The 52,886-nt window shown below is 59.8% G+C and carries 45 protein-coding genes, 1 tRNA gene and 2 pseudogenes (1 of these 48 only partly in view); 27 read left to right on the plus strand and 21 right to left on the minus strand.

The genetic code is table 11. From position 1 onward, the window contains the following. The 12 genes from J0909_RS14495 to J0909_RS14550 all read left to right on the plus strand — a co-directional run. Positions 1 to 1,361, plus strand: partial view of a hybrid sensor histidine kinase/response regulator gene (locus J0909_RS14495; protein ID WP_207263915.1) — the 3' portion only. Its footprint begins 1,294 nt before the window's first position; the window shows 1,361 of its 2,655 coding nt (coding positions 1,295–2,655); the start codon falls outside the window, past its left edge; the stop codon is at positions 1,359 to 1,361. A 1-nt stretch (position 1,362) separates the two neighbouring features. Beyond that, complete coding sequence (locus J0909_RS14500) at positions 1,363 to 2,805, plus strand: sigma-54-dependent transcriptional regulator (RefSeq protein ID WP_207263916.1); 1,443 nt, start codon at positions 1,363 to 1,365, stop codon at positions 2,803 to 2,805. An 8-nt stretch (positions 2,806 to 2,813) separates the two neighbouring features. Then, complete coding sequence (locus J0909_RS14505; protein ID WP_207263917.1) at positions 2,814 to 3,377, plus strand: DNA-3-methyladenine glycosylase I; 564 nt, start codon at positions 2,814 to 2,816, stop codon at positions 3,375 to 3,377. Between the two features lie 333 nt (positions 3,378 to 3,710). After that, the gene (gene nifJ / locus J0909_RS14510) at positions 3,711 to 7,301 is read left to right on the plus strand and encodes a pyruvate:ferredoxin (flavodoxin) oxidoreductase (protein WP_207263918.1); all 3,591 of its coding nucleotides are present in this window, start codon (positions 3,711 to 3,713) and stop codon (positions 7,299 to 7,301) included. 111 nt (positions 7,302 to 7,412) lie between these two features. Then, positions 7,413 to 9,122, plus strand: coding sequence for an L-lactate permease (locus J0909_RS14515; RefSeq protein ID WP_207263919.1), 1,710 nt, complete (start codon positions 7,413 to 7,415; stop codon positions 9,120 to 9,122). A gap of 130 nt (positions 9,123 to 9,252) precedes the next feature. Further along, a complete protein-coding gene (locus tag J0909_RS14520) occupies positions 9,253 to 10,638 on the plus strand; it encodes an FAD-binding oxidoreductase (protein WP_207263920.1) in 1,386 nt (461 codons plus the stop codon). A 9-nt stretch (positions 10,639 to 10,647) separates the two neighbouring features. Further along, positions 10,648 to 11,928, plus strand: coding sequence for a (Fe-S)-binding protein (locus tag J0909_RS14525; RefSeq protein ID WP_207263921.1), 1,281 nt, complete (start codon positions 10,648 to 10,650; stop codon positions 11,926 to 11,928). Between the two features lie 34 nt (positions 11,929 to 11,962). Continuing rightward, complete coding sequence (gene pta / locus J0909_RS14530) at positions 11,963 to 14,077, plus strand: phosphate acetyltransferase (RefSeq protein WP_207263923.1); 2,115 nt, start codon at positions 11,963 to 11,965, stop codon at positions 14,075 to 14,077. Beyond that, positions 14,078 to 15,280, plus strand: coding sequence for an acetate/propionate family kinase (locus J0909_RS14535; RefSeq protein ID WP_207263925.1), 1,203 nt, complete (start codon positions 14,078 to 14,080; stop codon positions 15,278 to 15,280). It abuts the gene before it with no gap. Between the two features lie 60 nt (positions 15,281 to 15,340). Further along, positions 15,341 to 15,967 (plus strand): LutC/YkgG family protein, encoded by a 627-nt coding sequence (locus tag J0909_RS14540; protein WP_207263926.1) that lies wholly within the window; start codon positions 15,341 to 15,343, stop codon positions 15,965 to 15,967. Between the two features lie 2 nt (positions 15,968 to 15,969). Continuing rightward, a complete protein-coding gene (ldhH, locus tag J0909_RS14545; protein ID WP_207263928.1) occupies positions 15,970 to 18,120 on the plus strand; it encodes an L-lactate dehydrogenase (quinone) large subunit LdhH in 2,151 nt (716 codons plus the stop codon). A gap of 162 nt (positions 18,121 to 18,282) precedes the next feature. Continuing rightward, positions 18,283 to 19,860 carry a methyl-accepting chemotaxis protein gene (locus J0909_RS14550; RefSeq protein WP_207263930.1) on the plus strand — a complete coding sequence of 526 codons (1,578 nt, stop codon included), beginning with the start codon at positions 18,283 to 18,285 and terminating at the stop codon, positions 19,858 to 19,860. A gap of 78 nt (positions 19,861 to 19,938) precedes the next feature. Here J0909_RS14550 and J0909_RS14555 read toward each other — a convergent pair whose 3' ends face one another. From J0909_RS14555 to J0909_RS14570, 4 genes and pseudogenes are all read right to left on the minus strand, one after another. Beyond that, positions 19,939 to 20,211 carry an HU family DNA-binding protein gene (locus J0909_RS14555; RefSeq protein ID WP_071544172.1) on the minus strand — a complete coding sequence of 91 codons (273 nt, stop codon included), beginning with the start codon at positions 20,209 to 20,211 and terminating at the stop codon, positions 19,939 to 19,941. A gap of 162 nt (positions 20,212 to 20,373) precedes the next feature. Further along, positions 20,374 to 21,120 carry a septal ring lytic transglycosylase RlpA family protein gene (locus J0909_RS14560; protein ID WP_207263932.1) on the minus strand — a complete coding sequence of 249 codons (747 nt, stop codon included), beginning with the start codon at positions 21,118 to 21,120 and terminating at the stop codon, positions 20,374 to 20,376. Between the two features lie 136 nt (positions 21,121 to 21,256). Continuing rightward, positions 21,257 to 22,666, minus strand: a complete 1,410-nt coding sequence (gene aspA / locus J0909_RS14565; RefSeq protein WP_207263934.1) for an aspartate ammonia-lyase — start codon at positions 22,664 to 22,666, stop codon at positions 21,257 to 21,259. Further along, positions 22,663 to 23,906: pseudogene (locus tag J0909_RS14570) on the minus strand (aromatic amino acid transport family protein). The gene aspA and the pseudogene J0909_RS14570 overlap by 4 nt, the downstream one beginning before the upstream one ends. Positions 23,907 to 24,079: 173 nt before the next feature. On the opposite strand from J0909_RS14570, the gene typA reads away from it, so the two are divergent. The 4 genes from typA (at position 24,080) to J0909_RS14590 (ending at position 29,003) form a co-directional block, all read left to right on the plus strand. Next, positions 24,080 to 25,927 carry a translational GTPase TypA gene (typA, locus tag J0909_RS14575; protein WP_207263936.1) on the plus strand — a complete coding sequence of 616 codons (1,848 nt, stop codon included), beginning with the start codon at positions 24,080 to 24,082 and terminating at the stop codon, positions 25,925 to 25,927. 224 nt (positions 25,928 to 26,151) lie between these two features. Next, positions 26,152 to 27,123, plus strand: coding sequence for a tungstate ABC transporter substrate-binding protein WtpA (wtpA, locus tag J0909_RS14580; RefSeq protein ID WP_207263938.1), 972 nt, complete (start codon positions 26,152 to 26,154; stop codon positions 27,121 to 27,123). 39 nt (positions 27,124 to 27,162) lie between these two features. Beyond that, entirely contained in the window at positions 27,163 to 27,954 is a 792-nt protein-coding gene (locus tag J0909_RS14585) for an ABC transporter permease (RefSeq protein ID WP_207263939.1), read from the plus strand. Then, positions 27,951 to 29,003 carry an ABC transporter ATP-binding protein gene (locus tag J0909_RS14590; protein WP_207263941.1) on the plus strand — a complete coding sequence of 351 codons (1,053 nt, stop codon included), beginning with the start codon at positions 27,951 to 27,953 and terminating at the stop codon, positions 29,001 to 29,003. The genes J0909_RS14585 and J0909_RS14590 overlap by 4 nt, the downstream gene beginning before the upstream one ends. Positions 29,004 to 29,127: 124 nt before the next feature. Here J0909_RS14590 and J0909_RS14595 read toward each other — a convergent pair whose 3' ends face one another. After that, positions 29,128 to 30,066, minus strand: a complete 939-nt coding sequence (locus tag J0909_RS14595) for a DMT family transporter (RefSeq protein WP_207263943.1) — start codon at positions 30,064 to 30,066, stop codon at positions 29,128 to 29,130. Between the two features lie 12 nt (positions 30,067 to 30,078). After that, on the minus strand, positions 30,079 to 30,495 hold the full coding sequence (locus tag J0909_RS14600; RefSeq protein WP_207263945.1) for a YidH family protein: 417 nt from the start codon (positions 30,493 to 30,495) through the stop codon (positions 30,079 to 30,081). A gap of 125 nt (positions 30,496 to 30,620) precedes the next feature. On the opposite strand from J0909_RS14600, the gene J0909_RS14605 reads away from it, so the two are divergent. From J0909_RS14605 to J0909_RS14620, 4 genes are all read left to right on the plus strand, one after another. Next, entirely contained in the window at positions 30,621 to 31,550 is a 930-nt protein-coding gene (locus J0909_RS14605; protein ID WP_207263947.1) for a 4Fe-4S binding protein, read from the plus strand. 188 nt (positions 31,551 to 31,738) lie between these two features. Beyond that, entirely contained in the window at positions 31,739 to 32,215 is a 477-nt protein-coding gene (locus J0909_RS14610) for a MarR family winged helix-turn-helix transcriptional regulator (RefSeq protein WP_207263949.1), read from the plus strand. Positions 32,216 to 32,391: 176 nt separating this feature from the next. Continuing rightward, positions 32,392 to 33,441, plus strand: coding sequence for a flavodoxin family protein (locus J0909_RS14615; protein WP_207263951.1), 1,050 nt, complete (start codon positions 32,392 to 32,394; stop codon positions 33,439 to 33,441). A gap of 73 nt (positions 33,442 to 33,514) precedes the next feature. Continuing rightward, the gene (locus J0909_RS14620) at positions 33,515 to 34,678 is read left to right on the plus strand and encodes an alpha/beta hydrolase (RefSeq protein ID WP_207263953.1); all 1,164 of its coding nucleotides are present in this window, start codon (positions 33,515 to 33,517) and stop codon (positions 34,676 to 34,678) included. A 188-nt stretch (positions 34,679 to 34,866) separates the two neighbouring features. Here the strand turns inward: J0909_RS14620 and J0909_RS14625 are convergent, their stop codons facing one another. Together J0909_RS14625 and J0909_RS14630 are read right to left on the minus strand one after the other, a co-directional pair. Further along, a complete protein-coding gene (locus J0909_RS14625; RefSeq protein ID WP_207263955.1) occupies positions 34,867 to 35,247 on the minus strand; it encodes a pancreas/duodenum homeobox protein 1 in 381 nt (126 codons plus the stop codon). A 115-nt stretch (positions 35,248 to 35,362) separates the two neighbouring features. Beyond that, entirely contained in the window at positions 35,363 to 36,649 is a 1,287-nt protein-coding gene (locus J0909_RS14630) for a DUF401 family protein (RefSeq protein ID WP_207263957.1), read from the minus strand. A gap of 206 nt (positions 36,650 to 36,855) precedes the next feature. Between J0909_RS14630 and J0909_RS14635 the strand changes: the two genes are divergently transcribed. Then, on the plus strand, positions 36,856 to 37,329 hold the full coding sequence (locus J0909_RS14635) for a hypothetical protein (protein ID WP_207263958.1): 474 nt from the start codon (positions 36,856 to 36,858) through the stop codon (positions 37,327 to 37,329). A gap of 79 nt (positions 37,330 to 37,408) precedes the next feature. Here J0909_RS14635 and J0909_RS14640 read toward each other — a convergent pair whose 3' ends face one another. Beyond that, the gene (locus tag J0909_RS14640; protein WP_207263960.1) at positions 37,409 to 37,936 is read right to left on the minus strand and encodes a tetratricopeptide repeat protein; all 528 of its coding nucleotides are present in this window, start codon (positions 37,934 to 37,936) and stop codon (positions 37,409 to 37,411) included. A 91-nt stretch (positions 37,937 to 38,027) separates the two neighbouring features. On the opposite strand from J0909_RS14640, the gene J0909_RS14645 reads away from it, so the two are divergent. The 3 genes from J0909_RS14645 to J0909_RS14655 are packed head-to-tail and all read left to right on the plus strand — an operon-like array spanning position 38,028 to position 41,813. Further along, positions 38,028 to 39,779, plus strand: coding sequence for an aldehyde ferredoxin oxidoreductase family protein (locus J0909_RS14645; protein ID WP_207263962.1), 1,752 nt, complete (start codon positions 38,028 to 38,030; stop codon positions 39,777 to 39,779). Next, complete coding sequence (locus J0909_RS14650) at positions 39,776 to 40,948, plus strand: class II aldolase/adducin family protein (RefSeq protein WP_207263964.1); 1,173 nt, start codon at positions 39,776 to 39,778, stop codon at positions 40,946 to 40,948. Before J0909_RS14645 ends, J0909_RS14650 begins: the two co-directional genes overlap by 4 nt. Further along, entirely contained in the window at positions 40,941 to 41,813 is an 873-nt protein-coding gene (locus tag J0909_RS14655; protein ID WP_207263966.1) for a CPBP family glutamic-type intramembrane protease, read from the plus strand. The genes J0909_RS14650 and J0909_RS14655 overlap by 8 nt, the downstream gene beginning before the upstream one ends. Before the next feature lie 294 nt (positions 41,814 to 42,107). Here the strand turns inward: J0909_RS14655 and J0909_RS14660 are convergent, their stop codons facing one another. The 3 genes from J0909_RS14660 to ruvA form a co-directional block, all read right to left on the minus strand. Beyond that, positions 42,108 to 42,263, minus strand: a complete 156-nt coding sequence (locus tag J0909_RS14660) for a rubredoxin (RefSeq protein ID WP_286182050.1) — start codon at positions 42,261 to 42,263, stop codon at positions 42,108 to 42,110. Positions 42,264 to 42,350: 87 nt separating this feature from the next. Then, a complete protein-coding gene (gene ruvB, locus J0909_RS14665) occupies positions 42,351 to 43,337 on the minus strand; it encodes a Holliday junction branch migration DNA helicase RuvB (protein WP_207263968.1) in 987 nt (328 codons plus the stop codon). Then, positions 43,334 to 43,954 carry a Holliday junction branch migration protein RuvA gene (ruvA, locus tag J0909_RS14670; RefSeq protein ID WP_207263969.1) on the minus strand — a complete coding sequence of 207 codons (621 nt, stop codon included), beginning with the start codon at positions 43,952 to 43,954 and terminating at the stop codon, positions 43,334 to 43,336. Before ruvA ends, ruvB begins: the two co-directional genes overlap by 4 nt. Before the next feature lie 155 nt (positions 43,955 to 44,109). Here ruvA and J0909_RS14675 point away from each other — a divergent pair, with 155 nt between their 5' ends. Beyond that, on the plus strand, positions 44,110 to 44,634 hold the full coding sequence (locus J0909_RS14675) for a hypothetical protein (RefSeq protein ID WP_207263970.1): 525 nt from the start codon (positions 44,110 to 44,112) through the stop codon (positions 44,632 to 44,634). Positions 44,635 to 44,708: 74 nt separating this feature from the next. Here the strand turns inward: J0909_RS14675 and ruvC are convergent, their stop codons facing one another. From ruvC to J0909_RS14690, 3 genes are read right to left on the minus strand one after another with little or no spacing between them, the layout of a single operon-like run. Then, entirely contained in the window at positions 44,709 to 45,212 is a 504-nt protein-coding gene (ruvC, locus tag J0909_RS14680; protein ID WP_207263971.1) for a crossover junction endodeoxyribonuclease RuvC, read from the minus strand. A 4-nt stretch (positions 45,213 to 45,216) separates the two neighbouring features. Beyond that, positions 45,217 to 45,963, minus strand: coding sequence for a YebC/PmpR family DNA-binding transcriptional regulator (locus J0909_RS14685; protein ID WP_207263972.1), 747 nt, complete (start codon positions 45,961 to 45,963; stop codon positions 45,217 to 45,219). Between the two features lie 53 nt (positions 45,964 to 46,016). Then, the gene (locus tag J0909_RS14690; protein ID WP_207263973.1) at positions 46,017 to 46,616 is read right to left on the minus strand and encodes an RlmE family RNA methyltransferase; all 600 of its coding nucleotides are present in this window, start codon (positions 46,614 to 46,616) and stop codon (positions 46,017 to 46,019) included. Positions 46,617 to 46,685: 69 nt separating this feature from the next. On the opposite strand from J0909_RS14690, the gene J0909_RS14695 reads away from it, so the two are divergent. Next, positions 46,686 to 48,209, plus strand: a complete 1,524-nt coding sequence (locus J0909_RS14695) for a glycosyltransferase family protein (RefSeq protein WP_207263975.1) — start codon at positions 46,686 to 46,688, stop codon at positions 48,207 to 48,209. 57 nt (positions 48,210 to 48,266) lie between these two features. Then, positions 48,267 to 48,342: transfer RNA gene (locus tag J0909_RS14700), tRNA-Ala, on the plus strand. 502 nt (positions 48,343 to 48,844) lie between these two features. On the opposite strand, the gene J0909_RS14705 is transcribed toward J0909_RS14700, so the two are convergent. The 6 genes and pseudogenes from J0909_RS14705 to J0909_RS14730 all read right to left on the minus strand — a co-directional run. Beyond that, positions 48,845 to 49,897 carry a radical SAM protein gene (locus tag J0909_RS14705; RefSeq protein ID WP_207263977.1) on the minus strand — a complete coding sequence of 351 codons (1,053 nt, stop codon included), beginning with the start codon at positions 49,895 to 49,897 and terminating at the stop codon, positions 48,845 to 48,847. A gap of 3 nt (positions 49,898 to 49,900) precedes the next feature. Then, entirely contained in the window at positions 49,901 to 50,359 is a 459-nt protein-coding gene (locus J0909_RS14710; protein WP_207263979.1) for a PqqD family protein, read from the minus strand. 934 nt (positions 50,360 to 51,293) lie between these two features. Then, on the minus strand, positions 51,294 to 51,794 hold the full coding sequence (locus J0909_RS14715) for a hypothetical protein (RefSeq protein ID WP_286182051.1): 501 nt from the start codon (positions 51,792 to 51,794) through the stop codon (positions 51,294 to 51,296). 50 nt (positions 51,795 to 51,844) lie between these two features. Then, positions 51,845 to 51,979: pseudogene (locus J0909_RS14720) on the minus strand (RHS repeat-associated core domain-containing protein); the annotation flags it as partial. A gap of 40 nt (positions 51,980 to 52,019) precedes the next feature. Next, complete coding sequence (locus tag J0909_RS14725; protein ID WP_207263981.1) at positions 52,020 to 52,406, minus strand: hypothetical protein; 387 nt, start codon at positions 52,404 to 52,406, stop codon at positions 52,020 to 52,022. 45 nt (positions 52,407 to 52,451) lie between these two features. Beyond that, on the minus strand, positions 52,452 to 52,886 hold a 435-nt coding region (locus tag J0909_RS14730; protein ID WP_207263987.1), incomplete at its 5' end, for a hypothetical protein.

Genomic DNA, 52,886 nt, shown 5'->3' on the forward strand with positions numbered 1-52,886 from the left:
AGGATCTGGAGTACGCCTCCTGGGCCACGGACGCGGACAAAGAGGTCATACGCAAGGGCCAGGCATTCCACAAGGAACGGCGCAAACTGGTCAACGCGGCGGGCGATCCGGCCTGGATCGAAGTCACCAAGGTGCCCATCACCGACCGTTCCGGCCAAATCGTGGGCATACTCTCCATGGCCGACAACATCACCACCGAGCTGAACCTGGAAAAACAATTGCTGCAATCCCAGAAGATGGAGGCCATCGGCACGCTGGCGGGCGGCATCGCGCACGATTTTAACAACATTCTGACCAGCATCATCAACTCCACCGAACTGGCCGTGAGCGACTTGGATCCGGAGTCCATGACCACCAGGGATCTGGAACGGGTGCTCAAGGCGGCCCGACGCGGCGGCCGGGTGGTCAAGCAAATTCTGGCCTTCAGCCGTCCGTCCACCGAGGGATTCCGGCCCACGGACGTAAGCGGCGTCATCACCGAGGCCATCGAACTGCTCAAGTCCTCCATGCCGCGCAAGATCGAGGTCCGCTCGCGCATCCAAGACAACCTGGCCTGCGTGTACGCCGACCCGACCCAGATCCACCAAGTGGTCATGAACCTGTGCACCAACGCCTTCCATGCCCTACGCCGCACGGGCGGGACCATCGAGGTCCGGCTGGACCAGTCCGAGGTCTCGCGTGAGGACGCGGACATGATCGGACTGGCCCCGGGCGAATACGTGCGCCTGGTGGTGGAGGACAACGGGCCGGGCATCCCCTTGGACATCGCGGACAAAATCTTCGATCCCTTCTTCACCACCAAGGACAAGACCGAGGGCACGGGACTGGGGCTGGCGGTCGTCCACGGCATCGTGCACAGCCACAAGGGCGGCCTCCAGGTCGAGCCGCGCGAAGGCGGCGGCACGACGTTCTCCATATACCTGCCCAAGGGCGACGCGGACCAGTGCGGCGACGTGAACCTGTTCAGCGCGCCACGCAACCTCGGCGCTCATATCCTCTTTGTGGAAGACGACGTGGACCAACTCCAGACCACGCCGCGCCTGCTCGAAACCATGGGCTATGTGGTCGAAGGCCAGGAAAGCCCGCTCGCGGCCCTACGCCGGGTCAACGACATGCCCGACGAATTCGACTTGGTCATCACCGACTACGATATGCCCGGCATGAGCGGCACCCAGCTGGCCCGAAGGCTGGCGGTCATCGACCGGGACCTGCCGGTTATTCTCATTTCCGGCCGCGAAGATGCAGTTTCGGCGGCTGCGGGCTTGCCGAATATCCGTCTGGTGGTTATCAAACCCTACGACAAACAGGATCTGTCCCGGGTCATCAGCAGTGTGCTGAGCAACGAGAAACAAGGGGAGTGACGTGGCGGCGATATTGATCATAGACGACGACCTCGATGTCTGCGAGACCATGGAGAGCCTGATCACCAGGCTGACCCATGACTGCGTCTCGGCCCACACCCTGGACTCCGGGCTGCGGCTGATGCGCAAGAAGGCCTTCGACGTGATCTTTCTGGACGTCCGCCTGCCGGATGGAAACGGCTTGGATATCCTGCCGGACATCATGGCCCTGCCCGATCCGCCCGAAGTCATCATCCTGACCGGCAAAGGCGACCCGGACGGTGCGGAGTTGGCCATTCGGGGCGGCGTCTGGGATTACCTGCTCAAACCGTCCAGCATCCGCGAAATTTCCCTGACCCTGGGCCGCGCCCTCAAATACCACGAGGAAAAACGCGACCGGGACGGAGACCGAGGCCTGGAACTCACCGGCGTGGTAGGCGACAGCCCGATCATCCGGGTCAGCTTCAACCTCCTGTCCCAGGCGGCCCGGTCGGAGACCAATGTGCTCATCACCGGCGAGACCGGCACGGGCAAGGAATTGTTCGCGTCCACCATCCACGCCAACTCCAAGCGCAAGTCCGGCAATTTCGTGGTCGTGGACTGCGCCGGGCTGACCGAATCCCTGCTGGAATCCACTCTCTACGGATACCGCAAAGGGGCCTTCACCGGCGCTCAGGCCGACCGCATCGGACTGGTCAAACTGGCCGACGGCGGCACCCTTTTCCTGGACGAGGTGGGCGAAATGCCGCTGTCCATGCAAAAGGCCTTTCTGCGCGTCCTCCAGGAACGAACCTTCCGCCCGGTGGGCGACACCCGCGAGCAGACCAGCGACTTCCGGCTGGTGGCGGCCACCAACCGGGACCTGGACGAGATGGTCGAAAAGGGGACATTCCGTTCGGACCTGCTGTACCGCCTCAAGACAATGCATATCCATCTGCCGCCCCTCCGGGAACGGCCCGAGGACATCAAGCCCTTGTGCATATATCGGGTCAACCAGCTCTGCCGCCAGTACGCCATGCCGCCCAAGTCCTTCGGCTCGGACTTCAACCCGGCCCTGGAAAGCTATGACTGGCCGGGCAACGTCCGCGAACTGTTCAATATCCTGGAGCGGGCCGTGGTCACCTCGGGTACCGAGAAAACCCTCTACGCCATGCACTTGCCGCGCGAACTGCGCATCCAGATCGCCAAGGCCCAAATTGAGCGGTTGACCAACACCCCGCCCGAAAAAGAAGCCCTGTTCCCTCCGGACACGGAGCCTGTCCGAAAAATCGGACAGGATATCTTCGAGGACATCTTCGAGCAGGAACTGCCGACACTGCGGGATTTCAAGAGCACTGCGGAAAAGGTCTACCTCGGTGAGCTCATCCGCCAATGCGACGGCGACCTGCCCCGCATACTCGACGTATCCAAACTCTCCCGCTCACATTTCTACGGCCTGCTCAAGAAGTACGGCCTGTCCCTTTAGGAAAACCCATGGCAGACTTCGCTTCCTACTGCGATTTTTGCGCGTCCCGCGACACGGACGATGTGGACCGCGCGTACCACGACACCCGCTATGGCTTTCCCATCGAGGACGACGGCGAACTGTTCGCGTTGCTGATCATGGAGATCAACCAGGCGGGGCTGAGCTGGCGGACGATACTCAACAAGGAACCAAACTTCCGCAAAGCCTACGACGGATTCGACATCCCCACCGTGGCCGCCTATGGCGAAGCGGACCGGGCCCGGCTCCTGGCCGACGCAGGCATCATCCGCAATCGCCTCAAGGTCGATGCGGCCATCCACAACGCGGGCGCCATCCTGGACCTGCAACGCGAATACGGCTCCTTCAAGGCCTGGCTGGATGCCCACCACCCTTTGGAAAAAGCGGCCTGGGTCAAACTGTTCAAAACCCGCTTCAAATTCGTGGGCGGCGAGATCGTCGGCGAGTTTCTCATGAGTTCCGGCTACCTGAAGGGCGCACATACCGAAACTTGCCCAATCCAGAAGGCCGTGTTAGAGGCCTGTCCGGCCTGGGCTCGATCCACGGAGGGGTGAACCCCAAACGCCCCGTATTCCGGTCTGTTCCGGCTTGTCCGTTTTTCCGGACGCCCCTGGTTCGTTCCCTTGCGCCTCCGCTTTACGCTCAAAACCCCATGCGTCGAGCTTTTATCATGTCCGCAATCGAAATTTCGTCCTATTTTTCAGACTGCCCCCTTTGCCGGGAACGTCCTCTTTCACTTCCTCTCTTTGTAACACATTGTAAAAACGGCTGATTTAAATTTTCACAAACTTGGCACGGATGTTGAGTATACACCGTGTCATCAAACGAACGGGTTCGCTCGGCGGACGCCGAGAAATCCCGACGACCCACAATAGGAGAAGAATCCAATGTCCAAGATGAAAACGATGGATGGCAACACCGCCGCCGCATGGGTGGCCTATGCCATGAGTGAAACCGCCGCCATCTACCCCATCACGCCCTCGTCCACCATGGGCGAGATCGCCGATGAATGGGCCGCTCAAGGTCGCAAGAATATTTTCGGGCAGACCCTTGAAGTTCGCCAGCTCCAGTCCGAAGCGGGCGCGGCGGGTGCCGTGCACGGCGGCTTGGCCGGCGGCGCGCTGACGACCACCTTCACCGCTTCCCAGGGTTTGCTGTTGATGATCCCGAACATGTACAAGATCGCGGGCGAACTGCTGCCCTGTGTCTTCCACGTGTCCGCCCGGGCCATCGCTGCTCACGCCCTGTCCATCTTCGGCGACCATCAGGACGTCATGGCCTGCCGCCAGACCGGTTTCGCCATGCTCGCGGCCGCTTCGGTCCAGGAAGTCATGGACCTCTCCCTGGTGGCCCATTTGTCCACCATCGAGGCCAGCGTGCCCTTCGTCTCCTTCTTCGACGGCTTCCGCACCTCGCATGAGATCCAGAAAATCGAGACCATCGACTACGCCGACATGAAGCCGCTCCTGAACATGGACAAGGTGGCCGCCTTCCGCAAACGCGCCATGAACCCGGAGCATCCGAACATTCGCGGCACCGCCCAGAACCCGGACATCTACTTCCAGGGCCGCGAGGCCTCCAACTCCCACTACGACGCCATTCCGGCCATCGTCGAGGAGTACATGGCCAAGGTGTCCGCCCTGACCGGCCGCGCCTACAAGCCCTTTGACTACGTGGGCGCGCCCGATGCCGAGCGCGTGATCATTTCCATGGGCTCCTCCTGCGAGACCATCGAAGAAGTGGTTAACCGCCTGACCGCCGAAGGCGAAAAGGTCGGCCTGATCAAGGTCCGCCTGTACCGCCCGTTCTCGGCCAAGCATTTCCTGGCCGTTCTGCCCGAGACCGCCAAGTACGTGTCCGTGCTCGACCGCACCAAAGAGCCGGGCGCCCTGGGCGATCCGCTGTACCAGGACATCAGCACCGTGTTCCTGGAACGGGGCAACGGTCCCGTCCTCACCGCCGGCCGCTACGGCCTGGGCTCCAAGGAGTTCACGCCCGCCATGGCCAAGGCCGTGTTCGACAACATGGCGTCTTCCGCCCCCAAGTTCCACTTCACCGTGGGTATCGAGGATGACGTCACCAACGCCTCCCTCGTCACGACCGGGACCCTGGACACCACCCCTGAAGGCACCGTCCAGTGCAAGTTCTGGGGTCTCGGCTCGGACGGGACGGTCGGCGCGAACAAGCAGGCCATCAAGATCATCGGCGACAACACCGACATGTATGCGCAGGGCTACTTCGCCTACGACTCCAAGAAGTCCGGCGGCATCACCATCTCCCACCTGCGCTTCGGCCACAAGCCCATCCAGTCCACCTACCTGGTGGCCTCGGCCGACTACGTCGCCTGCCACAACCCGAGCTACGTGCACCTGTACGACGTGCTCGACGGCATCAAGGACGGCGGCACCTTCGTGCTGAACTGCCCCTGGACCGCCGAACAGATGGACAGGGAACTGCCCGCCGCCATGCGCCGGACCATCGCCCAGAAGAACCTCAAGTTCTACGCCGTGGACGCGGTCAAGATCGCCGGCGAAGTGGGCCTGGGCGGCCGCATCAATATGGTTATGCAGACCGCCTTCTTCAAACTGGCCGACGTCATTCCCTTCGATCAGGCCGTCAGCCTGCTCAAGGACGGCATCGACAAGGCCTACGGTAAGAAGGGTCCGAAGATCGTTGAGATGAACTGCGCCGCCGTGGACAAGGCTGCGGACGCCATCGTCGAGATTCCGGTCCCGGCCGCCTGGGCGGATCTGGCCGACGACGTCAAGCCCGAAGCCGACGAGCCCGAATACGTCAAGAACATCATGCGCCCGGTCCTGGCCCAGAAGGGCGACGACCTGCCGGTCTCCGTCTTCTCCGAGGACGGCACCGTGCCGCTGTCCACTTCCAAGTACGAAAAGCGCGGCGTGGCCATCAAGGTCCCCGAATGGATCGCCGACAACTGCATCCAGTGCAACCAGTGCGCTTTCGTCTGCCCGCACTCCGCCCTGCGCCCGGTGCTGGTTTCCGAGGATGAAATGAAGAACGCCCCGGCGACCTTCGTCACCCAGGACGCCAAGGGCAAGGACGTCAGCGGACTGAAGTACCGCATGCAGGTCAACACCATGGATTGCCTGGGTTGCGGCAACTGCGCCGACATCTGCCCGGCCAAGGAAAAGGCGCTGGTCATGAAGCCCATCGCCACCCAGACCGATGCGCAGGTCCCCAACTTCGACTTCACCGAGACGGTCAGCTACAAGGACGCCTTCAAGCGTGATTCCGTCAAGGGCTCCCAGTTCAAGCAGTCGCTCATGGAATTCTCCGGCGCCTGCTCCGGCTGCGGCGAAACCCCGTACGTCAAGGTGCTGACCCAGCTCTTCGGCGAGCGTATGATCATCGCCAACGCCACGGGCTGCTCCTCCATCTGGGGCGCGAGCGCACCGTCCACCCCCTACTGCACCAACCACGACGGCTTTGGCCCCGCCTGGGGCAACTCCCTGTTCGAAGACGCGGCCGAATTCGGCTTCGGCATCGAAATGGGCGTGAACAGCCGCCGCAAGACCCTGATCGCCAAGTGCGAAGCGGCCGCCGCTTCCGCCACCGGCAAGGTCAAGGAAGCCCTGGAAGCCTGGCTGGCCGCCAAGGACGACGCCGAAGGCTCCGCCAAGACCGGCGCGGCCCTGAAGACCGCCCTGAACGGCGCCACCGACGAGGCCCTCAAGGAAATCGCGGCCGATGCCGACCTGTTCACCAAGAAATCCGTGTGGATCTTCGGCGGTGACGGCTGGGCCTACGACATCGGTTACGGCGGCGTGGACCACGTCATCGCCTCCGGCAAGGACGTGAACATCCTGGTCATGGACACCGAGGTGTACTCCAACACCGGCGGACAGTCCTCCAAGGCCACCCCGCTCGGCTCCATCGCCAAGTTCGCAGCCGCAGGCAAGTGCACCGGCAAGAAGGACCTGGGCCGCATGGCCATGACCTACGGTTACGTCTACGTGGCCTCCGTGGCCATGGGCGCGGACAAGCAGCAGCTCATCAAGGCCTTCAAGGAAGCCGAGGCTTACAATGGACCCTCGCTGATCATCTGCTACGCCCCGTGCATCAACCAGGGCATCAAGAAGGGCATGGGCAAGACCCAGCTCGAACAGAAGCTGGCCGTGGCCTCCGGCTACTGGCCCCTGTATCGCTTCAACCCCGAACTGACCCAGCAGGGCAAGAATCCGTTCACCTTGGAGTCCAAGGCTCCCGACGGATCCCTTCAGGAATTCCTGTCGGGCGAAAACCGCTACGCCATGCTGGAACGGTTCCACCCGGAACTCTCCAAGGCGTTCCGCGAAAAACTGGAGAAGGACTACGCCGACCGTTACGCCATCCTCACCCATCTGGCCGAAGCCGACTACGGCAAGGCCGAGGTGGAAGAGCCTGCCGCATGCGAAACCGGTGTGTCGGCCGAAGCCCCGGGTTCGGGTGAACCCTGTGACGACGGCAGATAATAGTTAGAGGCATGTGCGGGGCGGGGTTGTTGCGGAGGCTTCGCCTGACCCGCCCCGCACATCTGTTTTGAACCGTGAGGGTTGTTCCTCACACCCATGGAGGTTTGTTTAATGTCTATCGAAGTGCTTGCGTTGATCGCGCTGCTGCCCATCCTGGTGGCGCTCATCCTCATGGTCGGCATGCGCTGGCCCGCCACTAAAGCCATGCCCCTGGCGTGGCTGACTGCGGCGGTCGGTGCAATCCTGGCCTGGCAACTGCCCGTGGCCTATGTCGCTGCCCTGACCCTGCAAGGGTTCATCACGGCCATCGGCATCCTGATCATCGTTTTCGGCGCAATCCTGATCTTGCGCACCCTGCAGCATTCCGGCGGTATGGAGACAATCCAGCACGGCATGCAGAACATCACTCCCGACCGGCGCATCCAGGCCATCATCATCGGCTACATGTTCGCCGCCTTCATCGAAGGCGCGGCCGGTTTCGGCACTCCCGCCGCCCTGGCCGCCCCGCTGCTGCTCTCCCTGGGCTTTCCGCCCCTGGCCGCAGCCATCATCTGCCTGGTCTTCAACTCTTTCCCGGTCACCTTCGGCGCGGTCGGCACTCCCGTCGTCCTGGGCCTCAAGTTCCTGGCCCCCGGCGTGGACGCCGCGGTCAAGGCCGGTGCTCCCGGCCTGAACTTCGCCAACATGGGCGACTTCAACCTGCTGGTCGGCCAATGGGCCACCATCATGAACCTGGGCATGATCTTCATCCTGCCTATCTTCATGCTCGGTTTCATCACCCGCTATTTCGGCCCCGAGCGTAGCTGGAAGCCCGGCTTCGCCGCTTGGAAGTTCTGCATCTTCTCCGCCGTGGCCTTCTCCGTGCCCTACCTGATCTTCGCCTGGAACGTCGGTCCCGAGTTCCCGTCCCTGATCGGTGGTCTGGTCGGCTTGGGCATCATCATCATCGGCGCCAAGAAGGGCTTCTGCATGCCCAAGACTTCCTGGGACTTCGGCGATTCCTCCAAGTGGGATCCCGAATGGACCGGTTCCGTGTCCTCCGATGGCGCCGAGTTCAAGGCGCACATGAGCCAGTTCAAGGCATGGCTGCCTTACATCCTCATCGGCCTGATCCTGGTCGTGACCCGTATTCCCGAGCTCGGCCTCAAGGGTCTGCTCGCCAGCCAGGCCATCAAGTTCAGCAACATCCTGGGCTTCAAGTCCGTCAGCGCCTCCATCCAGTACCTGTACCTGCCCGGAACCATTCCGTTCGTCCTGGTCGCCCTGCTGACCGTGCTCATCCACGGCATGCCCGCCGCCAAGGTCAAGCTCGCCTGGTCCCAGGCCTTCGCGACCATGAAGAACCCGACCATCGCCCTGTTCGCGGCGGTCGCCCTGGTCTCCATCTTCCGCGGCTCCGGTATCGTTGACGCGGCCCTGAACCCGAACAACTATCCGTCCATGCCCCTGACCATGGCCAAGGCCGTCGCCGCCATCACCGGCAACGCCTGGCCCATGTTCGCCTCGTTCGTGGGCGGCCTGGGCGCGTTCATTACCGGTTCGAACACCGTGTCCGACCTGCTCTTCGCCGAGTTCCAGTGGGGCGTAGCCTCCCAGCTTGAGCTGCCCCGCCAGATCATCGTGGCCGCACAGGCCGTCGGCGGCGGCATGGGCAACATGATCTGCATCCACAACATCGTCGCCGCCTGCGCCGTTGTCGGCCTGTCCGGCATGGAAGGCGCCATCCTGAAGCGGACCGTATGGCCGTTCCTGCTGTACGGCATCGTGGTGGGCATCGTCGCGACGCTGATGAGCTTCGTGTTCCTGCCCGGCCTGTTCTAACGCAAGGAGATCGAAAGGGAGGCGGGTTGCCGCCCGCCTCCCCTTGCAAGACCCTGAAGTGAAAACTTCAACCCAACAAAACAAGCTCCGGAAACAACCCCGGAGATCATCATTTTCTTAGGAGTCGATCATGTCCAAAGAAGCGATTATCAAAGAATTCGAAACCATAGCCGGTGCCGAAAACGTTATGACTGGTGAGACCGACCGTCACGCCTATTCTTATGACGCCGCCGTTCTCGACTCTGTAGTTCCCGCCCTTGTGGTCCGTCCCCGGACCAGCGAGGCCCTGGGTGCCGTAACCAAGCTGTGCAACGACAACGGCCTGCCCCTGACCGTTCGCGGCGCGGGCACCAACCTGTCCGGCGGCACCATCCCCCATCCCGGCGGCGTGGTCGTTCTGACCAACGGCCTGAACCGCATCCTCGAAATCAACGAGGAAGACATGTACGCCGTGGTCGAGCCCGGCGTGGTCACCGCCCAGTTCGCGACCGAAGTGGCCAAGCGCGGCCTGTTCTATCCCCCGGATCCGGGCTCCATGGCCGTGTCCACCATAGGCGGCAACGTGGCCGAGAATGCGGGCGGCCTGCGCGGCCTGAAGTACGGCGTAACCAAGGACTACGTCATGGGCGTGGACTTCTGGGACGTCAACGGCGAGATGGTCAAATCCGGTTCCCGCACTGTGAAATGCGTCACCGGCTACAACCTGACCGGACTGATGGTCGCCTCCGAAGGCACGCTCGGCGTATTCGACAAGATCATCCTCAAGCTGATTCCCCCGGCGCATGCTGCCAAATCCATGATGGCCGTGTTCCCGTCCATGAAGGCCGCTTCCGAGACCGTGGCGTCCATCATCGCGAACAAGATCGTTCCGGCCACCCTGGAAATGATGGACAACTTCACCATCCGCACGGTGGAGAACTTCCGCGGTGCCGGTCTGCCCGTGGACGCCGCAGCCCTGCTGCTCATCGAGGTGGACGGCCACCCCGCACAGGTGGAGGACGAGGCCGCCATGGTCGAGAAGATCTGCAAGGAGAACGGGGCCACCGAACTGACGGTCGCCAAGGACGCCGCCCAGCGGGACGCTGTCTGGCAGGCCCGCCGCGACGCCCTGCCCGCACTGGCCAAGCTCAAGCCCACCTGTGTGCTTGAAGACGCCACCGTGCCGCGCTCCAAGATCCCGGCCATGATCGAAGCCCTGGAGGAAATCGCCAAAAAGCTCGACCTGACCATCGGCACCTTCGGCCACGCGGGCGACGGCAATCTGCACCCGACCATCCTGACCGACAAGCGCAACAAGGAAGAGTGGCTGCGCGTGGAAAAGGGCATCGACATGATCTTCGACAAGGCCTTGTCCATGGGCGGCACCTTGTCCGGCGAACACGGCATCGGCCTGGCCAAGTCCAAGTACCTGGCCCAGGAGACCTCCAAGGCCACCCTGGCCTACTCTCGCCGCATGAAGTCCGTCCTTGACCCCAAAGGCATCCTCAACCCCGATAAAATCGTCGGCGCCGAATAGGTGATGACCATGGCCGATATCCATAAACTAGCACAAATGTTCAAGGAACTGGACGACCAGTTGGTCGGGTGCATGCGTTGCGGCATGTGCCAGGCGGTCTGTCCGATCTTCAAAATAAGCGGTAAGGAAGCCGATGTAACCCGGGGCAAGCTCGCCCTGCTCGACGGCCTTGCCTCCGAGATGCTCACCGATCCGGAGGGCGTCAACGAAAAGCTCAACCGCTGTCTGCTCTGCGGAACCTGCCAGTCCAACTGTCCGTCCGGCGTGTCCGTCATGGACATCTTCCTCAAGGCCCGCGCGATCATGGTCGGCTACTTCGGCCTGTCCCCGGTCAAGAAGGCCATCTTCCGCGGTCTGCTGAAGAATCCCAAGCTGTTCAACGCCCTGGCCGAAATGGGCTCCAAGTTCCAGGGAATCTTCACCAAAAAAGTGGACGACATGCTCGGCTCCTCCTGCGCCAGGTTCAACGCGCCGATCATCGCCGACCGGCACTTCAACACCCTGGCCAGCAAGCCGTTCCACAAGCTGGTCCCCGAGATGGACACCCCGGCCGGCTCCTCCGGCCTGCGCGTGGCCTTCTACGTGGGTTGCGTCATCGACAAGATCTACCCCCAGGTGGGCGAAGCCATCCTCAAGGTGCTCGACCACCACGGCGTAGGCGTGTATATGCCGTCCGGCCAGGCCTGTTGCGGCATCCCCGTCCTGTCCAGCGGCGACACGGCCACCTTCAATACCTTGGTGGACATGAACGTGGACCGGCTGAAAAACGGGGAGTTCGACTACCTGGTCACCGGCTGCGCGTCCTGCACCTCCACGATCAAGGAACTGTGGCCCCACATGTACAAGGGCGATTCCACCCGCGCGGAAGACATCAACGCGCTGGCCGGGAAAACCATGGACATCAGCCAATTCCTCGTGGATATACTGAAGGTCGAGCCCAAGGCCCTTGCAGGCGGCAAGAGTGTGACCTACCATGACCCCTGCCACTTGAAGAACTCCCTGGGCATAACGGCCCAGCCCCGGACCGTGATCAAGGCGGCCGGGTGCGACTTCAAGGAAATGACCGACGCGGGCACCTGTTGTGGCTGCGGCGGTAGCTTCAATATCGCCCACTACGAGCTGTCCAAGGAAATCGGCAGCCGCAAGGCGGATAACATCATCGCGTCCAAGGCCCAGGTTGCTGCGACCAGCTGCCCGGCCTGCATGATCCAAATCACGGACATGCTATCGCAAAAAGGAGCCAACATGAGCGTCAAACATGTCATTGAGCTCTATGCCGACTCCTTATAACGGATAACCAACGGCAAAACACAAGGAAAAGACCATGTCCAAGAACCTGTACGTGAGCGCCACCGAAGAACGTAGCGGCAAGTCCGCCATCGTCCTCGGCGTCATGCAGATGCTCACGAGGGAACTCCACAACGTCGCCATCTTCCGGCCCATCATCAATGATCCGGGAGCGGGGAACATGGACCACGACATCGCTCTGATGATCGATCACTTCAAGTTGTCCATTCCCTATGAAGACACCTACGCCTACACCCTGAAGCAGACCCGCGAGTTGATCAACTCCGGCCAGCACGCTCTTGTTCTTGAGAATATCCTCAACAAGTACAAGACGCTGGAAGAGCAGTACGACTTCGTGCTCTGCGAGGGAACCGACTTCAAGGGCAAGGACCCAGCCTTTGAATTCGACCTCAACGCAGACATCGCCGCCAACATCGGTGCCCCCATGTTGGTGGTTACGTCCGGCCGCGAGAAGGCCCCGGAGGAAGTGGTCAACATTACCCAGACCACCTTGGACACTTTGGCTGAAAAGGGCGTGGACTCCCTGGCCTGCGTGGTCAACCGCGCGCCCGAGGGCATGACCGACGAATTGGTCAGCCACATCGAGCGCAAGGGCGGCCAGGAGCCCATGCCCGTTTACGTCATTCCCGAGGAAGAAGCCCTGGGCAAGCCGTCCATCAACGACGTCCGCCGCTGGCTCGACGCCGACGTGCTCTACGGGCACTCCGGCCTGCAAAGCCTGGTGGACAACTATGTGGTCGCGGCCATGCAGATCGGCAACTTCCTGGAATACATCCGGCCGGGCAGCCTGATCATCACCCCGGGCGACCGCTCGGACATCATCCTGTCCAGCCTGGCCTCCCGGCTGTCCAGCGCCTACCCGGACATCGCGGGCATCGTCCTGACCGGCGGCCTGCCCGTGTCGGTCAATGTGCACAAGCTCATTGAGGGTTGGACCGGCGTGCCGGTTCCGGTGCTGTCCGCCAAGGGCCACACCTACCAGACCGTGCAGGAGCTCAACTCCCTGTACGGGCGCATCGAGGCCGACGACTACCAGCGCATCGCCACCGCGCTCGGCGGTTTCGCCCAGCACGTGAACGTCAACGAACTGCGCGACCGCGTGGTCGAACAGCGCTCCACCAAGGTCACGCCCAAAATGTTCGAGTACTCGCTCATGGACAAGGCGTCCCGCAACCCGCAACGCATCGTCCTGCCCGAAGGCACCGAGGAGCGCATCCTGCGCGCCGCCGACATCGTCCTGCGCCGTGCCGCCGCCGAGGTCGTCCTGCTGGGCAACGAGCAGACCATCCGGGATAACGCCTCCAAGTACGGCGTGGACATCTCCGGCGCACAGATCATCGACCCGGTCAACTCCGACCTGCTCGATCCCTTTGCCGAGGAATACCTGGAGCTGCGCAAGCACAAGGGCGTCATCGCCGAAATGGCCTGGGACCGCATGTCCGATCCCACCTACTTCGGCACCATGATGGTCCACAAGGGCTTTGCCGACGGCATGGTCTCCGGTTCCATCAACACCACGGCCCACACCATCCGGCCCGCCTTCGAGTTCGTCAAGACCAAGCCCGGCTGCTCCATCGTGTCGAGCGTCTTCCTGATGTGCCTCAAGGACCGCGTGCTGGTCTACGGCGACTGCGCCGTCAACCCCAACCCCAACGCCCGGCAATTGGCCGAGATCGCCCTGGGCTCCGCCGAGACCGCCAAGATCTTCGGCGTGGAACCCCGCGTGGCCATGCTCAGCTACTCCACCGGCTCTTCCGGCAAGGGCGAGGATGTGGACAAGGTCATCGAGGCCACCAAGATCGCCCGCGAGCTCATGGTCGAGCGCGGCCTGGATTACCCCATCGAGGGACCGATCCAGTACGATGCGGCCATCGACCCGGACGTGGCCCTCGTGAAGATGCCCAACTCCGACGTGGCCGGAAAGGCCACCGTGTTCATCTTCCCGGACCTGAACACCGGCAACAACACGTACAAGGCCGTGCAGCGGGCCGCCAACGCCGTGGCCATTGGCCCGGTCCTCCAGGGCCTGAACAAGCCGGTCAACGACCTGTCCCGTGGCTGCACCGTCCCCGATATCGTCAACACAGTCGCCATTACGGCCATCCAGGCCCAGGCAGAAAAAGGTGAATAGATGAAAGTTCTCGTGATCAACTCAGGCAGTTCCTCCATCAAGTACCAACTCATCGACATGAGCGATGAATCCGTCATGGTCTCCGGCCTGGTGGAGCGCATCGGCGAGGAGATGGGCAGCCTGACCAGCAAGACCTTCCCCGGCACGGACAAGGAGGTCAAAACCGAAATCGAGCAACCCATCCCGACTCACGGGCTGGGACTCGAAATGTCCATTGATCTGATCTGCAAGGGCGAGAACGCCGTCTGCTCCATGGATGAAATCGATGTTGTCGGCCACCGTGTGGTGGCCGGCGGCGAAAAGTTCAACAAACCGGTGATCATCACCGAGGACATGTGGCCCGACCTGACCGAGACCGAGCGGCTGGCCCCGTTGCACAACCCCGCCAACCTGGGCGGGGCCAAGGATGCGGCCAAGCTGTTCCCCGGCGTGCCCCAGGTTCTGGTCTTCGATACGGCCTTCCATCAGACGATGCCGCCCCATGCCTTCATGTACGCCCTGCCCTACGAGTACTACGAGGTGGACCACATCCGCCGCTACGGCGCCCACGGCACCTCTCACAAGTACGTGGCCACCGAGTGCGCCCGGCTCACGGGCAAGCCGCTTGAAGAGATGAACCTGATCACCATCCACATGGGCAACGGCGCCTCCATGGATGCGATCAAGGACGGCCTGTGCGTGGACACCTCCATGGGGTTGACGCCCCTGGAAGGCCTGGTCATGGGCACCCGCTCCGGTGACGTGGACCCGGCGGTGCACAACTATCTGGCCGTGAACCGCGGCCTGGATATCGCCGCCATCGACAATATCCTGCACAAGGAATCCGGCCTCAAGGGATTGTGCGGCATGAACGACATGCGCGACATCCATGCGGCCGTGGAAAAGGGTGACGAACGCGCCAAGCTGGCGCTGGACGTCCAGACCTATCGGACCCGCAAGTACATCGGCTCCTACCTGGCCGTGCTCGGCCGGGTGGACGCCATAGTATTCACCGCCGGGATCGGCGAGAACGACGACATCGTCCGCGCCGAAACCATCAAGGGGTTGGAACCCTTCGGCATGAAAATCGACGCCGAAGTGAACGCAACCCGTTCCAAGGAAGCCCGCAAAATCAGCACCCCCGACAGTACGGTGACGATCTGGGTTATCCCGACCAACGAAGAACTGGCCATTGCCCGCGAGGCCATGGCGCTCGTCAAGTAACCCGACCCGTTGAGGGGGCCCGGAGGGACCTGGGGTCAAACATGCATGGAGGTAGGTATCATGCCTTCCAAGGAAGACCTGTACCAGACATTCGTGGAAAAGGCGGAGCTCGTCTCCGCCAAGGTAAGCTGCATCGCCAGTGAAGACGATGCGATCAAATACGTCATCAACCTGTGTGGCGAAAAGGAAGCCTGCCAGCTCCTGATCAGCGGTTGCGACGGCGCCTTGTCCGACAAGGCTGAAACGCTCTGCGACGCCAAGCAGAAAAAGGTCATCGCCGCCCCGGGACTCAAGCCCGAGCTGTACGAGAAGCTGGAGGCCCAGGCCAAAAAGTCCGGATTCGAGTGCATTGACAAGGGGATGCGCGACCATCTGGCCGGTGTGGATATCGGGTTCACCTCTGCCGAGTACGGCATCGCCGACACCGGCACGCTGATGGTCGACTGCCCGAGCGAAGAGTTGCGCCTGGCCACCATGGTCAGCGAGTTCCATGTCTGCATGCTGCCCAAGTCCAAGATCAAGGCCAACACCTACGCCGTGGAAAAGCTGATGCTGACGCGGATGAAGAAAACGCCGGATTACATGGCCTTCATCACCGGCTCCAGCCGGACTTCCGACATTGAGCGCGTCCTGGCCCTGGGCGTCCACGGCCCCCTTGAACTGCACATCCTGATCCTGGAGGACTAGTCATGCAGAAAGCCCATGATCTGAAAGAATACCGCGCCGAACTGCGCGAGTCCCTGGACAATGACTTCCTGCGGACCACGTTGGACAACTTCGCCGTCGCCTACCGCGCCAGCCGGGCCAACGCCTTCAAGGGCATGGATACCCGCAGCCTGATCGACGAGATCGCCTGCTCCAAGGACGATGCGGGACAGCACGCCGAGGAACTGCTTCGGGAATTCACCAAGAATGCCGAAGCGGCTGGCGTCCATGTGCACTTCGCCAAGGACGGGGACGAGGCAAACCGGATCATCACCAAGATCGCCAAGGACGCCGACTGTAAGAAGATCGTCAAGTCCAAGTCCATGACCGCGGAAGAAACGCTGCTCAACCACGATCTGGAGGATGCAGGGCTCGAAGTGACCGAGACCGACCTGGGCGAGTGGATCATCCAGCTCCGCCACGAAGGACCGTCTCACATGGTCATGCCCGCCATCCACCTCTCCCGCTATCAGGTGGGCGACCTCTTTACCGAGGTCACCGGCAAAAAGCAGGACACCGAGATCGAAAAGCTGGTCAAGGTGGCCCGCCGCGAACTGCGTCAGAAGTACGTAGAAGCGGACATGGGCATCACCGGCGCCAACTTCGCCATAGCCGAGACCGGCTCCATCGGGCTGGTCACCAACGAGGGCAACGCCCGCCTGGTGACCACCCTGCCCCGGGTCCACGTGGCCCTGATGGGCATCGACAAGCTCCTGCCGACCCTGCACGACGCCCTGCGCATCCTGAAGGTCCTGCCGCGCAACGCCACCGGTCAGCAGATCACTTCCTACGTGACCTGGATCACCGGCAACAACGAATGCCTGGCGGCGGAAGACGGCAAGAAGGAAATTCACTTCGTGATTCTGGATAACGGCCGCTCCGAGCTGCTCAAGGACCCGCTGTTCTCCCAGGTAAACCGCTGCGTCCGCTGCGGCGCCTGCGCCAACGTCTGCCCCGTCTACCGCATGGTGGGCGGCCACAAGATGGGTCACATCTACATCGGCGCCATCGGCCTGATCCTGACCTACTTCTTCCACGGCAAGGAAAAGGCCAAGAACCTGGTTCAGAACTGCATCAACTGCGAGGCGTGCAAGGACGTCTGCGCGGGCGGCATCGACCTGCCGCGCCTGATCAAGGAGATCCATGCGCGCATCCAGGACGAGGACGGCCATCCGCTGCCCAGCCTGCTGCTCGGCAAGGTCCTGCGCAACCGCAAGCTGTTCCACACCCTGCTGCGCACCGCCAAATGGGGACAGAAGCCCGTGGCTGAAAAAGACGGATTCATCCGCCATCTGCCCATGATCTTCTCCAAGGAACAGGGATTCCGCGCCCTGCCGACCATCGCCGAGGTTCCGTTCCGCGACTGGTGGAAGGAAAACCGGCCCGAGGTGGAGAATCCCAAGTACCGCGTTGCCCTGTTCTCGGGCTGCGTCCAGGACTTCGTCTACCCCGAGCAGATGCAGGCCGCCGTGGACGTCTTCGCGGCCAACGGCGTGGCCATGGAGTTCCCGGAGCAGCAGTCCTGCTGCGGCCTGCCCGTGCAGATGATGGGCGAGATCAAGGCCTCCCGCGACGTGGCGCAGCAGAACCTGCGCGCCTTCGAGCCCGACGCCTACGACTACATCGTCACCCTGTGCGCTTCCTGCGCCTCGCACCTCAAGCACAACTATCCGAAGCTGGTCATGGACAAACCTTCGCTGAAGCTCCGTGCCGACGCGTTCTCGGCCAAGATCATCGACTACTCGTCCTTCGTGAACGATGTGCTCAAGGTGGATGCAAAGGGCTTTACGAAGACAGGTGAAAAGGCTACCTATCATGCGCCCTGTCACTTGTGCCGGGGCCTGGACGTGCACGACGCGCCGCGTCAGCTCATCGAAAAGAGCGGCATGGAATACGTGGAGTGCGCCGAGGAAGAGGTCTGCTGCGGTTTCGGCGGCACCTTCTCCATGAAGTTCCCGGAACTCTCGGCCGAGTTGCTCAAGAAGAAGCTCGACAACGTCGAGGCCACCGGGGCGGATACCCTGCTGACCGACTGCCCCGGCTGCATCATGCAGTTGCGCGGCGGACTCAAGAGGCGGGGCTCCAAGGTCCAGGTGAAGCATGTGGCCGAGGTCATGTCCAAGAACAAAAAATAACCGGCGCTGCCGTGAAATTTGAGGCTCTCCGAAGGTAAGGACCGCAATCCGTAGAAGCACCCACACCCTGCTTCCTCCTGAACGAACCGGCCTCAAATGGGTTCCCCACCCCGCCACGGGGTGGGGAATCCTCTTTTTTCAGGGCACCATGAAGTGAAAACCATGTCCAACAAAACGCCTTTTTGCTTCCAATTGTCCGTCGGACTCCATGCTGCCGTACTGCTCGTCTCGGCCGTGGCGTCCGCAATCAGCTTTTTCCTCTTCGACTCGGCCACCATGAGCATGACCGTCGCCACCGCCATGCTCGCGGCCTTCGCCCTGTCGAGCGCGGTCATCCTGTGGCGTCTGCACGGCGCCCTGGTACGCCCCGCCGCCGAGCTCTCGAAATTCCTCGGACACATGCTCGACGAGGAATACGACCAAGCCGACACCGAGGCCCTCGCCGCCGCCGTACCGGGCCTCGGCGCACAGGCGGGCGAACTGGCCTCGCGCTACAAGGAGCGCCTCGGCTTCTCCCGAAGCATCCTGCTTGGCCTGCCCATCCCCTGCGCCATCGTGGACACGGAACAGCGGTTGACCTACCTGAACCGCGAATGCCTGGACATGCTCGGTTCGCCCGAGCGACCCGAGACTTTCTACGGCCGGATGATCTCCCAAATTTTCTACAAGGACGACCGGCGGTCCAAGATCGCGGACTGCATGGCCGACGACACCCGCGACATGAACGTGGAGGCGATCTTCAAACACGCCAACGGCAGCGACATCAACGTGCTCATCAACCTCTTCCCCCTGCACGACGTGGAAAAACGTGTCATCGGCGGTTGCTGCCTGTACATGAACACCACCGAACTGAAACGCCACGAGCGGGAAATCCTCGACCAGAACGAACGCATTTCCACGGCCGCCAGCGAGGCCACGACCATTTCCGAAAAGCTTGCCGGAGCGGCCCACCAATTGGAAACCGTGGTCGAACAGGCCAAACAGGGCACCCGCGAGCAGACGGATCGGACCACCGAGACCGCCGCCGCCATGGAAGAGATGAACGCCGCCGTGCTCGAAGTCGCCCGATTCGCCCAGGAGGCGGCCCGCGACGCGCGCACCGCCAATGACCAGGCCCGCGAGGGCGAGGCCGTCGTCGGCAAGGTCATCGGGGCCATAGACGATGTCGCGCAACACGCCTCCGGGCTGAAGGACTCCATGGAGCAATTGGATCACCGAGCCGAAGAGATCGGCGTGGTCCTCGGCGTCATTGAGGACATCGCCGACCAGACCAACCTACTGGCGCTGAATGCCGCCATCGAAGCAGCCCGGGCTGGAGAAGCGGGCCGAGGCTTCGCCGTGGTGGCCGACGAAGTGCGCAAGCTGGCCGAGAAGACCATGCACGCCACCAGCGAGGTCCACGCGGCGGTCAAGGGCATCCAGGATACGGCCAGGGAAAATGTGCGGGGCACCCAGACCGCCGTGGACTCCGTGACCCGGAGCACCGAACTGGCGAGCAGCTCGGGCAAGGCCCTGGCCTCCATCCTGACCACCACCCAGGATACGGCCGATCAGGTCCACTCCATCGCGGCAGCCGCCGAACAGCAGTCCTCGGCCAGTGAGCAGATCAGCGCGGCCACGGCGGACGTCACCCGGGTCTGCGGCATGACCGACGACCTCATGGTCGAGGCGTCCAAGGCCATCGACCATCTGGCCGAACTGGCCGAACAACTGACTGCGGTGATCGGCAACATGAAATGATCCCCCCGGTTCACCGGATGAAAGAAAAGCCCCCTTGGTGTACCAAGGGGGCTTTTCTTCTCAAAAACAGCCTCGCAGCTATTTCACGGCGTCCTTCAGGACCTTGCCGGGCTTGAACTGGGCGACTTTGCAGGCCGGGATGTTCAAAGCTGTGCCGGTGCGAGGGTTGCGGCCGGTGCGGGCCTTGCGCTCGCTCACGCTGAAAGTACCGAAGCCGGTCAAGGTCAGTTTGTTGCCGGCGGCCAGCTCTTCCTGGATGGTATCCAGAATGGCGTTCATGGAGGCCTCGGCCTGGGCTTTGGAAGTGCCGATCTTTTCAGCGATCTTGGCTACGAGTTCAGCTTTGGTCATAAAAAAACTCCTATAGTGGTTTATTGATACTATTTACATATGACACGCAAATACGTCTCCGTGTCATACACTCTCACCAGAGATATGGGAAGCCTAAAAAGCGCCGCCCACGCAGGGTTCATACACAAAACCGAGAAGCTATGCCACCACTTCGGGCAACTTTCAACTGATAATATAACAGGTCGGAAAATCTCCCTTCAGGGCTTCCATGACCCGCTCGGCCTGGCCCCTGGATTGGAAGCTTCCTGCCTGGACGATATGCAGTATTTGGCCGTCGCGATCCACCACGGTGATATTCGCCCCGCGGTAGCCCGCGCTAAGCAATTGCCGGTGCACGTGTAGGGCGTTTTCCCGCACGGCGAAGGCTCCGACGCGGACATGATAAAGCTTGTCCCGCGGTTCCGCAAGGCGTGTGGGTACGACTTCCGCCGTTAGCGAGGTCACCCGGACCTTGACCACTCCGCTATCCACGGTGCCGAGCTTCCTGGCCGCCCCATAGGACAGATCGAGGATGCGCTCGTTGACGAAGGGACCTCGGTCGTTGATGGTCAGGATCACGCTGCGGTTATTCTCCAGATTGGTCACCCGGACCCGGCTGCCCAGCGGCAGGGTTTTGTGGGCCGCCGACACGCCATACATGTTGTAGGTTTGCCCATTGGCCGTTTTCTTGCCGTGAAAGTCCGAGCCATACCAGGAGGCCAGGCCGATTTCGTCGTAGCCCGAGGCGGACTTGAGCGGATAATATGTCTTGCCCAGGACCGTGTACGGCTTGGTCTTGGGATCGAGCCCGCCCGTCCGGTCCTTGCTCGGCGGCGTGGAATAGACGTGCTCCGGATAGGGATTCATGGAGCCGCAACCGGCCAGAGCCAGCAAAACCGCGAGGACGAACAGAGCTATAAGTTGACGCATGCTTCCTCCGTATGCCCCGGAGACAGGGAACGGGAAATTATCTCGATTTTGTCTAGAAAACCGTAGAGGAAGTCCGGGCAAAAAGCAATGCCGGTTCACGGATTGTCATGACTGGCGCGGGTTGCGGCTGCCCCGATCAGGAACGATGCACGTAGCGCGGCTTGACCATGTTCTCGGGTTTGAGGATATCGTCCAGTTCCTCGCGGTTGAGGTACCCTTTCTCCAGAACGATCTCGTACACGGAACCACCCGTTTTCATTGCCTCCTTGGCTATCTCGGCAGACTTTTCGTAGCCGATGAACGGGTTCAGCGCCGTGACCAGGCCGATGGAGTGCTCGACCATCTCGCGGCAGCGTTCACGGTTGGCGGTAATGCCCGAAACGCACTTGTCGGCCAGGGTCAGGCAGGCCCGGCGGAGCATGTTCATGGATTGAAACAGGGAAAAGCCTATGACGGGCTCCATGACGTTGAGCTCAAGCTGCCCGGCCTCGCAGGCCATGGTCACGGTCATATCCTGGCCGATGACCGTAAAGGCCACCTGGTTGACCACCTCGGGAATGACCGGGTTGACCTTGCCCGGCATGATCGAGGAACCGGGCTGCATGGGCGGCAGGTTGATCTCGTTCAGCCCGCAGCGTGGCCCGCTGGAGAGCAGGCGCAGGTCATTGCAGATCTTGGATAATTTGACGGCCACGCGCTTGAGCACGCCGGAGAGCTGAACATAGGCCCCGGTATCCTGGGTGGCCTCGACCAGATCCGGCGAGGAAACCAGTTGCAAAGTCGTGTGCTTGACCAGCATCTCGGTGACTGTGCGGGCGTAGTCCGGGTGCGAATTCAGCCCGGTGCCGATGGCCGTGGCCCCCATGTTGATTTCGTGGACCAGAGCCTGGGCCTCGTCCAGGCGCTGCATATCCTCGCCGATCATGACCGACCACGCCGAGAACTCCTGGCCCAGTGTCATGGGCACGGCGTCCTGAAGCTGGGTGCGGCCCATCTTGAGCACGTCGGCAAACTCCTCGCCCTTCCGCCTGAAGGCCTTGCGCAGATAGTCCATGGCCTCGATCAACTCGCGAATGTCCAGGATGAACGCGATTCTCAGAGCCGACGGATAGACGTCGTTGGTGGACTGGGACATGTTCACGTGGTTCAGGGGATGGAGGTATTCATACTCCCCCTTGGCGTGGCCCAAAAGTTCCAGGGCGCGGTTGCAGACGACCTCGTTTGCGTTCATGTTGGCCGAGGTGCCCGCCCCGCCCTGGACCACGTCCACCACGAACTGGTCATGCAGTTTGCCGTCCAGGATCTCCTCGCAAGCCCGGCAGATGGCTCGGCTCTTGTCCTCGTCCAGCAGCCCAAGAGAGGCGTTGGCCTCGGCCGCGGCCATCTTGACGTAGGCCAGGGCGTTGATCAGCCGGGGATAGTGGGACATGGGGATGCCCGAAATATGGAAATTGTCCAGGGCGCGACGGGTCTGCACGCCGTAGTAGGCATCCGCCGGAACGGCCGTTTCGCCGAGGCTGTCGTGTTCCATCCGTATTTGCGTCATATTTTTTCTCCGTTAATGGAAGTGATGTGCGGACCAATACTCCACGTCCGGACCGATTTGCAACAGTCCGGTTTCCTGGGCCAATTCAACAATAAGGACCAAAACGAATATGGAGACCAACAGCCAGCCCAACCGCCGAGTCCGGGAGCTGGGGTTCCCTGGCGGACAAGGAGGACGCCGGGCAAAATACCAAACAGGGTGCCCACGCCGAAACCGCCGACCATATTCAAGGCCTTGAGAAAGATGTCCGGGTAGATCACGCCGATGCCCACCGGCGGCAGGAAGGCCAAAAGCCAGATAAGCACCCGATTGTGCCCGCGTTTGCCCGCCACGTCCTTGAGGAAGGCGAGCAGGGCCACGCCCGTGGCCGCGTAGGAGTGGTCATGGCCACCACCGCGAAACCGATGGAAGCGTCCACGAACCAGGATGAACGGATGAGTTCATTGAGCGGCACGGTGGCGGGCACTCCGGCCTTGAAGGCCGCGATGATGGAGACGCCGTCCGCCGACTCCATGGGCAGGGTGACCATGACGGCCACGGTCCACAGCAGGGTCATGAATGCCCCGAGGCCGGAACCGAACCAGATGGCTTGGGTGATGGCCCGGCGGTCATTGTTCAGGGTCCGGCACAGGGTCGGGATGACGTTGTGGAAATTGAAGGCCATGACCAGGATCGGCAGACCGGAGGTCAGGAAGGTCAGGTCCCCGGCGGCCAGGTCCACCCAGCGGAAATGCGGCACAACCATGATCAGCAACACCCCGAAGAGCAGCCACATGACAGTCAGGAGCAGGGCGTTGGATTCCCTGAGCAACCCGCTCCCGAAGGAGGCCAGCAGCGTGGCCGCGCCAAAATAGAGGAGCAGCCAGTCCCATTCCGGGATGGCATCGCCAAAGGAGTTGGCCGCCACCGAGGCGACCCCGGCCAGATAGGCCGTGAGCAGGCCGTAGAGAATGATCAGGTTGGCGGCCACGGACAGCCATTTGCCCAGGGGGCCGAGCACGGCCTCGAAAAAGGTGGGCAGGTCCGCGTCGGCGTTTTCCTTGAGGAACGGCTGGCGGGCGATGATCAATCCGGTGGAAGTCATGATCGCCCACATGGCCAAGGCGGCCAGCACGGCAGGCAAAAGCCCCGAGGGGCCGAGGTTGACGGGAAGGGCCAAGATGCCCGCCCCGACCATGTTGCCGGTGACGATCAATGCCGTGGTGATCTTTCTGGCGGAAGAGGGCGCGGTGCCGGTCATACATTGCTCCAGTTGCGCAAAATAAATGATGTTTGCGGCTTACTGTATACGAACCGGTCCAGATTTCAACCTACTTTCTCGGCCCGACGCCAAATCTCCTCTTGCCAGCCGAACCGCTTTCGGTTAACCGCTTCCCTGCGCAGATGCGCCTATTACCTATTATTGGAGAAACCATGAGCACTAAAGAATTCAACAACGGACTTCGCAATATCGCCATCATCGCCCACGTCGACCATGGCAAAACCACCCTTGTGGACGCCATGTTCAAACAGTCGGGCCTCTTCCGCGAGGGCCAGGACGTCAACGAACGCATCATGGACTCCATGGACCTGGAGCGGGAACGCGGCATCACCATCGCCGCCAAGAACTGTTCCGTCTGCTGGAAAGGCACCAAGATCAACATCATCGACACCCCCGGCCACGCCGACTTCGGTGGCGAAGTGGAACGTTCCCTGTCCATGGCCGACGGCGCCATCCTCCTGGTGGACGCCTCCGAAGGCCCCCTCCCCCAGACCCGCTTCGTACTCAAGAAGGCCCTGGAGCAGAAGCTTTCCCTGATGGTGGTCATCAACAAGGTCGATCGCCAGGACGCCCGCCCCGCCGAGGTCCTCAACGAAATCTACGACCTGTTCATCGACCTGGACGCTCACGAGGAACAGCTTGATTTTCCCCTGCTCTACGCCATCGGCCGCGACGGCATCGCCATGGAGTCCCCGGACGAACGCGGCGAAAACCTGCACATCCTCCTCGACATGATCGTGGAGCACGTGCCCGGCCCGGAACACGACCCGGACGAACCGTTCCAGATGCTCGTCTCCGACCTGTCCTATTCCGATTACCTGGGCAGGCTGGCCATCGGCAAGATCCACCACGGCTCGGCCAAGTCCAACGATCAGCTCCTGTGCCTTGCCGACGAAGGCCGGACCGTACCGCTCAAGGTGACCAAGCTCCAAACCTACGACGGCCTCCAGGTGGTCCCCACCGAAACCTGTGAACCCGGCGACATCATCGTCATCGCGGGCATCGAGGACGTCCACATCGGCGACACCATCTGCACTAAGGAAAGCCCCAAGGCCCTGCCGCGCATCACCGTGGACGAACCCACCGTGTCCATGCGCTTCGGCATCAACACCTCGCCCCTGGCGGGCCAGGAAGGCAAGCTGGTCCAGACCAACAAGATCCGCGAACGGCTGCACAAGGAGACCCTGCTCAACGTGGCCATCCAGGTGGAGGACACCGACGGCCGCGACGCCTACCTGGTTAAGGGACGCGGCGAGTTCCAGATGGCCATTCTGGTCGAGCAGATGCGCCGCGAGGGCTTCGAGCTTTCCGTGGGGCGTCCCGAGGTCATCTTCAAATACGAAGACGGCCAGAAGCTGGAGCCCATCGAGCACCTCTACGTGGATTGCGACGAATCCTTCATGGGCATCGTCACCGAGAAAATCCAGGTCCGCAAGGGGCGCATGACCAACATGGTCAACCACGGCACCGGCCGCGTGCGCCTCGAATTCTCGGTCCCAGCCCGCGCGCTCATCGGCTACCGCGACGAATTCCTGACCGACACCAAGGGCACGGGCATCATGAACTCCTACCTTGAAGGGTACGGCGAATACCGGGGCGAATTCACCTCCCGGTACACCGGTTCCCTGGTCTCGGACCGCTCGGGCAAGGCCGTGGCCTACGGCCTGTTCAACCTGGAGCCTCGCGGCCGCATCTTCGTGGTCCCCGGCGACCCGGTCTACGAGGGCATGATCATCGGCGAGCACAACCGGGAGAACGACATCAACGTCAACCCGGCCAAGGAAAAGAAGCTGACCAACATGCGCGCCTCGGGCAAGGACGAGGCCGTGATCCTCACCCCGGTCAAGCCCATGACCCTGGAATACGCCCTGAACTTCATCAAGGACGACGAGGAAGTCGAAGTTACCCCCCTGTCCATCCGCTTGCGGAAATCGGAGCTTTCGGCCCTGGTGCGGCATCGGGAGGATGGAAAGAAAAAGAAGGGCAAGGAAAACAGCTAGAAATAGCATGATATCAACAAGAAAGGCTGCGTTCGACGCAGCCTTTTTTTATGCTCGCCATGTGGGGCGAAAGCCCCCTCCTAAGATTCAGCAGCCTGCGAATGCCTCAATAAGGCATTTTAATAGTATGTTTTCACTGAATATATTGACACATTGTTCTTATCGAAGCATAATTGAAAGATATATGTAATACATCCTCTTTCAATCATTCAAGGAGAGTGAACATGTCTCAGCGCATCACCGCTTTCATCGCCGCCCTGGCCATGATTCTGCTTCTGGCGCCGGGCGCCCAGGCCGAACCGTCGGGCAAACTGATCATCTTTCACGCGGGCAGTTTGTCCGTACCCTTCGCCGCCATCGAAAAGAATTTTGAAGCCAAGTACCCCAAGGTGGACGTCCTGCGCGAAGCCGGCGGCTCCACCAAGATGGCCCGGCTGATCTCCGAGGTGGGCAAGCCCGCCGACATCATGGCCTCGGCCGACTACGTGGTCATCGACAAGAGCCTGATCCCCAAATTCGCTTCATGGAACGTCCGCTTCGCCTCCAACCAGATGGTCCTGTGCTACACGGACAAGTCCAAGTTCGCCAGCGAGATCAACGGCGACAACTGGGCGGACATCCTGCTGCGCAAGGGTGTGGTCTGGGGCCATTCCGATCCCAACCTCGATCCTGCCGGCTATCGTTCCCTGATGGTCCTGCAACTGGCCGAGAAGTTCTACAAGCGGTCCGGCCTGTATGACCAACTCCTGGCCAACCGGCCCGAGAAGAACATCCGGCCCAAGTCCGTGGAGCTTGTCTCCCTGCTCGAATCCGGGCACATGGATTACGCCTGGGAATACCTGTCCGTGGCCGTGCAGCACAACCTCAAGTACATCACCCTGGACAAGCACATGAACCTCGGCGATTTCGCCATGAATGACTTCTACAAGGCCGCCAAGGTCAAGGTCACCGGCAAGAAGCCCGGCACCTTCATCGACCGCGTGGGCGCTTCCATCACCTATGGCATCACCAAGATCGACAAGTGCCCCAACCCCGAAGCGGCCGACGCTTTCCTGGCCTACCTGTTCGATCCCGAGGGCGGGCTGAAGATCCTCAAGGACATGGGCCAGCCGCCGTTCGTCCCGGTGCAGGTCACCTCCGATGGCATGTCCAAGCTGCCCGAAGTCCTCAAGCCTCTGGCCACCGTTTCCGAATAATCCATGTCTGAAATGACCCTCCGGGGAGGGAACGGCTTCATGCGATCCCTCCCCGGTCGCATATTCCACGTCTGGATGATCGTTTCGGCGGCATTGGTGCTGCTGTTCATCGGCGTCCCCATGCTGGCCACCATGGCCAGCCCCACCTGGGAAGTCTTCACCGAGACCCTGGCCGACCGTGACGTGCTCCACTCGGTTTGGTTGTCCATGTCCGCCTCGGGCGTGGCCGCGGGCATCGCCTTCGTCTTCGGCACCCCGCTCGCGTTCCTGCTGGCGCGCAACGAGTTCCCCGGCAAGAAAGTGGTCGAGAGCCTGGTGGATCTGCCTATCATGATTCCTCACCCGGTGGTGGGCATCGCCCTGCTCGGCTTGACCAGCCCGAACACCGCTTTCGGGCAATTCCTCAAGTCCATGGGCGTCGAGATCATGGGCACGACCACGGGCATCGTCGCCGTACTCGTGTTCGTGGGCGTTCCTTTCTACGTGAATGCGGCCAAGTCGGGCATGGAGTCCATCCCCCGGCGGCTGGAAAACGTCTCGCGCTCTCTGGGAGCCGGGGCCGCAGCCACATTTTTTCGGGTCACCCTGCCCCTGTGCTGGCGCTATATGCTGGTCGGCATGATCATGTGCATGGCCCGCGCTCTGTCCGAATTCGGGGCCATCATTATCGTGGCCTACCACCCCATGGTCGCCCCGGTGCTCATGTACGAGCGGTTCACGGCATACGGCCTGCAATATTCCCAGCCCGTGGCCGTCATCCTGATCCTGGTCAGCATGATCTTTTTCCTGCTGTTGCGGTCCTTGTCGCTGCCCAAGAGGAAAAACGCATGATCCGCCTGACCGATCTGACCATCCGGTTTCCCGGCTTCACCCTGGACCATGTCTCCCTGCACGTCCGGCCCGGCGAATTCTTCGCCCTCATGGGCTCCACCGGTTCGGGCAAGACCCTGGTCCTCGAATCCGTGGCCGGACTGACCCGGCTGGACGAGGGCTCGGTGGTCATCGGCGGCCGCGACGTGACCCGCCTGCCCCCGGAGAAACGTAACGTCAGCCTGGTCTACCAGGACCACGCGCTGTTCCCGCACCTGAATGTGCTGCAAAACGTCATGTACGGCCAGCGCTACCACGGCATAGACAAGGAGAGCGACCGACGCCAGGCACGCGATCTGCTCGACACCCTGGGGCTCCTCAAGCTGGAAAAACGACGGCCCGAGCACCTGTCCGGCGGCGAGAAGCAGCGCACGGCCCTGGCCCGCGCCCTGGCCTGCGGCCCGGATGTAATTCTCCTGGACGAACCCCTCTCCTCCCTGGATCCGCAATTCCGGGGCGAACTCAGGCGAACCCTCAAGCACGTGCATGAAACCACGGGCACGACCTTCCTCATGGTCACTCACGACTTCGCGGACGCCATGATCCTGGCCGAGCGCGGGGCGGTCATCAAGGACGGACGGCTGCACCAGCAGGACACGGTGGCCAACATCTTCCGCCGCCCGGCCACGCCGTTCACCGCATCCTTCGTGGGCATGACCAACGTATTTCCGGCCCGCTACGCCAAGGGGAGCTGCACTTTTGCGGGGCACACCTTCGAAGGGCTGCCCGGGCTGCCCGACCGGGCGACAGGATTCGCGGCCCTTCGGCCCGAAGACGTATTCGTGGGCAGTCCCGAGGACTTCCCCGAAGACTGGCACATCATGCGGGGAACCGTGGAACGGGTGGAGCGCGAGGGATTCACCTGGACCGCCGTGGTCCGCTGCGGCGACCAGACCCTGACCGCCCTGGTGGACCGGCACATGGTCCTCAACCGGGGACTGGACAGCGGCTCGGCCGTAACTCTCGGCTTTGCCTGGGAACACCTCCATCACATGCCGGAGCACGACTGACCATGCTGCCCCGGACTCCCAAAAAGGTCCCGCAAAGCCGAAGACCATCCGGGCCGCTGGCGGACAAACAATCCACCAGCGGCCCGGATGGTCTTACTGAAACGGCCCCCCAATTGCGCGTCGGCTAGCCCCGGCTCTGAACCGTGATGTAAAGCGTCAGCCCGCCCATGGTCAATGCGATGCCCAGCCAGCCCAGCAGACCGGGCAGGACATGCCCCAGCAGAATGGCTTCGCCCATCAGGGAAAAGACCACCTCCATGGACTGGGTGCAGTCGGCGGCGGCCAGCTCGGCCGTGGACCCGGCGGTATGCCGGGCCACCAGGAACAGGCTGGTGGCCACCACGCCCGAACAGGCCGCGACCACGGCCGTCTGGACGAGCTGCCCCGTGGACGGAGGCGGCGGCGAGGTGAACGCGATGAGCGCGAACCACAACGGCAGCGACCCCATGGTCAGCAGCAGGACCCGACAGAAAGGATCGTCCATGGCCGGATGATCAATGTGCGGCACATACGGCTTCTCGCCCCGCCGCGCTTCCCAGACCAACTGATTGCCGAAGGGGTAGGCGAAGGCCGCCACCAGCACGGGTAGTGCGCCGAGCAGGACCTCACGCACTCCGGATTGGGTGGCCTGCTCCAGATTGATGAGCACCACGCCGATGAAGATGAGCACGGTCAGGGCCAGGGCCTTGAGGGGCACCCGACGTCCGAATCCGAGCAGGACCAGAGGCGCGGCCAGAATGGTCGTCTGCCAGGTGGCCGCCACCACCCAGCCCGGGGCAAAGACCGAGCTGAAGGTGAGCAGGGCGTAAAACACCCCGAAACCGATGCTCCCGGCCACGACCCAGAAAACCCAGTGCCGGGCGAAGAGCCGCACGGAATCCGCGGCCAACCGCCATTTTCCCGTGGCCGCCAGCCACCCAAAAAGCATAATCAGCATCCAGAAATACCGCAGGGACGCGGACCAGACCCAATGTCCGCCCTCCAGGCTCATGGCCCGGTTGAGCACGAATGTGGACGAGAAGAACAGCGCGGCGAGCACGCCCAGCAGGATGATGCGAAACATGAGTGGATACGTTTACAGGAAAAACAGGTAGATGACCGCGCTGGCCATGATCACGCCGAACAGGATCAACTCGGGCACCACGTAGAGATCGCCGGAATCGAAGCCCAGTTCCTTTTCAAGCCGGTAGTACCGCCAGCCGGCGAAGAGGACCAACACCGGGCCGCCCACAAAGGCGAACTTGCCCAGCAGGCCCAGTTCCGTGAGCACCCGGGCGGGCACATCTATCTTCTGATAAGCCACGAAGGAGTCCACTTTCTCCAACAGAAAACCGAAGGTCATGAAGGCCAGGGCGGTCCGGCACCAGGCCAGGAAGGTGCGCCGGTTGGCCAACCGCGTGCGGTTCACGGCCAAGTCGTTGCGTTCGCGGGCCAAGGCATTGCGCTCCCGCGCCAGTTCGGTCCGTATGTCGTCGCCGCTTTTTTCGGTCATCTGCTCCCTCCGCGGCGGAAGGTACCAGATTCCACCGCAAATGTCCCGGCCCCGAAGTTGACTTTGCCGCCCCAACCGGTAGAATCATCAGACTTGTAGAACATATACCCTGGCCGGAACCGATCATGAAACATCCCTTCGTCAAGCAATCCACCCGCGACTATTACCGGGCATGCCGCGAAAAGGGCATGTCCCTGTTCGACTTCATCCACGGTTATATCTACGCCCGTTGGTGCTACCACTACATCAGCCTGGCCGGAGACAAGACCCCCTGGTGGCGTTGGCTGTGGATTCCGCTGGTCGTCATCATCGATCGAGTCCACCCGTTCAGAGAGACCGACGCCCACCGCTCCGGCGACCCCAACCAGACCAAGGCCACCTGGAGCGACGCCTATCACGGCAAACCTCTGCCCCTGAACGAAGCTTCCAAGCTCATCCGCCTGGACCGCCCCGTGAACACCGCGCTCCCGGAAACCGTTCTGCCCTACACCCGGGCCCGCGACATCATCCTGAATCATCCGGAAAAGATCATCCTCCTGGACTGCCCCTGCCGCGCGGGCATGAAAAACCCGTGCACCCCCACCGACGTCTGCCTGATCATCGGCGACCCCTTCGCCTCTTTCATCCTCGAACACCACCCGGAAAAGAGCCGATCCATCACCGCCGACGAGGCCCTGGCCGTGGTCCGGGCGGAACAGGCGCGCGGCCACGTGACCCACGCCTTCTTCAAGGATGTGGCGGGCGGCAAGCTCTTCGCCATCTGCAACTGCTGCGCCTGCTGCTGCGGAGCCATGAAGGCCCACGCCATGGGCATCCCCATGCTCTGCTCCTCCGGCTACCTCGCCCAGGTGGACCAGGAACTGTGCACCAAATGCGGCACCTGCGCACAGAAGTGCCAGTTCAAGGCCATCGGCTTTGACAAAAACGGGGCCGTCATCCGAGAAGACCGTTGCATGGGCTGCGGCGTCTGCACCCTGTCCTGCCCCAAGGACGCCCTCTCCCTGCGGCTGGCCCCCGAAAAGGGGGAGCCCATACGGGTGGACGACCTGCATTAGTTCGCCGGGCGGCCTCCGGGAGCCTTAACGGCCAAAACCGAGGCCGCTGCCCCCCTGGCCGCAGCCCGACCGTATGGCCTCATCCAGCTATGGCTTTTCCCTGCGCCTTGCAGAAGCGGACAACGGAGAATTCGAATAATCTCAATTTGTCCTTGACGACCTTACGGTTTAGTCGCTAAATCGAATTTATGAAAAGCGAAACGACACATGACCTGATCGCTCAACTTGTCAAAATAACGACCAAATTGAACGGACTCGAAAAGGTGCCGGTTGATTTCGGGACCCAGGAATTATTACATCCCTCTGAAATTCATACTATTGAGGCTGTCGGCAACCAATTCAATACCGTTACCGCCATCAGCAACTACTTTGGCATAACCAAGGGGGCCGTCTCTCAGGTCATCACAAAATTACATAAAAAAAACTATATCCGAAAAGAACGCAACGAAGCCTATCCCAAGGAAGTCATTCTATCCCTTACCGATAAAGGTAAAAAAGCATATGAGACACATAAAAAATTGCACGAGATAATGGATTCCGGGATGACGGAGTTCCTCGACAGCTACCCTGAGGAATGGATCCAAACCTTCCAGACGATGCTGGTTCAATTTGAAAAACAGATCGATAAATACATGCACCTGGGCGATTTGATTAAATTTTTATGACGGGAATTTTATTTAACCTCTCAGTATAGCCACTAAACCGAATCTTGTACAAAATCCTCAGCGTATTGCCGGAAAAGACGGATATCTTTTTTGCATAAAGAATAATTGAACGGTCTGGAGTTTACACCCGCCGGAAATAAAACAGTAACACAACAAAATAACTTATTGGAATTGCCATGAAAGTATTAGGAATTTGTGCGAGCAACCGCAAAAAGGGAAACAGCTCCATCGTACTAAATGAATTATTGCGTCCAATAAGAGACGCCGGTTTTGAAATTGAACTGTTGCATCTTGGGGAATTGAAAATTCTCCCTTGCCGTGGATGCTTCGGTTGCAGCGGGACCTATCATTGTATTCTAAATGATGATCTTGAGTTGGTTAAAGAAAAGATCGATGCAGCCGATGCCATTGCCTTGGCATCGCCATGCTATTACCTGTCTACTCCTTCTCCAATAAAAGCCATTATGGACCGATTGGCCTCTTGGGCCATAAACAAAACAGCCTCCGGCGCTCATAAAAAATATGGCGTTGCGGTATCCGTTGCTGGCGGAGCACCCATCGAATTTTCCCTGCAACGGACTTATACCAGTCTGTTCCTCGGATTATTCAATTGTGAGATCACAGGACAATTGACCATTGGCCACACATTTACCAAAGGGGAAATCCTGCTGGCTCCGCGCAAGTTGCAAGCGGTGGCTCAGCTCGGCGAAAACCTGCTCCACTCGCTGGAGGCCGGCCGTTGTATCAAATCGCCACAAACGGCTTGTGAAGACAAGATTACCTGCCCGAGCTGCTTGGCGGACGTCTTTCAAATCCATGAGGACGGCCGCATGGTCTGCCCCGTCTGCGGCGAGGAGTTGAAACGCACGGAGAAGGAGACTGAACAGGTCTTCAACCGATTCACCATGGCGGGCGCGCTTGAGCATAGAGCGCACATCATCGACAATGTCATCGGTGGAATGTTGGCGAGCGATGAAATCAACCGACGGTTGAAAGCCTATTGGGAGACTGACGTCTTACCCCAAAACGACTACCCCATTGACCGCGATTTGACCGGGGTGACGGATTTGGCGGACTGGGACAATGCCGCAGAGGAGACTTTGAAAGCGGCCATTCCTGACGAACTGAGGGGGGTGATCAGGAAGGTCATGTCCAAAAGACTGCTCCAAGATGGGGAAAGGCACATGACCAAAGAACTTGCGCGGCGCTACCTGCCAAAATTTTAGGCCGATCATTCTTCAATGTTACTCTCCAAAAACAACATTTGTCCAAGCCCTGCGGGCTGAAAGGATACGTATCATGAAAAACCAGATTACTTTCAAAACGGGAACATACGAACTGCATTCCAATCCGAATTTCAATTACCAATTGAACAGGACCCACTCCTGGAGCAATGGGGACTTAAAGGACCTTGAGGGCGTTGCCGCCAAGATCCAGGATGCCGCAACCTGGGAGAAGGAACTATTGCAAATCGCGGAAAAGGCCTTGAAGGAAAACCGAATCGAACAGGCTATCGCCTATTACCGCATGGCGGAATTCTTCATGTATGACGGGCACCCTTCCAAAATGGAAACATACGATAAAGCCGTCAGCCTCTTTTATGCATATCATTCGAAATTATTTAACTCAGGAGAGATCAAAACAGGGGCAGTGCCTTTTGGCGGAAAGCAGCTCCCCGTCTTGTACGCACTCCCTGACGATGGCAACATCAAGGATACCATTCTGCTCCACGGCGGCTACGATTCGTACAAGGAGGAATTCGTCCCGATGATGCGTTATCTCCGGGAACAGGGGATCGCCGTGTATCTTTTCGAAGGCCCCGGCCAAGGCGGAGCCTTGCGCAAGGAAGGCTTGACCTTCATCCCTGAGTGGGAACAGCCCGTGAAGGCGGTGCTCGATTTTTATGACTTGGAGGATGTAACCATCATCGGGTTATCCCTTGGCGCCATGCTGGCCCCCAGGGCCGCCGCGTTTGAAAAAAGAATTAAACGTGTTGTCGCATGGAGCTTGTTGCCCAACCTGTTCGACCTGCTGCTTTACGATATGCCTGCTCGTTTCCAGCAGGTTATCCGCTTGTCGATGGCACTTGAGGATGAGGAGGTAATCAACCTCTTGCTAAAGCGGCTAATGAAAAAGGATCCCATGATCGAGTGGGCAATCAACCATGGAATACATAACATGGGTGTGAGCACCCCCTATGAATATCTTGAAAAAATAAATAAATTCCAATTTATGGATGTTGCGCCCCAGATAAATCAAGACTTCCTGCTTTTGGGGGCTGAAAAAGACCACTTTATCCCGGTTGAATTTTACAAGCCCATCGTAGATGGGTTGAACAATGTAAAATCACTGACATTCAGGCTGTTCACCGAAAAAGAACACGCCGAGAATCATTGTAATGCCGGAAATACAAAATTGGTCCTGGACACGATTATTGCTTGGCTAACGGTGCTTAAAGGCTAATCAGCCGGGCCCCGATGCCGCCGACGCAGAGGCTCTCCCCCGCATAGGAAAAGCGCAAACAAAAAAGGGGTACGGTTTTCACCGTACCCCTTATCTTTTCCGGTCGGGATAAAAAAATTCTCATATCCGATCTCCGTACCCCGAGCGAGGCGGGTCAGGCCATATCTTTGGCCACATTGCCCGACGGCTCAGGCCAGGGAAATGGTCAGGGGAATGACGTGGAGTTCCCGGGAGATTTCCCGGGTATTGCCGAGCTTCCAGTCGGCGGACGGGGCTCCGGCGGCCCGGGCCACGGCGTCGGCGATGCCGTTCATGTTGATGATCGGATGCCGGGAAAAGACCTGGGGCAGGCCGTAGGTCAGATTGCAGGCCAGACACTTGCCGGGCCGCTGAATGAGCTTGAGTTCGAAGTCCAGGTCCTGCCCGTGGCTTCCGGCAAAGGCCAAGGCGATGTCGTAGCTGCCTTCCTCGGCGTCGCCGAACAGGGCCTCGAAAAAGGCCTCGGTGCGTTCGGGCGGAAAGATGGTCTGCAAGGTCTTCTCGGTAAAGATCTGGCCGTATGGGCTCATGAACGGTCTCCCCCCAAAGCGGATGATTGATGAAACGCCCCCACAGGCGAAGCCACGTGTGTACATAAAAACCCCGCACCGGGCAAGATTGTCCGGGGCGGGGGATAAGACAAGGTTAGACGTACAGGAAGAAAAGGCCCACGCCCGAGGCCAGGAAGACGAGGCACGGAGCCACGACCTTGCGCCAGGTGCGGCCCAGGTCGCACTGGAAATATTCGCAGGTCAGGATGAAGCAGATGTGGATGGGCGAGATCATCACGCCGGTGAAGCCGCAGAAGGTGGCCAGGACAATGTAGGGTATGGTCTGATCCTGCATGCCCAGGGACGAAAGCACGCCCAGCAGCAAGGGGAAAGTTGCCCCCACGAAAGCCACATTGATGCCTGCGACCATGCCTACCAGAAACGGCAGGAAGGCGGCCGAGGCGAACAGGGCCGCATCGCCGCCCGCCACCTTGGCCATTTCCGTGACCACGCCCGCGCCCTGCAGGATGTCCTTGAAGATGAAGATGGACATGATCACGAAGATCATGGACCACAAGGACCTCTTGGTCAGCACCTGCCGCAGGAAGTTCAGGCCGAGCTGGGTGTTCTGGACCATGACGCAGACCACGGCGGCGGCCAGGGCCGCTACCACCCCGAATTCAAAGGGGATGGACGAAGCGAAGGCGGCGATGGAGGTTTCAAGGCCGATGGCTCCGACGATGGCGATAAGCAGGGGCATGCCCTCGCGCAGGGCTGCGGATTTGCTGCGGGTGGACAGCGGCATGGGCACGGCCAAATCCTTGGCTCCAAGCACGCCGGGCCGCAAAAAGAAGAACCAGCCCGACAGGAGCATGATCGGGGTACCGGGCCAAGTGTAGGAGATAAGATCGATGATCTGGAGGTTGGCCAGGGCCAGCGTCAGGATGATCCCGGGATACAGTGGCCAGACCAGCTCCCAGATGTGGCGGAACCAGTAGTTAAGCACGGCCCGGTCCGAATTGGTGATGCGCATGTCCTCGGACACGGTCTTGATCATGGGGGCGGAAAAAACCGCGCCGCCGGGCATGGGCAGCAGTCCGATGAGGGCCGGAAAAAAGATCAGCCGGAGCCTCGGGCTGGTCAGAAAGCCGGACAACGCCTCCATCAGCCGCTTGGATTGGCCGGACCGCTCCATGGCGTCGCTCAGGATCAGAATCAGGCCGACGATGGCCGCCAGGAAAAGGAACTTTTCCTGGATCAGGGCCAGGGCCCCTGTCTTGACGACGGGCACCACGCCCATGCCGAAGAGCAGTCCCATGACCACGCCGCCGATGAGAATGGACAGCCCCAGGCCGATGCGCAACCGCATGCCCACGAGCATGAGCAGAAAAGAAAAGAGGACCTTGATAAATGGAGCAAGGGTAACGAACAGCGAATCCATGGGGGAAATCCTTCTGGGTGTATGAGGCCAACTGACATGGGGTACCGAAATAGTTTCCGTCCTTCGGGGCAAAAAGGCAAGCAAAAGCGACGGCCCGTCCGGCTCGGGGCGCCCGTCCGAACAATTCGACCCCTTGCCCGGATCGACGCATTGCGCTACACAATAGGTCGCACGCATGGCCGATCACTCAGTGGAGACATGGATCAATGAGCATGAACAGAAAACAGATACGGGCCCACATCTTTGCCACCATCATCAACAAGGTCGAAGAGCAGGACGAAACCCGCCGTCTGGAGGCCCTGAACGAGTTCATGGCCGTGACCGGCACCGCGGGCAACGCCTCGGAACAAATCGCCAACCTGATCCCCCCGATCATGCATGAGCTGTACGAAAAATGGATCACCATGTTCATCGACCGGCTCCTGGAGACCGTGGACACCAAGAACATCGAACTGTTGTGCGACGGGTCCGACGACAACAACGCGGCCCTGGTCCTGGCCTACGTCATGTTCCTGGAATCCGCCCGCATGGAAAAGCAGATCGACGAGGATTTGCGCGAACACGGCATGCGCGCCACGGGCACGGACGATCTGGGAGATGTGGCCGCCAGCTACATCCGCGCCCAGATGGCCCGGATTGCCCAACAAGCGGGCGACGACGAGATCAAGGGCAACTGCTGACCGCCCTTTCCGGACGCGAAAACGCCCCGTCATCGTGTGGTGACGGGGCGTTTTCGCGTCCGGCGCGCTTCACGCGGGGTCAGCCCACAGCGCCGCCGGACTCGGCAATGGCCTTTTCCACGGCCAGGGCGACGTCCTCGTCCGGATCGGGCTGGCCGGTCTCGATAAGGCCGAGCTGAAGATTGAGTTCGCGCATGACCTTCACGGCGGACGGATTGAAGTAGCGGGACCACACGGCCGGGGCCTTGTCGGACCGCCCCAGCCGAACCAGAGTCAGCCCCAGATAGAGAAAGGCGTCCTGGTAGGTCTGGTCTATGCGCAAGGCGCGTTCGAACTCCAGCTTGGCTTGGCGGAACATGCCGCGCTTGTAGGAACAGACCCCGAGACGGTAGCGCACGTCCGCGTCGTTCTTGTCCTGTTCCAGGCACTCCTTGTACTTCAGGCGCGCCTCTTCCCATTGTTCATCCACGTACAGCGCGTTGGCCGCCTTGACCACTTCGATGCCCCCGGCGGTGGAAGCCACGGGCTGGTCGTCCTCCTTTCGGATGCGGCGCACGGCCCCGAATAAAAAATTGCGGCGGGATTTGTCGATCTTCTTTTCGGCCATGTTTCCTCCGGATCGGAGAATACCTGTTTCAGCCGCATCGTCAAGACGGCAACCGGTTGCCTTTTCAGGCTGTTCATGGAAGATTCCAGCCATGGGTGAATGTTTCGGCTGGACCGGCGTGGTCCTCCATATAGACTTGACCACGGGCACGGCCTCGACCGAACACCCGGATGACGGCGTATACGAACGGTTTCCAGGCGGCCGGGGCCTGGCCGGGCACTACTTGCGCCCCTTCGCCCGCCACGACCACACCGACCCCGAACTGCCCCTGCTCCTGTTCGCCGGTCCCTTGACCGGCACCGAATCGCCCACTTCCGGGCGCGGTTCGATCCTGTCCCGCTCGCCCCTGACCGGCACCGTATGCGACGGATCCATCGGCGGCGGCCTGCCCACGCGGCTGAAGAGGGCCGGATACGATGGACTGGTCATCACAGGACGCGCCGCAACGCCGTGCGGCATAGAGATCGACGACGACGCGGTACGCGTGGTCGAAACCCCGCTCTGGGGCCGGGACACGGACACGGTCCTGCACGAATTGGAACGGCGGCTGCCCGAGGACACCTCGTTGGCCTGCATCGGTCCGGCGGCCGAGAACGGTTCCCCGCTCGGTTCGGTGGCCGTGGACCACCGTCACGGCGGGGTGCGCGGCGGCCTGGGCTTGGTCTGGGCGGCCAAGAATCTCAAGTATCTGACCGTGCGCGGCTCCGGCGAAGTCCGGGTGCACGATCCCGAAGCCCTCGACGAGGCGCGCGAAGCCATCCTGCGTCTGACCATGGCCTCGCCCGTGCTCATGGGCCGCCACGGATTTTCCCATTGGGGCACGAACGCCTTGCTCGACCTGATCAATTCCCGACGGATGCTGCCTACGGACAACTTTCAAAAAACTTGGTTCGAACACGGTGACCAAGTGGACGCCGCCGCCCTGGGCAAACAGTACGAGCCGCGCGACCACGGCTGCCTCGGCTGCCACATCCGTTGCCGCAAGATAGCCCGGGACGGACGCAGCCTGCCGGGCTTCGAGGCCATGGCCCACTTTACCGCGCTCATCGGCAACGCCGACCCGGAGATGGCCATGGAAGGTGTGGACCTGTGCGGACGGCTCGGCCTGGACCCCATCTCGGCGGGGGCCACCCTGGCCTGCCTGCGCGAAATCACCGGCAAAGACTACACGGACAAGACGCTCCGTTCGACCCTGCGGGCCATGGCTGAGGAAGGGGACCTGTCCCGGGGCGCACTCGCCCTGGCCCGGACTCAAGGCCGCCCGGAAACGGCCATGACCGTCAAGGGGCTGGAACTGCCCGCCTTTGATCCGCGCGGCGGCTACGGCCTGGCCCTGGCCTATGCCGTGTCCACCCGGGGCGGCTGCCATCAGCGCGCCTACCCCATCAGCCATGAGGTCCTGCGCAAGCCCGTGGCCACGGACCGCTTCTCTTTCAGCGGCAAGGCGCGGATCATCAAATTGGCCGAGGACGCCATCGCCGCCTGCGACGCCATGAACGCCTGCCGCCTGATATTTTTGGCCGCCGGGCTCGAAGAGTATGCCAGGGTCATGACGGCGGTCACAGGCCGGGATTGGACGGTCCAGTCACTGCTCGAAGTCGGCGAGCGCACCACGGTCAACGAGCGGAGCATGAACGCGGAAAACGGCTTCGGCGTGACGGACGACGACCTCCCGGAACGATTCTTCACCGAACCCGGCACCTCCGGTGGCGGCGTGACCGTCCCGCCCATCGACCGCCAGGAATTCCTGCAGGCCCGGCGCAACTACTACATTGTGCGCGGCCTGGACGAGAACGGCGCCCCCACCGCGGAAACCCTGCAACGGCTAGGGCTGGACCGATGAAAGAACTGTGCGAAAAATACGCGGTCAAGCTGGCGGCCCAGGGACTGGCCCCGGAATCCGGGCCGGACGCGCCGCTGGTCGGCGGGCTGGACGCGGAGCTGGACTGGAACCGCGAGGACCCGCGCACGGCCGAACTGGCCGGGCTGTTCGACCGGCTGTCCATCAACTCCCTGGTCTTCGTCCGCCCGGCCGAGCCATACCGGACCATTCTGGAGTTTCTCGCCGCACGCCATCCCGAGGCCATCCGCCCCGAGGACACCGAGACCCGGACCTTCCTGCACGATATCCCGGTCTGCTCCGATTTCACGGCCGAAGCCATGGCCGCGCAGCTCAAGCGGCGCAAGGTCGTCGTAGTGCCCGGCCAGGGCGTGGTCGCCTGCGGCACGGTCAGCCCGGAGCAGGGATTCGTGTCCGTCTCCTCGGCCGTCTTCTCCACCTTCGTGCTCTTCTTTTCCGACTACCTGGCCCGTGCCCGACGCGTCGAACTGGACACGGAGTACGCCGACGCCTTCTCCCGCGTGGTCCGGCTCCTGCCCGAGCCGCGCACGGTCCCGCCCAAGCTCGCGACCGGTCCCTTCCACGACGAAGAATCCGTGCTCGAAGCCATGGCCGAGACGGGCCGCGAGGTGGTGGAAAACGGCCTGGTGGACTCCTTTTTCGGCAATATCTCCTACAGATTGAACGAGACCGTCTACATTTCCCAGACCGGCAGTTCCCTGGACGAACTCGCCGGGTGCATCGACCCGTGCCCCCTGGACGGTTCGACCACCAACGGCCTGACCGCGTCCAGCGAGTTGACCGCCCATGAGGACGTCTACCACCGCACGGACTTCGACTGCATCCTGCACGGGCATCCCCGATTCACGGTGATCATGTCCATGGACTGCGACCGGGATGACTGCCCCAACCGGGGACGCTGCCACATCACCTGCACCGAATGCCGAACCGTGGACGGCGTGCCCATCGTACCGGGCGAGGTCGGCACCGGCCCCACCGGATTGTGCCATACCCTGCCGCCCGCCATGGCCGGAAACGGCGCGGCCATCGTCCACGGCCACGGTCTGTTCACCGCGGGCAAGGACGACTTCAACACGCCCTTCGCCCGACTCCTGGAAATCGAAAACCGCTGCCGGGAGCTCTATTTTCAAAGGCTGTCCGGCTATGCCTGATGCCGCCGCCCGCTTCCGGCCCGGCCCGGTCCTGGCCTTTGTCCTGATCACCTTCGCAGCCACCTGGGGCGTGGAAGGCGCGCTTATCGCCCACGGCCTGCGCTTCGACGACCTGGTCAGCCGGTCCGCGCCCGCCCTGTGGCTCTTGGGCGTCATGTGGATTCCCGGCTTGGCCGCCCTCGCCGTCACGCTGTTCCTGGAGCGGACCGGGCCGCGCGGCCTGGTCCAGGCCCTGTCCCTGCGCCTGGGGTCCGTGGGCCCTTACTTTCTCGCCCTGGGCCTCATTCCTCTGGCCTATGCGGCCATGTACGGCCTGACCTGGGCGGCCGGACTGTCCGGCTTCGACCCGGACATGGCCGCCCTATCTGCCCTGTCCGGCTCACCCATAGGGCGCGATGCGGCGCTCAAGGTCATGCTCCCCCTGTCCATCGTCATCGGACCGCTGATCAATTTCGCCTTCGGCCTAGGCGAGGAACTGGGCTGGCGCGGATTCCTCCTGCCCCGGCTCATGCCTCTGGGCAAGCCCGCGGCCTACCTCGTCCTCGGCCTGCTCTGGGGACTGTGGCACGCCCCCCTCATCCTGGCGGGCCTCAACTATCCCGGCGAACCACTGTCCGGCATCCTCATGATGTGCCTCGTCTGCCTCGCCTTCGGCGCGTTCCTCAATGAAATGACCCTGCACTACAACTCCTCCATCCTGGCCGGATTCCTCCATGGAGCGGCCAACGCCCAGGGCTATGGCATCTGGATGTGGATGTTCCCCGACGCCCACCCCCTGCTCGGCGGGGCCATGGGCCTCATCGGCGTCCTCGTCTGGACCGCCCTGACCTGCCTGACCGTCACCGTCATACGCGCATTGCGGTAAAGGAAGCCTCCGACCGGGGCGTTGCCGGCCCGCTCCCGGGAGCCAGCCGCGACCTCGTCGGCACCCAACACGAAAAAAGCCCCCGGTCGGGGGCTTTTTTCGTGTTGGGTGCCGAGGTTGCCGAAATACGGGCCTCTACCAAAGGACGTTCATGTTGTTAACGGGTTGCCTTGAAACGCTGTCCGATTCGATGAATCTTGCAGTTTGTCTGGCGTTGCCTGGAAACACTTCCTTTGACTTGAGTCAATCATATGCCTGAAAAGGCGACAATGGCAATGCCCTCGATCAATTTTTCTACACTTTTTCGAAATATTCTTTTTCCGCGCCGCACTGGGGACAAACCCAATCGTCGGGCAAGTCCTCGAATTTGGTCCCGATGGGGATGTTGTTCTCGGGGTCGCCTTCCGCAGGATCATACACGTAGCCGCATGGACATTCCCACTTATCCATTTTGAATACCTCCATCTTTTTACAGGTTTGGTACTATGATAACAGAACGGGCCGGAGTGACAACTCTTTTATGGGAACCATAATCGGTCAGAGCAAGGCGGCCTGATCATCGTCCCGACGCATCTTGAGATGCTGATACGCCTTGGCCGTGGCCACCCGACCGCGTGGGGTGCGTTTCAAAAAACCGCACTGGATGAGGTACGGCTCGTAGATGTCCTCAATGGTTCGGACCTCCTCCGCGCAGGCGGCGGCGATGGTTTTGAGTCCCACTGGGCCGCCGTTAAAATGCTCAACCATGAGGGTCAGAATCTTGCGGTCCATGTTGTCCAGACCGAACTGGTCCACGTCGAGACGTTCCAGAGAGGACTCGGCCAGTTCTCGGGTGACCACGCCGGAGCCGTGGACCAGGGCATAGTCGCGTACGCGCCGGAGCAGCCGGTTGGCGATGCGCGGGGTGCCGCGCGCCCTGCGGCCGATGACCAGGGCCCCTTCGGGCTCGACCTCAACGCCAAGAATGGTCGCGCTGCGTTCCACGATGCGGCCCAGTTCCTCGGGGGAATAGAATTCGATGCGAAATATGCAGCCGAACCGATCGCGCAAAGGCGAGGTCAGCAGCCCGAGCCTCGTGGTCGCCCCCACCAACGTGAAGGGTTCGAGGTCGAGTTTAACCGTGCGCGCACCGGGCCCGGAGCCGATGACCAGATCAATCTGGAAATCCTCCATAGCCGGGTACAGAACCTCCTCCACCGTGGGCGGCATGCGGTGGATCTCGTCGATGAACAAGATGTCGCCGCGCTCCAGGTTGGTCAAGATGGCGGCCAGGTCGCCGGACCGCTCGATGACCGGACCGGACGTGGAAACCATGTTCACGCCCAGCTCCGAGGCCATGATCCGGGCCAAGGTGGTCTTGCCCAGGCCGGGGTTGCCGTAGAAAAGGGTGTGGTCCAGAGAGCGTTCGCGCTCACGCGCGGCCTGGATGAAGACGTCGAGATTGGCGCGCAGGTCGACCTGCCCGATAAACTCGGACAGTTTTCTGGGCCGGACGTTTTCCTCGGGAAGGGTGCATTTGCTCATGAGCGTGCCGCGTTGATTTTCTTGAGCACCGCGCGGATGGCCCCGGCGGCGTCGAGGTCGGGTTCGTCGTCGAAGGTTTCAATCAGCATGGGTCGGATTTCGTCCTCACCGTAGCCCAACCCCTTGAGGCCCGCAAGGGCGTCCAGATACTCGCCCTGCGGTCCCTGTTCCCCTTGGGGCGCCCCCCCGCCACGTCCGGCCACGGGCTTGAGCTTGTCCACCTTGTCCTTGAGATTCCAGAGGATTTGCTTGGCCGATTTAGGCCCGATACCCGGCACCGTGGACAAGGTGTTCACGTCCTCGCGGAAGGCGATTTCACGCAGATGGGCTGCGTCGAACATGGACAAGATGGCCAAGGCCTTCTTGGGGCCGAGTTTGTCGATGGAAATGAGGGTGCGAAAGAGGTCCAGGTCGTCGGCGGTCAGGAAGCCGAACAGGTCGATGGCCTTCTCGCCCACCTGGGTATGAATGAACAACCGCACTTCGTCGCCCCGGCCCGGCAGCCTGGCCAGAACCGAAGTGGGCGCAGCCACTTCATAGCCCACCCCGCCGGGGGTAAGCAGGACCAGCCCCCTTTCGTCCGCCGAGAGCAGTTCGCCCTGCAGGTATCCGATCATGAAATTCCTCCGTTGCGTGACTTTATCCGAATAGTGAACGTAATTCAAAGGGTATCCACCTTGACCAAACGGTGGCGTAATTTTATATTTGATGGTGTATTTTTCCACCAACGGGCCGCCATCGGGCGGCTTCAACCCGCAACACGGGAGACCTCATGAAAACATTTGCACAGTATCTCCTGGCAGGCGCCCTGCTCATCCTGGCGGCTTCCCCGGCCCTGGCTCAGGGCGACGACCTGACCCGCGACGAACTCGTCTCTCTGGTGGGCGAGGCCGTGGTTCAGGAAGCCTCCGACTCCTCGGAGGAAGTGGCCCGGGCCAAACGGATTCTCGATGCCGTGCGCGGCAAAAAAAACGCCCCCCAGCAGGAAGTGAGCGCGGCGCAGATGGACTACGAGCAGGCCCGCGACCGCGACCGCCGGGCCCAGAAAAACCTGGACAATGCCAAGATCGACGAACTCGCCCTGCGCTGCAACAAGACCAGTGACCAGATCCGGGCCATGCGCGACTCGGGCATGGGTTGGGGACGCATCGCCAAGGAATGCGGCCAGCACGGCGTGGGCAAAGGTAAAAACAAGGGCGCGAACGACGACGCGATGACCCAAAGTAAGGGCAACAAAAACAAGAAGATGGACGACGGCACCCCCCAAGGCAAGGGCAAGAAGCCCAAGAAGAAATAGGTGCTGCGCCCAAAAGGCCCGTCCGGTTCGAACCGGACGGGCCTTTTGCTGGTCGTGCGGCGGACGGGCACAGGTCAAAGACCGGTCATTCTCCGCATGCGCCGTTCGTTCAGGTGGCAGATGGCGATGGCCAAGGCGTCGGAAGCGTCCTCGGGCCAGTCTGGCTTCTTGATCCCCAGGCAGTGGGCGACCATGTAGGCCACCTGGGACTTGGGCGCACTCCCCACGCCGACCAGGTTCTTCTTGACCTTGGACGGTTCGTACTCGCCCATGGGGAGGTCGTTGACGGCGCAGGCGGCCATACAGGCTCCCCTCGCCTGCCCGAGCTTGAGGGCCGACGAGGGATTCTTGGAAACGAATACGTTTTCGATGGCCGCTTCCGCCGGGGCATAAAGCCGGATGAGTTCCTGAATCCGGTTGAAGATGACCCCCATGCGGGTAGCCATATCCTTCCGGACCGGGGTGTGAATGGTGCCGGTGGCCACCAGCTCGGCCTTGCCCGAAAGTTCCCGGACGAAACCGTAGCCCGTGACCCGCGTACCGGGGTCGAGCCCCAGGACGACCAGCCCTTCCGCCATGCGGCTAGTCTTCCTCGTCGAACAGATCGTCCGGCAGGTCGGCGTTCATGTAGACGTTCTGGGTATCGTCGTTGTCGTCCAAGGCGTCGAACAGGTTCATGACCTTCTTGCCCACGGTGGCATCCACCGGGATCATGGTCTCGGGCACCTGATTGAACTCGGCGGACTCGTACTCCATGTCGGCATCGGCGAAAGCCTGCTGCACGGCCATGAACTCGGCCGGAGCGGTGTGCACGACAAAAGTGTCGCCGTCGTCGATAATGTCTTCGGCGCCAGCTTCCAGCCCCACTTCCATGAGGTCGTCTTCGGTGTATTTGTCCTTGTTAAAGACAATCACGCCCTTGCGGTTGAACATGTAGGACACCGCGCCGGACTCGGCCATGTTGCCGCCGTGCTTGGTAAAGGCGTGACGGATTTCGGCCACGGTGCGGTTCTTGTTATCCGTGGCCACTTCGACGAGCAGGGCCACGCCGCCCGGGCCGTAGCCCTCGTACAGGATCTCGGCCAGATCGCCGCCGGCCAGTTCGCCGGTGCCTTTCTTGATGGCGTTTTCAATCCTGTCCTTGGGCAGGTTCACGGCCTTGGCCTTCTGAATGGCCAGGCGCAGGGTGGCGTTGTCGTCAGGGTTGCCGCCGCCCGCTTTGGCCGCCAGGATGATATCCTTGGCCGCCTTGGTGAAAAACTTCGCCTTTTTGGCATCCTGACGGCCCTTGCGGTGCTGAATGTTCGCCCATTTACTATGTCCGGACATATTTCCTCCTGAATATCCCGATATCGGTATGTTTTCCTGGTCAGTTCAATATTTTACCCATCAATGCCCTTAAAGCCAAGCGCAACGATAAATATCTCTTTACTCTCGGAACGGGAACTGTAGGGCTTGAAATTCTTTATCTTGCCGAAGTACGGCCGAATCATATTCCGGTAGTCGTTGATTTCGCCGCCTTCGAATATCTTCACCGCGAAGTTGCCACCCTTCTTCAGATGCTTGAGCGCCACCTCGAAGGCCCGCTCGCACAATTCCAGCGAGTTGGCCTGGTCCGCGAACTTGATTCCGGTTGTCTTGGGGGCCATGTCGCTGATAATGACATCAAACGGCGCAAGCGGCTCCATGGCCGCGAGCAGCTCCGGCGAATCCGAGAATACGTCCGCCTGCAAGAAGGTGATATTGTCGGCGAAAGTATGCTTGGTGGTTTGCAGGTCAACGCCGAGCACATGCCCCTCGGCCCCCACGCGCTCACCCGCGAATTGGGACCATGACCCAGGAGCTGCGCCGAGATCCAGCACGGTCTGACCGCGCTTGAAGATGGCGAACCGTTTGTCCATCTCCTTGAGCTTGTAGACCGAGCGGGCGGCGTAGTTTTCCTTTTTGGCCCGTTTGAAGTATTTGTCCTGGTACTGTTTCATGGTATCGCTCCGTCAATGCGGCGTGGAGCGCTTAGTAGCCGAATCCGCCGAAAAAGCCAAGTGAACGACGTGCCCAGACCCCGACATATCTCCATCCAGGACGAACTCGGCCTGACCAAGTCCATGCCCGCCGACAAAAGCCACTTTGAATGGCGGGCCAATCGCCAACTGGACGAGGCTCCGGTGATCTTCCTCGGCCTCGGCCCTGAACCAGACAAGCTACCGGAATGGTTCGACCTTCCCAGCGACAAGACCTTTCTCTACCTGGAGAGCCCGGATTTCATCGCCCAGGTGGACGGCTGGCCGGACCGCGTGCCCGCCAACTTCGAAGCCATGGCCCCCGAAGACTTCTCCATCGCCGTGTCGAGCCGCGCCCACGTAGTCCGCTACCTGCCCGTGCAAAAAGCCTTCCCGTCTTTTTACGGTCCGCTGACCGCCCGCCTCTCCCTGGAAGACCGACACAGACCGAGGTTTGCGCGCACCGTATGGCTGCCCGCGGGCGACGACGCCCTGCTTGTGGAGGAACTGGCCCGGGCCTTCGGCGACGCGGGCTGGAAAGTTGTCCGCATCGACCACGAATCCCTGGGCAAGCATCCGGGCAGCACCCTGCCGGACTACCTGCAGCAAGGCGTGCCGGACCTCTTTTTCTCGATCAATTTCCGGGGACTCGATCATTTCGGCCTGGCCCAGGCCATCCTGCGCGAGGCTGGAGCCAACGTGGCTGTCTGGCTGGTGGACAATCCTTTCAACCTGCTGACTTCGGTCAAGACCGAGGCTTGGCGGGACCTCGACCTGTTCGTCACGGATCACAGTTTCATCGGCCCGCTCATCGAGGCGGGCGCACGCCGGATCACGCACCTGCCCCTGGCCGCCTCCCCGGGCCTGTTCGAAAACAGCGGCACCCTGCCGGACCACGCCCGGGACATGGCGGGCCGCCTGGTCTTCGTGGGCCGCTCCCGATTCCCGGACCGGGACAAATTCTTTGCGGGAACGTCCATACCCGAGGACGCGGCCGCCCTGGTCGCGGGCAGTACCGGCCCCACCCGCTTCGACTACCACTGGTGGCGGGACCGCCTGGCGATCGACCCACTCTGGCCGGGCAACCGGGTACGGGACGTAGGCGCGGGAGCGGAATTCGCCTCCGGAGCATGGAAGCGGCGCTGCCTGAACGCGGCGGGACGGATCACGATCTTCGGCGACGAAGGTTGGCGAGGACTGAAAAACCCTGAAGCGGACGTGCGTCCGGCGGTGGATTACTACGCCCATCTGCCCGCCCTCTACCGTTCAGCCGGGGTGGTTCTCAACGTCACGGGCATGCAACTCCCGGCTGGATTGAATCAGCGCAATTTCGACGTCTGGTGCGCTGGGGGCTTCCTGTTGACCGACACCCATCCAGGCCTGAACATTTTCCCGAACGAGTTGGTCGAGCCCATCGTCTTTTCCCGGCCGGGCGAAATTCACGACATGGTCATCCACCACCGCGAGGAAACCCCGGAAAAGCGCGCCCTGCGCCGCGCTTGGCGGGAATGCATCGGCCGCGACCACACCTACGCAAACCGGGTGGATACGGTGCTCAACGCACTGAATTTATAATCTTGCTTAAAACCACTTGAGCTTCCGCCAGAAAAGCGGTAACAACGCTCCACCAATGGGGACGTAGCTCAGCTGGGAGAGCACTGCCTTCGCAAGGCAGGGGTCGAGAGTTCAAATCTCTTCGTCTCCACCAAGAAACACAAAGTCCTTTCGGCTGGTTAGCCGGAAGGACTTTTCTTTTTTAGCCATTTTGTGCAACCCCTGTACAACTTTTTCGAATGACACTCCCTACTTCAGTAATCATATTGTGCAAGTAGCCATGCGGCCAACACCCATCCTGAACTGTATTTTCCAGGCCTGCTTGGACTTGCCGGGCTCCTCGTCGCTTCCAAAGTACTAAGCGAAAAACACCTTCGTTTCGGACATTTTTACAACTTTTTTGATAGTTATTTGATTAGGCGTCGCCCCCACCTCGTCTCCAGACCGTCAACACATTCGGGATCAAGTCTGACAATCCGGTCTCTGACAAAAAAACTTTGGTTGACAAAGTGTCTAGCAAAGCCTCTTCGCATACTTATTGGACATAATTATGCGGATTGAATGGTGGCTATCTGGGGTTTACTCTAAAGAGAACTTTTAAGACTCAAAGCCAATTAATGGAATAATAGCCAGAAAACACAATCAAATAGTTTGCCCTAAACGATACCTGCAATTCGAGCCAGTTCTGCGGTATAATTGCATACAAATGTATCTATATATCTTTCATCTTCGCCAAACAATCTTGAAACAGCTGGACAATTAGGACATATGCACTTCAAACGGCAAGTATCACATTTGATTTTTATTTCACCGCATGGAGACGCACCAAGAATAGAAAGATCCCGCCAAGCATCGCTAAAGGGCATTTCATGCAAATTTAAATCAGTATTCCTGTATATTGAACACAAATTTAAATACCCCTCTGGATCAACATGAAAACTATACTTCCCCGCACTACATGGAAATTTTAAGCCATCTGTAGCAAAAGGCAATGTGTTGTGGCTAAAACTGTGCCTTAGCTGCCTTTGCATCTCGGGATCCTCCATGGCCAATTGGGCTGCGACTTTGTAAGGGACTCTAAATTTTGTTGGGGAGGTATTTTGGTTAAGAGTTGGATGAACTATCGCATCCATCCTGAACGACAATTCATGCCGATTGGCAATCCCTTGAATTGTCCCAATTTCATCAACATTTAGGCTTAATAATGGCGTCTTAACAACTAGTTTTTCAACGTATCCTTTGAGCATCGTGAGGTTTTTAACTTCTGTGTACAATCCACGTCCGGTAATGGCTTTGTGCACATCCTCTTTGGTTGAGTATACGGAAACCTCAACAACCTCTGGCGGGAATTCTCGAAGTAAATCGATATACCTTTCAGAAAAAAGTGAACCATTCGAAAACAAAGACAGCTTAAACCCAAGCTTATGAGCATATTTCCACATATCATCAAAGTCAGGATGTATTAGAGGTTCACCTCCTGTTATCAACAGGAACATACATCCAGCCTTACGTAATTGATTACATATTAAAACAAAAAAATCATAATCAACATCACATCGACGTCTATCTAATGTTGCGTAACAATGTATGCATTTGTAGTTACAATTTGTTGTAATCTCAAATTCTCCAGTAATTGGTACATTGTGTTTTGCTGCATTTCTAAAAATACGCTCCCTAAATCCATCACCAACATATTCTATAGAACGCATAATCTAGCAGCAACCGCCATGCCAACCTCTTGTGATAGCTCTATGAACGTTTGACTGACCTCTTATGTGTGGACCAAATGACACTTCTTGGCTTGTATCTAAATCATACACATAAATTTTAGGTGGCCTATATGCAGCTCTCTCTTGGCCATTATCAGATTCATCAATCTCCAAGTCGTCATAATTAATTTGATCAACACTAATAATATTCATATAAGTCAAACACTCAATAAAGATGCGGACATCTTTTACCACTTGATCTCTGGTCGACGAATATTCGTCGAGTACCAGTTGACATATCGATTCAAGCGTAGTCGATCGGTCAGTTTCTATTTTTTCCCATATTTTTGTTGCCACGTCATTCAACACGAGAGCATGGTTTTCGCGAAACCCTTCAGGAATTAAAACCATTTCTCCAATTAAATAAGACTGCACGGTCTTGTTGTCATTAATCTTACTCATAACCAATCCTCCGGTTTTGCAAATCGTATAACACATAACGTGTTTTTTGCAAACTTTTATACTGAGGATTGCCTCCATGCTGTTTAGCCATTTTCACAATTTTATAAAAACAATCTATATCACACAATTACATATGACAGTTCGGTGGATTAAATTTTAATTCCCTACCAACTTTATATGGAATGCGTCATTCATTATGCACCACACAATCGATATCGTTATCTTATATTAAGTCGTCAAAATGATTTCATGCGACATCATTGCTTTCGATTTTGTTGCGCCATTCCAAAACAATACATAGATATTATATCGTTGATCGACTATACGAAATATGCCTCTTCGTAATCATCTATGCGTATTATATTCAACCTATCTGTTGTTTTAATGAACGACCTTATGTAATGTCTATTTCTTTAACCACCAAGAGCCATTACACATTTCAAATTCAATTACCATTCGCGACAATCTACCATTATACAATTTAAAACCTGTAAAGTCCCCGCGAAATAGGTCCACCGACAATGTGAGCTTTCCGACGAAATCGACTATCAGAAAATAAGAGGATTTTGTCGTAAAGAAATCAAGGTACACTGAAGAACAAATCGCCTCTGCCCGGCGCCAGGCCGAGCATGGGACTCCCGTGAAGGAAAAATAACAAATCAAACACGCCCGAGGCTTTTGCCTCGGGCGTATCGGTGAATCTAAAGGGAAGACAGGAAGACCAATGTCGCAAACGCACCAATGATGATACATATGATCCCGTTGACAAGCTTCGCACGCGGGTTCAGGCCTTCATCTTTGTTGAACCACCGTTTCCATGAAAACGGGCGGAGGTCTGTATGACGGGTACGGTACCATTTTCGGATATCCACTAGCCCACCCCAAGTGCATAGTACAAGGCAGATCAATAAGAATATCTGGCCAGCAATCATTTTCATTTGCCCGTCCTTTTATGTTCAAGGGCCTTTTGAAGCCAGCTATCAGTTACTTCTGTAGTCGTTGATGAATCTACAACAGCACCAAGTTTACCCGCATCCTTAATAGGCTTGATAGGTAATGTTTTGGGAGGGGTGATTCGACCAATGCTTTTTCCAGCTTTTCCGACGACCTTTCCTGCTCCGGAGCCCATTAACCCGCTTGCTCCGGCCGCAACCACTTTACCGGTGTCAGTGACCTTACCGTTTTTGATGTATTGGCTGCCTGCTTCGTTAATGGCGGCAGCACCAGGGCCGACAATCAGGCTGCCAATTGGACCGCCCATGGTGCTCACCGCGCCGGTTGCAGCGCCCAAACCGACCGATTTGGCATAGTTCCCTGTGCTCATCTTGCCGCTTCTCCAATCATTCCAATTGTCGTAGGCATTGGAGCCCGCCCCAATCGCGGCTCCTGCAACCGGGACCCAAGCGAACAGCCCCATGGGGTCATGCATGTTCACCGGATCATCCAAACAATACCCATACCAGCCCGCATCGCCGCCCCTGTCCCTTATGGGATCGGGCGCGGTCCACCTCNATGCATGTTCACCGGATCATCCAAACAATACCCATACCAGCCCGCATCGCCGCCCCTGTCCCTTATGGGATCGGGCGCGGTCCACCTCCCGGTGAAGGGGGTGTAGTCCCGCCAGCCCGCAAAACCGAGCGGACGGAGCTGCCCCGGGCTACTTTCTCCCGATGATGATCGATTTGAGCCATCCTAGAAACGATTGATATTCAAAGTTGGTTTCTGCAAAGAGTCCCGCTGCCATGGCTTTAGTAATGGAATCATTGTTGTTGTCATAACGGCAGTAGTTGAGACGCGCCAGATGAGAATGCAGTCGTTTCATAAGCTCATCATGTTGAATTTCAGAAGATGTCGCTTCGCACCTGACGACCATATTTTCGCCCGTTGTGAACTTGAGAAGTCTTCCATCGTAGTCATAGCCACTATAGACTTCGTCTGTAACATCATAGTGTTCAAGCTCTGATCCAATATCTTCGTTGCGCAATAGAACAATGCAGTCTCCGTCGCCGAAAATAAATATAGGGAATACTATTCTTGGGGGCATGGTTACTCCAGGCGGGGCACGGCCATGCCGCCCCCCGTTCTCACTCTAAAATCTATCTTTGAAGGATTTGTCGTTTTTCTTGTTTTCCCATGGTCGATGTCTTCCAATTCCTTGTCCGTCTTTGGTTTTCCCTGTTTTGGTGTCAATTCCTCGGCGGTGGTAGTGGGGTACTTCTCCAAGCTTCTTACCTGTTCTGTTTCCCAAAGGGGCTATTCGCCAATTTTTACCGAATTTGAATTCCTTGCCGGTTTTGTAGATGCGGTACGTTCCCTTTCCGGCTTTGTTTATCGCCTTTCCAATCGGGAGGGCGGGTATCAAATCCATCACCGGATCAATATCAGGGTCGGCAAGCCCCATCTCGTCAATGGGCATTCCGTTTTCGTCATACGTAACACCATCAACAGTTTTCCCTTTCAGCCCTTGGGGATCATAAGCGTTGACCGGATCATCCAAACAATACCCATACCAGTCCGGATCGCC

Origin of the sequence: Desulfovibrio sp. Huiquan2017 (genome assembly GCF_017351175.1) — a bacterium.
In the GTDB taxonomy this organism is placed as follows: domain Bacteria; phylum Desulfobacterota; class Desulfovibrionia; order Desulfovibrionales; family Desulfovibrionaceae; genus Pseudodesulfovibrio.

Bases quoted from the DNA above. Each gene is read 5' to 3' on its own strand.
- J0909_RS14505 (WP_207263917.1), top strand. From the start codon at position 2,814: ATGGCAGACTTCGCTTCCTACTGCGATTTTTGCGCGTCCCGCGACACG.
- nifJ (WP_207263918.1), top strand. From the start codon at position 3,711: ATGTCCAAGATGAAAACGATGGATGGCAACACCGCCGCCGCATGGGTG.
- J0909_RS14515 (WP_207263919.1), top strand. From the start codon at position 7,413: ATGTCTATCGAAGTGCTTGCGTTGATCGCGCTGCTGCCCATCCTGGTG.
- J0909_RS14520 (WP_207263920.1), top strand. From the start codon at position 9,253: ATGTCCAAAGAAGCGATTATCAAAGAATTCGAAACCATAGCCGGTGCC.
- J0909_RS14525 (WP_207263921.1), top strand. From the start codon at position 10,648: ATGGCCGATATCCATAAACTAGCACAAATGTTCAAGGAACTGGACGAC.
- pta (WP_207263923.1), top strand. From the start codon at position 11,963: ATGTCCAAGAACCTGTACGTGAGCGCCACCGAAGAACGTAGCGGCAAG.
- J0909_RS14535 (WP_207263925.1), top strand. From the start codon at position 14,078: ATGAAAGTTCTCGTGATCAACTCAGGCAGTTCCTCCATCAAGTACCAA.
- J0909_RS14540 (WP_207263926.1), top strand. From the start codon at position 15,341: ATGCCTTCCAAGGAAGACCTGTACCAGACATTCGTGGAAAAGGCGGAG.
- ldhH (WP_207263928.1), top strand. From the start codon at position 15,970: ATGCAGAAAGCCCATGATCTGAAAGAATACCGCGCCGAACTGCGCGAG.
- J0909_RS14550 (WP_207263930.1), top strand. From the start codon at position 18,283: ATGTCCAACAAAACGCCTTTTTGCTTCCAATTGTCCGTCGGACTCCAT.
- J0909_RS14555 (WP_071544172.1), bottom strand. From the start codon at position 20,211: ATGACCAAAGCTGAACTCGTAGCCAAGATCGCTGAAAAGATCGGCACT.
- J0909_RS14560 (WP_207263932.1), bottom strand. From the start codon at position 21,120: ATGCGTCAACTTATAGCTCTGTTCGTCCTCGCGGTTTTGCTGGCTCTG.
- aspA (WP_207263934.1), bottom strand. From the start codon at position 22,666: ATGACGCAAATACGGATGGAACACGACAGCCTCGGCGAAACGGCCGTT.
- typA (WP_207263936.1), top strand. From the start codon at position 24,080: ATGAGCACTAAAGAATTCAACAACGGACTTCGCAATATCGCCATCATC.
- wtpA (WP_207263938.1), top strand. From the start codon at position 26,152: ATGTCTCAGCGCATCACCGCTTTCATCGCCGCCCTGGCCATGATTCTG.
- J0909_RS14585 (WP_207263939.1), top strand. From the start codon at position 27,163: ATGCGATCCCTCCCCGGTCGCATATTCCACGTCTGGATGATCGTTTCG.
- J0909_RS14590 (WP_207263941.1), top strand. From the start codon at position 27,951: ATGATCCGCCTGACCGATCTGACCATCCGGTTTCCCGGCTTCACCCTG.
- J0909_RS14595 (WP_207263943.1), bottom strand. From the start codon at position 30,066: ATGTTTCGCATCATCCTGCTGGGCGTGCTCGCCGCGCTGTTCTTCTCG.
- J0909_RS14600 (WP_207263945.1), bottom strand. From the start codon at position 30,495: ATGACCGAAAAAAGCGGCGACGACATACGGACCGAACTGGCGCGGGAG.
- J0909_RS14605 (WP_207263947.1), top strand. From the start codon at position 30,621: ATGAAACATCCCTTCGTCAAGCAATCCACCCGCGACTATTACCGGGCA.
- J0909_RS14610 (WP_207263949.1), top strand. From the start codon at position 31,739: ATGAAAAGCGAAACGACACATGACCTGATCGCTCAACTTGTCAAAATA.
- J0909_RS14615 (WP_207263951.1), top strand. From the start codon at position 32,392: ATGAAAGTATTAGGAATTTGTGCGAGCAACCGCAAAAAGGGAAACAGC.
- J0909_RS14620 (WP_207263953.1), top strand. From the start codon at position 33,515: ATGAAAAACCAGATTACTTTCAAAACGGGAACATACGAACTGCATTCC.
- J0909_RS14625 (WP_207263955.1), bottom strand. From the start codon at position 35,247: ATGAGCCCATACGGCCAGATCTTTACCGAGAAGACCTTGCAGACCATC.
- J0909_RS14630 (WP_207263957.1), bottom strand. From the start codon at position 36,649: ATGGATTCGCTGTTCGTTACCCTTGCTCCATTTATCAAGGTCCTCTTT.
- J0909_RS14635 (WP_207263958.1), top strand. From the start codon at position 36,856: ATGAGCATGAACAGAAAACAGATACGGGCCCACATCTTTGCCACCATC.
- J0909_RS14640 (WP_207263960.1), bottom strand. From the start codon at position 37,936: ATGGCCGAAAAGAAGATCGACAAATCCCGCCGCAATTTTTTATTCGGG.
- J0909_RS14645 (WP_207263962.1), top strand. From the start codon at position 38,028: ATGGGTGAATGTTTCGGCTGGACCGGCGTGGTCCTCCATATAGACTTG.
- J0909_RS14650 (WP_207263964.1), top strand. From the start codon at position 39,776: ATGAAAGAACTGTGCGAAAAATACGCGGTCAAGCTGGCGGCCCAGGGA.
- J0909_RS14655 (WP_207263966.1), top strand. From the start codon at position 40,941: ATGCCTGATGCCGCCGCCCGCTTCCGGCCCGGCCCGGTCCTGGCCTTT.
- J0909_RS14660 (WP_286182050.1), bottom strand. From the start codon at position 42,263: ATGGATAAGTGGGAATGTCCATGCGGCTACGTGTATGATCCTGCGGAA.
- ruvB (WP_207263968.1), bottom strand. From the start codon at position 43,337: ATGAGCAAATGCACCCTTCCCGAGGAAAACGTCCGGCCCAGAAAACTG.
- ruvA (WP_207263969.1), bottom strand. From the start codon at position 43,954: ATGATCGGATACCTGCAGGGCGAACTGCTCTCGGCGGACGAAAGGGGG.
- J0909_RS14675 (WP_207263970.1), top strand. From the start codon at position 44,110: ATGAAAACATTTGCACAGTATCTCCTGGCAGGCGCCCTGCTCATCCTG.
- ruvC (WP_207263971.1), bottom strand. From the start codon at position 45,212: ATGGCGGAAGGGCTGGTCGTCCTGGGGCTCGACCCCGGTACGCGGGTC.
- J0909_RS14685 (WP_207263972.1), bottom strand. From the start codon at position 45,963: ATGTCCGGACATAGTAAATGGGCGAACATTCAGCACCGCAAGGGCCGT.
- J0909_RS14690 (WP_207263973.1), bottom strand. From the start codon at position 46,616: ATGAAACAGTACCAGGACAAATACTTCAAACGGGCCAAAAAGGAAAAC.
- J0909_RS14705 (WP_207263977.1), bottom strand. From the start codon at position 49,897: ATGCGTTCTATAGAATATGTTGGTGATGGATTTAGGGAGCGTATTTTT.
- J0909_RS14710 (WP_207263979.1), bottom strand. From the start codon at position 50,359: ATGAGTAAGATTAATGACAACAAGACCGTGCAGTCTTATTTAATTGGA.
- J0909_RS14725 (WP_207263981.1), bottom strand. From the start codon at position 52,406: ATGCCCCCAAGAATAGTATTCCCTATATTTATTTTCGGCGACGGAGAC.